The sequence below is a fragment of the Roseomonas mucosa ATCC BAA-692 genome (assembly GCF_000622225.1).
GTDB lineage: Bacteria > Pseudomonadota > Alphaproteobacteria > Acetobacterales > Acetobacteraceae > Roseomonas > Roseomonas mucosa.
This window is the reverse complement of sequence record NZ_JHWD01000017.1, coordinates 1-56,905: the sequence shown is the minus strand read 5'-3', so window position 1 is coordinate 56,905 and position 56,905 is coordinate 1. Positions and strand designations below refer to the sequence as shown.

Annotated in this window: 50 protein-coding genes, 1 pseudogene and 1 riboswitch (1 of these 52 cut by a window edge); of the genes and pseudogenes, 35 read left to right on the top strand and 16 right to left on the bottom strand. The window is 70.7% G+C overall.

Annotation, left to right across the window (positions count from 1 at the left end):
• The 4 genes from BT98_RS0115255 to BT98_RS0115240 form a co-directional block, all read right to left on the bottom strand.
• On the bottom strand, positions 1-953 hold the 5' portion of the coding sequence (locus BT98_RS0115255; protein WP_019460991.1) for an FAD-dependent oxidoreductase. The gene continues 670 nt to the left of window position 1, outside the view; the window shows 953 of its 1,623 coding nt (coding positions 1-953); it begins with the start codon at positions 951-953; its stop codon lies beyond the left edge, outside the window.
• Positions 950-1,630, bottom strand: a complete 681-nt coding sequence (locus BT98_RS0115250) for a 4Fe-4S dicluster domain-containing protein (RefSeq protein ID WP_019460990.1) — start codon at positions 1,628-1,630, stop codon at positions 950-952. The genes BT98_RS0115255 and BT98_RS0115250 overlap by 4 nt, the downstream gene beginning before the upstream one ends.
• 309 nt (positions 1,631-1,939) lie before the next feature.
• Positions 1,940-2,929, bottom strand: coding sequence for a Bug family tripartite tricarboxylate transporter substrate binding protein (locus BT98_RS0115245; protein WP_019460989.1), 990 nt, complete (start codon positions 2,927-2,929; stop codon positions 1,940-1,942).
• 166 nt (positions 2,930-3,095) lie between these two features.
• Complete coding sequence (locus BT98_RS0115240) at positions 3,096-3,929, bottom strand: IclR family transcriptional regulator (RefSeq protein WP_026033158.1); 834 nt, start codon at positions 3,927-3,929, stop codon at positions 3,096-3,098.
• A 111-nt stretch (positions 3,930-4,040) separates the two neighbouring features.
• Here BT98_RS0115240 and BT98_RS0115235 point away from each other — a divergent pair, with 111 nt between their 5' ends.
• The 8 genes from BT98_RS0115235 (at position 4,041) to BT98_RS0115200 (ending at position 12,057) form a co-directional block, all read left to right on the top strand.
• On the top strand, positions 4,041-4,994 hold the full coding sequence (locus tag BT98_RS0115235; RefSeq protein WP_019460987.1) for a cupin domain-containing protein: 954 nt from the start codon (positions 4,041-4,043) through the stop codon (positions 4,992-4,994).
• Between the two features lie 276 nt (positions 4,995-5,270).
• Positions 5,271-6,188, top strand: a complete 918-nt coding sequence (gene ltnD, locus BT98_RS0115230; protein ID WP_019460986.1) for an L-threonate dehydrogenase — start codon at positions 5,271-5,273, stop codon at positions 6,186-6,188.
• Positions 6,188-7,459 carry a 3-oxo-tetronate kinase gene (otnK, locus tag BT98_RS0115225; protein WP_019460985.1) on the top strand — a complete coding sequence of 424 codons (1,272 nt, stop codon included), beginning with the start codon at positions 6,188-6,190 and terminating at the stop codon, positions 7,457-7,459. The genes ltnD and otnK overlap by 1 nt, the downstream gene beginning before the upstream one ends.
• Positions 7,460-7,484: 25 nt before the next feature.
• Positions 7,485-8,279, top strand: a complete 795-nt coding sequence (gene otnI / locus BT98_RS0115220; protein WP_027297264.1) for a 2-oxo-tetronate isomerase — start codon at positions 7,485-7,487, stop codon at positions 8,277-8,279.
• A 7-nt stretch (positions 8,280-8,286) separates the two neighbouring features.
• Complete coding sequence (locus BT98_RS0115215) at positions 8,287-9,063, top strand: DeoR/GlpR family DNA-binding transcription regulator (RefSeq protein ID WP_019460983.1); 777 nt, start codon at positions 8,287-8,289, stop codon at positions 9,061-9,063.
• A gap of 4 nt (positions 9,064-9,067) precedes the next feature.
• Positions 9,068-10,033, top strand: a complete 966-nt coding sequence (gene denD / locus BT98_RS0115210) for a D-erythronate dehydrogenase (protein ID WP_019460982.1) — start codon at positions 9,068-9,070, stop codon at positions 10,031-10,033.
• Between the two features lie 31 nt (positions 10,034-10,064).
• A complete protein-coding gene (otnC, locus tag BT98_RS0115205) occupies positions 10,065-10,697 on the top strand; it encodes a 3-oxo-tetronate 4-phosphate decarboxylase (protein WP_019460981.1) in 633 nt (210 codons plus the stop codon).
• Positions 10,698-10,752: 55 nt separating this feature from the next.
• Positions 10,753-12,057: an MFS transporter gene (locus BT98_RS0115200; RefSeq protein ID WP_019460980.1), complete on the top strand. Its 1,305-nt coding sequence runs from the start codon at positions 10,753-10,755 to the stop codon at positions 12,055-12,057.
• Positions 12,058-12,496: 439 nt separating this feature from the next.
• On the opposite strand, the gene BT98_RS0115195 is transcribed toward BT98_RS0115200, so the two are convergent.
• The 3 genes from BT98_RS0115195 to ribA all read right to left on the bottom strand — a co-directional run bounded on the left by BT98_RS0115195 (position 12,497) and on the right by ribA (position 14,956).
• Positions 12,497-13,054, bottom strand: coding sequence for a Smr/MutS family protein (locus BT98_RS0115195; RefSeq protein ID WP_019460979.1), 558 nt, complete (start codon positions 13,052-13,054; stop codon positions 12,497-12,499).
• Between the two features lie 166 nt (positions 13,055-13,220).
• A complete protein-coding gene (locus tag BT98_RS0115190; RefSeq protein ID WP_019460978.1) occupies positions 13,221-13,724 on the bottom strand; it encodes a L,D-transpeptidase family protein in 504 nt (167 codons plus the stop codon).
• Between the two features lie 59 nt (positions 13,725-13,783).
• Positions 13,784-14,956, bottom strand: coding sequence for a GTP cyclohydrolase II (gene ribA, locus BT98_RS0115185; RefSeq protein WP_079253487.1), 1,173 nt, complete (start codon positions 14,954-14,956; stop codon positions 13,784-13,786).
• A gap of 236 nt (positions 14,957-15,192) precedes the next feature.
• Between ribA and BT98_RS0115180 the strand changes: the two genes are divergently transcribed.
• Entirely contained in the window at positions 15,193-15,909 is a 717-nt protein-coding gene (locus BT98_RS0115180) for a response regulator transcription factor (protein ID WP_019460976.1), read from the top strand.
• Positions 15,910-16,161: 252 nt separating this feature from the next.
• Here BT98_RS0115180 and BT98_RS0115175 read toward each other — a convergent pair whose 3' ends face one another.
• Entirely contained in the window at positions 16,162-16,749 is a 588-nt protein-coding gene (locus tag BT98_RS0115175; RefSeq protein ID WP_019460975.1) for a malonic semialdehyde reductase, read from the bottom strand.
• 348 nt (positions 16,750-17,097) lie between these two features.
• On the opposite strand from BT98_RS0115175, the gene BT98_RS24610 reads away from it, so the two are divergent.
• Positions 17,098-18,261, top strand: a complete 1,164-nt coding sequence (locus BT98_RS24610; RefSeq protein ID WP_019460974.1) for a glycosyltransferase — start codon at positions 17,098-17,100, stop codon at positions 18,259-18,261.
• Between the two features lie 238 nt (positions 18,262-18,499).
• Here the strand turns inward: BT98_RS24610 and BT98_RS24605 are convergent, their stop codons facing one another.
• Positions 18,500-19,828, bottom strand: a complete 1,329-nt coding sequence (locus tag BT98_RS24605) for a DUF4910 domain-containing protein (RefSeq protein WP_037251071.1) — start codon at positions 19,826-19,828, stop codon at positions 18,500-18,502.
• A 46-nt stretch (positions 19,829-19,874) separates the two neighbouring features.
• On the opposite strand from BT98_RS24605, the gene BT98_RS0115160 reads away from it, so the two are divergent.
• Together BT98_RS0115160 and BT98_RS0115155 are read left to right on the top strand one after the other, a co-directional pair.
• Positions 19,875-20,411 (top strand): dTDP-4-dehydrorhamnose 3,5-epimerase family protein, encoded by a 537-nt coding sequence (locus tag BT98_RS0115160; protein WP_019460972.1) that lies wholly within the window; start codon positions 19,875-19,877, stop codon positions 20,409-20,411.
• A gap of 427 nt (positions 20,412-20,838) precedes the next feature.
• Positions 20,839-21,810 (top strand): crotonase/enoyl-CoA hydratase family protein, encoded by a 972-nt coding sequence (locus BT98_RS0115155; RefSeq protein ID WP_019460971.1) that lies wholly within the window; start codon positions 20,839-20,841, stop codon positions 21,808-21,810.
• A gap of 112 nt (positions 21,811-21,922) precedes the next feature.
• On the opposite strand, the gene BT98_RS0115150 is transcribed toward BT98_RS0115155, so the two are convergent.
• From BT98_RS0115150 to BT98_RS0115120, 7 genes are all read right to left on the bottom strand, one after another.
• Complete coding sequence (locus BT98_RS0115150) at positions 21,923-24,574, bottom strand: hybrid sensor histidine kinase/response regulator (RefSeq protein WP_115359307.1); 2,652 nt, start codon at positions 24,572-24,574, stop codon at positions 21,923-21,925.
• A 502-nt stretch (positions 24,575-25,076) separates the two neighbouring features.
• Complete coding sequence (gene polA, locus BT98_RS0115145; RefSeq protein WP_019460969.1) at positions 25,077-27,974, bottom strand: DNA polymerase I; 2,898 nt, start codon at positions 27,972-27,974, stop codon at positions 25,077-25,079.
• Between the two features lie 31 nt (positions 27,975-28,005).
• Complete coding sequence (locus BT98_RS0115140; RefSeq protein WP_019460968.1) at positions 28,006-28,230, bottom strand: zinc-finger domain-containing protein; 225 nt, start codon at positions 28,228-28,230, stop codon at positions 28,006-28,008.
• A gap of 428 nt (positions 28,231-28,658) precedes the next feature.
• Positions 28,659-29,546, bottom strand: a complete 888-nt coding sequence (locus BT98_RS0115135) for a prephenate dehydrogenase/arogenate dehydrogenase family protein (RefSeq protein ID WP_019460967.1) — start codon at positions 29,544-29,546, stop codon at positions 28,659-28,661.
• Positions 29,543-30,625 (bottom strand): histidinol-phosphate transaminase, encoded by a 1,083-nt coding sequence (gene hisC, locus BT98_RS0115130; protein WP_019460966.1) that lies wholly within the window; start codon positions 30,623-30,625, stop codon positions 29,543-29,545. The genes BT98_RS0115135 and hisC overlap by 4 nt, the downstream gene beginning before the upstream one ends.
• Positions 30,622-31,509 (bottom strand): chorismate mutase, encoded by an 888-nt coding sequence (locus BT98_RS24600; protein ID WP_157223104.1) that lies wholly within the window; start codon positions 31,507-31,509, stop codon positions 30,622-30,624. Before BT98_RS24600 ends, hisC begins: the two co-directional genes overlap by 4 nt.
• Before the next feature lie 596 nt (positions 31,510-32,105).
• The gene (locus tag BT98_RS0115120; protein WP_019461709.1) at positions 32,106-33,020 is read right to left on the bottom strand and encodes an AEC family transporter; all 915 of its coding nucleotides are present in this window, start codon (positions 33,018-33,020) and stop codon (positions 32,106-32,108) included.
• 207 nt (positions 33,021-33,227) lie between these two features.
• Between BT98_RS0115120 and BT98_RS0115115 the strand changes: the two genes are divergently transcribed.
• The 23 genes and pseudogenes from BT98_RS0115115 to BT98_RS24585 all read left to right on the top strand — a co-directional run.
• Positions 33,228-34,328 (top strand): TRAP transporter substrate-binding protein, encoded by a 1,101-nt coding sequence (locus BT98_RS0115115; RefSeq protein WP_019461708.1) that lies wholly within the window; start codon positions 33,228-33,230, stop codon positions 34,326-34,328.
• A 129-nt stretch (positions 34,329-34,457) separates the two neighbouring features.
• On the top strand, positions 34,458-34,871 hold the full coding sequence (locus BT98_RS0115110) for a DUF2501 domain-containing protein (protein WP_019461707.1): 414 nt from the start codon (positions 34,458-34,460) through the stop codon (positions 34,869-34,871).
• 321 nt (positions 34,872-35,192) lie between these two features.
• Positions 35,193-35,951, top strand: a complete 759-nt coding sequence (locus BT98_RS0115105; protein WP_019461706.1) for an SH3 domain-containing protein — start codon at positions 35,193-35,195, stop codon at positions 35,949-35,951.
• Positions 35,952-36,444: 493 nt separating this feature from the next.
• Complete coding sequence (aroQ, locus tag BT98_RS0115100; protein WP_026033298.1) at positions 36,445-36,891, top strand: type II 3-dehydroquinate dehydratase; 447 nt, start codon at positions 36,445-36,447, stop codon at positions 36,889-36,891.
• Positions 36,888-37,754, top strand: coding sequence for a shikimate dehydrogenase (locus tag BT98_RS0115095; RefSeq protein ID WP_019461704.1), 867 nt, complete (start codon positions 36,888-36,890; stop codon positions 37,752-37,754). The genes aroQ and BT98_RS0115095 overlap by 4 nt, the downstream gene beginning before the upstream one ends.
• Before the next feature lie 179 nt (positions 37,755-37,933).
• Positions 37,934-39,103: a bifunctional 3-oxoadipate enol-lactonase/4-carboxymuconolactone decarboxylase PcaDC gene (gene pcaDC / locus BT98_RS0115090; RefSeq protein WP_019461703.1), complete on the top strand. Its 1,170-nt coding sequence runs from the start codon at positions 37,934-37,936 to the stop codon at positions 39,101-39,103.
• Between the two features lie 31 nt (positions 39,104-39,134).
• Positions 39,135-40,511, top strand: coding sequence for a 3-carboxy-cis,cis-muconate cycloisomerase (gene pcaB, locus BT98_RS0115085; protein ID WP_019461702.1), 1,377 nt, complete (start codon positions 39,135-39,137; stop codon positions 40,509-40,511).
• Positions 40,508-41,191: a 3-oxoacid CoA-transferase subunit A gene (locus BT98_RS0115080; RefSeq protein WP_019461701.1), complete on the top strand. Its 684-nt coding sequence runs from the start codon at positions 40,508-40,510 to the stop codon at positions 41,189-41,191. Before pcaB ends, BT98_RS0115080 begins: the two co-directional genes overlap by 4 nt.
• Positions 41,192-41,207: 16 nt before the next feature.
• Positions 41,208-41,867, top strand: a complete 660-nt coding sequence (locus tag BT98_RS0115075; RefSeq protein WP_019461700.1) for a 3-oxoacid CoA-transferase subunit B — start codon at positions 41,208-41,210, stop codon at positions 41,865-41,867.
• A gap of 14 nt (positions 41,868-41,881) precedes the next feature.
• On the top strand, positions 41,882-43,084 hold the full coding sequence (pcaF, locus tag BT98_RS0115070; RefSeq protein ID WP_019461699.1) for a 3-oxoadipyl-CoA thiolase: 1,203 nt from the start codon (positions 41,882-41,884) through the stop codon (positions 43,082-43,084).
• A gap of 33 nt (positions 43,085-43,117) precedes the next feature.
• Positions 43,118-43,957 (top strand): BKACE family enzyme, encoded by an 840-nt coding sequence (locus tag BT98_RS0115065; protein WP_019461698.1) that lies wholly within the window; start codon positions 43,118-43,120, stop codon positions 43,955-43,957.
• Between the two features lie 37 nt (positions 43,958-43,994).
• Positions 43,995-45,854 (top strand): bifunctional sugar phosphate isomerase/epimerase/4-hydroxyphenylpyruvate dioxygenase family protein, encoded by a 1,860-nt coding sequence (locus BT98_RS0115060; protein ID WP_019461697.1) that lies wholly within the window; start codon positions 43,995-43,997, stop codon positions 45,852-45,854.
• A 94-nt stretch (positions 45,855-45,948) separates the two neighbouring features.
• Positions 45,949-47,484 carry a pyruvate kinase gene (locus BT98_RS0115055; RefSeq protein ID WP_019461696.1) on the top strand — a complete coding sequence of 512 codons (1,536 nt, stop codon included), beginning with the start codon at positions 45,949-45,951 and terminating at the stop codon, positions 47,482-47,484.
• A 102-nt stretch (positions 47,485-47,586) separates the two neighbouring features.
• Positions 47,587-48,237 carry a DUF1826 domain-containing protein gene (locus BT98_RS26210; RefSeq protein WP_019461695.1) on the top strand — a complete coding sequence of 217 codons (651 nt, stop codon included), beginning with the start codon at positions 47,587-47,589 and terminating at the stop codon, positions 48,235-48,237.
• Positions 48,221-49,432, top strand: a complete 1,212-nt coding sequence (gene zigA / locus BT98_RS0115045) for a zinc metallochaperone GTPase ZigA (RefSeq protein ID WP_019461694.1) — start codon at positions 48,221-48,223, stop codon at positions 49,430-49,432. The genes BT98_RS26210 and zigA overlap by 17 nt, the downstream gene beginning before the upstream one ends.
• Positions 49,429-49,668: pseudogene (locus BT98_RS28125) on the top strand (DUF6525 family protein); the annotation flags it as partial. The gene zigA and the pseudogene BT98_RS28125, both read left to right, overlap by 4 nt.
• 153 nt (positions 49,669-49,821) lie before the next feature.
• A riboswitch (cobalamin riboswitch) is annotated at positions 49,822-50,113 on the top strand.
• 38 nt (positions 50,114-50,151) lie between these two features.
• Positions 50,152-51,267: an ABC transporter substrate-binding protein gene (locus BT98_RS0115035; RefSeq protein WP_237719382.1), complete on the top strand. Its 1,116-nt coding sequence runs from the start codon at positions 50,152-50,154 to the stop codon at positions 51,265-51,267.
• Positions 51,264-52,364 carry a FecCD family ABC transporter permease gene (locus BT98_RS0115030; RefSeq protein ID WP_019461691.1) on the top strand — a complete coding sequence of 367 codons (1,101 nt, stop codon included), beginning with the start codon at positions 51,264-51,266 and terminating at the stop codon, positions 52,362-52,364. Before BT98_RS0115035 ends, BT98_RS0115030 begins: the two co-directional genes overlap by 4 nt.
• Positions 52,365-52,660: 296 nt before the next feature.
• A complete protein-coding gene (locus tag BT98_RS0115025) occupies positions 52,661-53,425 on the top strand; it encodes an ABC transporter ATP-binding protein (protein WP_026033564.1) in 765 nt (254 codons plus the stop codon).
• 266 nt (positions 53,426-53,691) lie between these two features.
• Entirely contained in the window at positions 53,692-54,486 is a 795-nt protein-coding gene (locus BT98_RS0115020) for a sugar phosphate isomerase/epimerase family protein (protein WP_019463115.1), read from the top strand.
• A 239-nt stretch (positions 54,487-54,725) separates the two neighbouring features.
• Entirely contained in the window at positions 54,726-55,445 is a 720-nt protein-coding gene (locus BT98_RS0115010) for an ABC transporter permease (protein WP_019463113.1), read from the top strand.
• Positions 55,445-56,176: an ABC transporter permease gene (locus BT98_RS0115005; RefSeq protein ID WP_019463112.1), complete on the top strand. Its 732-nt coding sequence runs from the start codon at positions 55,445-55,447 to the stop codon at positions 56,174-56,176. Before BT98_RS0115010 ends, BT98_RS0115005 begins: the two co-directional genes overlap by 1 nt.
• On the top strand, positions 56,173-56,905 hold a 733-nt coding region (locus BT98_RS24585), incomplete at its 3' end, for an ABC transporter ATP-binding protein (protein ID WP_037251067.1). The genes BT98_RS0115005 and BT98_RS24585, both read left to right, overlap by 4 nt.

The window sequence follows — 56,905 nt, the reverse complement described above, 5'->3', positions numbered from 1 at the left end:
TGGAAGCTGTTCACCTCCCGCAGCGGGGCGCCGAGGCGATAGGCCAGCACCAGACCGTCCGCCGTGGCGCCATAGTGGTTGGAGGTGGGAAAGCCCGCGAGGTGCAGCCGCCCCGAGCCGCCGGTGGCCAGCACCACCGCCCCGGCCCGGGCCAGCACCGGGCGGCCATGCGCGAAGTCGTGCAGCACCGCCCCGGCGCAGCGGCCGCGGTCGTCGCTCAGCAGCTCCAGCGCCGGATGACGGTCGAGGATGGTGATCCCCGGCTGCAGCAGGGTCGCCTCGCGCAGCGCCCGCATCAGTTCCAGCCCGGTGAAGTCGCGATAGGAGAGCAGCCGGGCGGCGGTGGCGCCGCCGGGCTTCTTGCGCAGCAGCGTGCCGCCCATGCGCTGGCTGCCCTCGGTGAGGTCGAAGCTCATCCCCTCCTGGATCAGCCAGCGGATCGCCTGTGGCCCGCCCGACACCAGCGCCGCCACCAGCGCCTTGTCGGCGGCGAAGTGCCCGGCGCGCAGCGTGTCCTCGAAATGCCGCTGCAGGCTGTCCTCGGCGCCGACCGCGGCCTGGATGCCGCCCTCCGCCATCACCGTGTTGCTGTCGCCGATGCGCAGCTTGGTGGCGAGCAGCACGCGGGCCCCGGCGCGCGCGGCGGTCAGCGCCGCGACGCAGCCCGCGCCGCCGCCGCCGATCACCAGCACGTCCGCGTCCAGCATCGGAGCGCCGGCGATGTCCACATCCTCCAGCAGCGAATCCGCCTGCAGCAGGTCCGCCAGGATGGCCGGGCATTCCTGGCCGGCGCTGGTGCCGACCCGCAGCGTCACCATGGCGCCGGGCTGACGGTCCGGATGGTAGCCGGCCAGCAGCTCCGGCACCGGCAGGTCCAGCGTCCGGGGCGGGGCGGGGGAGGCGGCGCGCCAGGCGTCCAGCGCCTGGGCATGGGGGATCCCGGCGGCGCTCATGGCGCGGCTCCCTTCGGCGGCGGATTGGCACCTGGCGCGCCGAAGTCGATCGGCTGGCGGCCGTCCTCTATCTCGTGCAGCCGCATGATCAGGTCGGAGGGGCGCAGCGTCAGCGAGGCGTTCATCCGCCGCACGAACTGGCCCAGATGCGCCGGGTCTATATGCTCCGGGCAGGCGGCGACGCAGAGGTTGCAGAGCACGCAGTGGTCGAAGAGCTCGGCCGCCGCATTGGCCTGCCCCACGGCGGCGAGGTTGACCATGCGCTGCACCTCGATCCCCTTGGGACAGGCGCGGTCGCAGCCGTTGCAGTGGCGGCAGTGCTTGGCCTCGGGGAAGACGGCGTCGATCTGGTCGATCGCGGTCCAGCTGTCGGTCAGCGCGTGCAGGTCATAGGCGTGCGGGCGGCGGGCCGGGAAATGGTCGATGAAGGAGACCTGCATCCCTTCCTCGGCCAGCATCTCGCAGGCCAGCGCCGTACTGGCCAGGCGCTGGCCCGGTCGGCGCACCAGCACGCGGCAGGCCCCGCAGACTCCCTGGCCCATGCAGCCGACATTCTCCGTCAGCGTCAGCCCGGCGGCCGTCCAGGCCTGCAGCAGCGAGGTTCCGGGGACTGCCTCGATGGCATGGCCATCGAATTGCAGGTGCAGGGTTCCGGGGGTCCGTGTGTCGTCGGACATGCGGGGCGATCTCCCGTCCGTGGAGGACATCGGGAAATGCCGGTGTCCTGGACGGGAAGGATAGACCCATCGCGCCGCCGCCTGAACCCGTCACCATAATATCCGGCTTGAAAAACCCACCGGTAGCAAGAAAATGATGCCGTCCCATCCGTCTTCTGCATGTGTGTTTAATCTGGACTTATTTGGTCTGGATGACGAGGACTTTGCGATGGTCCTGTGAAGCGTCCTGGCGGATGGAGGCCGGGGGAAAAAGGCGGAGCCTCGTCCCCCCGGGACGGCGCGATGCCAGGCGGCGAAGCGCAACCGGCCTCAGAGCTGTGGCTCGATCTTCCGTTCGCGGATCACCTTCGCCCAGACAGCGGTTTCCGCCCGGATGCGGGCTGCGAAATCCACCATGGATTCGTCGGAGAGGGTGAGGCCCTGGGCGGCAAGGGCGGTGCTCGTGCGCGGCTCGTGCAGGATGCGCGCGACCGTGGTGTGGATCTCCTCCGCCAGGGCGGGCGGCACGGCGCGCGGCGCCAGCAGCCCGTACCAGGAGGTGATGTCGAAGCCCTCCACGCCCAGCTCGCCCAGCGTCGGGATGTCCGGCATCACCGGGGTGCGCTGCGCCGTGGTAAGGGCCAGGGCGCGGAGCTGGCCATCGCGCACCGCCTCCAGCACGGCCGGCAGGTTGGTGAAGAGGAGCTGCACCTGCCCCGACATCACATCCGTCGCCGCCTGGCTGGAACCCTTGTAGGGCACGTGCAGCATGGGGATGCCGGTCCGCTGCGCCAGCAGCTCGCCCGCCAGGTGAAGCTGGCTGCCGAAGCCAGGGCTGGCATAGGTCACGCCATCCTTCTGCGTCTTCGCGAAGGCGAGCAGCCCCTGGATGTCGCGCACCGGCAGGCGCGGGTCGCAGACGATGACGTTGGGCGCCGTGGCCAGCAGGTTCAGCGGCAGGAAATCCCGCTCCACGTCGAAGGGCAGGTCGCGCATCAGCGTGGGGTTGATGGTCAGGTTGCCCGCCGGCACCAGAAGCAGCGTGTGGCCGTCCGGCGCCGCACGGCGTACCGCGTCGATGCCGATATTGCCCTGGGCGCCCACGCGGTTGTCCACCACCGTATTCTGGCCGCTGCCGGCCTGCAGCCCCTGCGCCACGACGCGCGCCAGCACGTCCACCGGGCCGCCGGGGGTGAAGGGGGCGACGATGGTCACCTGGCGCGAGGGCCAGGAAGCGGCGCGGGCCGGGCGCAGCCCCGCGGCGGCGAGGGCGGCCGTGGCGCCAAGCAGGGCGCGGCGGCCCGGGGCGGGTTGGAACATGGGGAACTCCCGTTCAGGATCGTTGCTGGGACGTGTGACCGGCGTTCCGGCCCGCTTGTTGCGGGGTTTCTTCTACCGGACCGGAAGCGGGGGGGCTGCTTCCGGCTTTCCTGGCCCTGGCCCGGGGGATTCCCGGCCAGGGCCTGTCGGGGATGGCGTGGCGGCCTCAGCCGCCCGCCTTGCGGGGCCGGGGCTCGGCTTCCGCCGGCGCGTGGCCCAGGGCCCGGGAAATGGCGGCGGCGCTGGCCGTGACCTCCTGCGCCAGAGGGCCGCGCAGCTCGGCCTCCGTCACCAGCAGCGCGACGGTGGAGATGTTGATCGCCGCCACCGCGCGGCCCGAGACATCGCGGATGGGGGCCGCGATGCTCGTCACCCCGGCCTCGTAGCCCGCGACATTGGTGACGGTGCCGGAGGCGCGGTCCAGCCGGGCCTGTTTCAGCAGCGCGGGCAGGGTGGCCGGGGTGCGGCCGCTGTAGGATTCCAGCCGGGTGTCACGGTACAGCGCCTCGATCGCCGCATCCTCCAGCCCCGCCAGCAGCACGCGCCCCATGCCGGTGGCATGCGCGGGCAGGCGCGAGCCGACCTGCACCACCGAGGACACGGCGCGCCGCGTCGGCATCCGCATCAGGTAGACGACGTCGCGCCCCTCCAGCACCCCCAGATGGGCGGACCATTGGGTGCGGTCGCGCAGCGCCTCCAGATGCGGCGCGGCGACCTCGGGCAGGTCGCGGGAAGCGATATAGCCATAGCCCAGGCGCAGCACGGCCGGACCCAGCGCATAGGTGCGCGTCTGCGGGTCGTGCACCAGGAAGCCTAGCTGGTCCAGCGTATAGACCAGCCGGTAGGCGGCGGAGCGGGTGATGCCCAGCGCCGCGCCGATTTCCACCAGCGTCATGCGGCGGCGTTCGGGCGTGAAGGCCTGCAGCGCCTGCAACCCGCGCACGAGGCCGGGGACGAGGTAGCGGTCATCCGCCTCCCCGCCTGCCGCCGCCGGGGGCACCTCCGCATCCAAAATGTGTTTACCCATAAAACAGCGTATAGCAGGCAAACAGGAACGCGGCTACAGGAGTTTCCGGACGGCACGGCCGCACCTGCAAGAAAGGAGTTCCGGATGAACGTCATCGCCCCGCCCGCCACGGTCCCGCTGGAAGCGGACCTGCAGCGCCACATCGGCCGGCACGCGCAGAAGGCCTTCGACTGGGACGCCTTCCCCTCGAACCGCGGCTTTCCGGAACTCTCCCGCGCGCAGATGCGCTATATCGGCGCCGGCGGCTCGCCCAAGGTCGGCGACACCTCCACCATGAAGGCCGACAACTTCACGCTGAGCCTGATCCACAAGGAGCCGGGCAAGTACGCGGCCTGCCACGCGCATGAGATCGAGGAGAGCTTCCTCATCATCGACGGCGTGCTGACCGTGGGCTGGGAGCAGGACGGGCAGGTGGTCGAGGTCAAGCTCGGTCCCAAGGACATGATCCTGAACGCCCGCGACGTGCCGCACGGCTTCCGCAACGAGGGCGTGAAGCCCGTGCTGATGAGCATCAGCGTCGATGTCGGCAAGCCGCAGCCCCCGCGCTATGTCTATCACCCCAAGGACACCGACGCCGCGCTCGCCCGTGCCTTCGGCGCCAAGCCGGGCCAGACGGAGATGCTGTCCACCGAGGGCGCGCACCCGTTGCAGCAGCTCATGGCGCACCACGTCATCCGCTTCACCCAGCAGCCGGTGATCGCGGAGAAGGCAGGCTTCTTCCGCAAGGTCTATGTCGGCGAGGGTGGCGTGCAGTCCACCACCGCGCGCAAGGAGATGCTGGGCATCCCCCGCGGCGTCGGCGTGAAGCCCTATGTGCGCGATGTCGAGGACGCCTACCTCGTGCTCGAAGGCTGCGTCACCGTCGGCTGGGTCGGCGATGACGGCAAGGTCGTGGAAGCGAAGCTCGGCCCGCTCGACGTGGTGAAGACCCCCGCCGGGCGGCCGCACTACTTCCGCAACGACGACTTCAGCGACGCCACCGTCTTCCTGGTGGTGGGCGATTCCGGCAAGGAGACCGTCGTCTACGAAGCCGCCTGAACCACGCGGCACCGTTTCCGCCGGGAGGAGGCCATGTGCCTCCTCCCGGTTTCCATTTGTGGCCCCACGCGTGGCGTTCCCGTGGCGGGGACGGGAACGGCCGGGAGGCCCCGGCACTCGCGCCGCAGACGACGGCTGTCCGTCGCCCGCCAGGGCGTGAAAAAACTAGTCTCTGGATGTGAAATTTTGTGCTTTTCTCGCTTAACAGCGCCGGCAGCCGGTTTATAACCGCCGCCACGCGCAAGCGGGCGAACAGAAATTCACATCGGAGGACCGATGAGCAGCGACAACCGGTACCGGGCCTGTGTGGTCGGCCTCGGCTCCATGGGCATGGGCGCGGCGCGCTCCTGCCTCGCGGCCGGGCTGGCGACCTATGGCGCGGACCTGAACCCGGCGGCCTGTCAGGCGCTGACCGAGGCTGGCGCCGTGGCGGCGGGGCCGGATGCCTCTGCCTTCGCCGGGGAACTGGATGCCGTGCTGTTGCTGGTGGTGAACGCCGCGCAGTGCCGCGCCGTGCTACTGGGCGAGAACGGGCTGGCGCGGAAGCTGCGCCCCGGCACCGGCGTCATGGTCTCCGCCACCATCTCCGCCGCCGATTCCCGCGCCCTGGCCGCGGAGCTGGAGGCGATGGGCCTGCTGATGCTGGACGCGCCGGTCTCGGGCGGGGCCGCCAAGGCGGCGGCGGGGCAGATGACGGTGATGGCTTCCGGGCCGAAGCAGGCCTTCGACCGGCTGCGCCCCGTGCTCGATGCGGTGGCGGGCAAGGTCTATGAGATCGGCGACGAGATCGGCCTGGGCGCCACGGTGAAGATCATCCACCAGCTCCTCGCCGGGGTGCATATCGCGGCGGGGGCCGAGGCGATGGCGCTGGCCGCGAAGGCCGGCATCCCGCTCGGCACGATGTACGAGGTGGTGACCAATGCCGCCGGCAACAGCTGGATGTTCGAGAACCGGATGAAGCATGTGGTCGATGGCGACTACACGCCACATTCGGCGGTGGACATCTTCGTGAAGGACCTGCGGCTGGTGACGGAGACGGCGCTGTCGCTGGGCTTCCCGCTGCCGCTGGCCAGCACCGCCTACACGATGTTCGCCAATGCCAGCAACGCCGGCCATGGGCGCGAGGACGATGCGGCGGTGATCAAGACCTTCGCCGGCATCGAGCTGCCGGGCGTGGAAGGGAAGACCAGGTGATGCGCCCCCTTCCGATGCGCCTGGGAGTCATCGCGGACGACTTCACCGGCGCCACCGACATCGCCGGCTTCCTGGTCGCCAACGGGCTGCGCACCGTGCAGCTCAACGGCGTGCCGCCGGAGGATCTGGCGGTCGAGGCCGATGCCGTGGTCGTCAGCCTGAAGACCCGCTCCTGCCCGGTGGAGGAGGCGGTGTCGCAGAGCCTCGCCGCGCTGCGCTGGCTACAGGCGCGCGACTGCCCGCAGTTCTTCTTCAAGTACTGCTCCACCTTCGACAGCACGCCGAAGGGCAATATCGGCCCGGTGACGGATGCGCTGCTCGACACGCTGGGCGAGGACTTCACGGTGATCTGCCCGGTCCTGCCGGTGAACGGGCGCACCATCTACAACGGCTATCTCTTCGTGAACGGCGTGCCGCTGGAGGAATCCGGCATGCGGCACCATCCGGTCACGCCGATGACCGACAGCAACCTGATGCGGCTGATGGACGCGCAGTCGCGCGGGAAGACCGGCAACGTGCCGAGTACGGTCATGGACCAGGGTGCCGATGCCGTGCGCGCGGCGCTGGCGGCACTGAAGGCCAAGGGCTTCCGCTATGCCGTGCTGGACGCGCTGAGCGACGCGCATCTGGTGGTGATGGGCCAGGCCGTGGCGGAGATGAAGCTGGTCACCGGCGGCTCGGGCCTCGCCGACGGCATGGCGCGGGCCTGGAAGACCGAAGCCGATGCCGCCAGCGCCGCCGCCGAAGGCCGCCCTGCGAAGGGGCGCGCCATCGTGCTGTCCGGCTCCTGCTCGCAGATGACCAATGCCCAGGTGGCCGCCTATCGCGCCGCCGCGCCCGCCCTGTTCGTCGAGGTGGAGCGCAGCCTGGGCGATGCCGAGGCCTATGCGCGGGAGCTGGCGGACTGGGTGCTGGCGCAGCCGGCGGGCGAATGGGCGCCGCTGGTCTATGCCACCACCGAGCCGGCGAAGCTGAAGGAGATCCAGGCCCGCTTCGGTGCCGCCGAGGCGAGCGAGGCGGTGGAGCGCGTCTTCGGCGCCCTGGCGCGCAGGCTGGAGGCAGCGGGCTTCGACCAGTTCATCGTCGCGGGCGGCGAGACCTCCGGCATCGTCACCCAGTCGCTGGGCATCGGCGGCTTCCATATCGGGCCGCAGATCGCTCCGGGCGTGCCCTGGGTGAAGGCGGTGGGGAAGCCGCTCTCCCTGGCGCTGAAGTCGGGGAATTTCGGAGGCGAGCGCTTCTTCTTCGAAGCGCAGGACCTGGCGGCCTGAGGGTCAGGGTGAGGAGACGGACGACATGCCGCGTTTTGCTGCCAATCTCTCGATGATGTTCACCGAGCTTCCCTTCCTCGACCGCTTCGCCGCGGCCGCGGAGGCGGGGTTCCAGGCGGTGGAGTTCCTTTTCCCCTACGAGCACCCGCCGGAAGCGGTGGCGGAGAAGCTGAAGGCCGCCGGGCTGACCCAGGCGCTGTTCAACATGCCGCCGGGCGACTGGGCGAATGGCGAGCGCGGCATGGCCGCCATCCCGGGCCGCGAGCAGGAGTTCCGCGACAACGTCGCCATCGCGCTGCGCTATGCCAAGGCGCTGGGCTGCCGGACGCTGCACGGCATGTCCGGCATCACCGCGGGCATGGACCGCGCGGCCTGCGAGAACGCCTTCGTCGAGAACTTCCGCTACGCCGCCGACATGCTGGCGCCCGAAGGGATCACCCTGCTGGTCGAGCCGATCAACAGCCGCAACATGCCCGGCTACTTCATCGCGCACCAGCTGGAGGCGGTGGCGCTGGTGGAGCGCGTCGGGCGGCCGAACGTCTCCGTGCAGCTCGACCTCTACCACGCGCAGATCATGGACGGCGACCTGACAAAGCTGATCGGGAAGATGGACGGCAAGTTCGCCCATGTGCAGATCGCCTCGGTGCCGGATCGGCACGAGCCGGACGAGGGCGAGCTGAACTACCCGCACCTCTTTGCCGTGCTCGACCGCTTCGGCTACAAGGGCTGGGTGGGCTGCGAGTACAACCCGCGCGGCGAGACCACGGCCGGGCTGGGCTGGTTCGCCCCCTACAAGACGCCCGCCTCCAGGGCGCGCTGAGGCCGGCATGATCCCCGCCGAGCGTCAGAAGCTGATCCTCGCCCGCCTCGCCGAACGCGGGGTGCTGAGCATCAGCGAGCTGACCGAGCTGCTGGACGTCTCGCACATGACCGTGCGGCGCGACATCCAGCAGCTGGAGCGGGAAGGACAGGTGATGTCGGTGGCGGGCGGCATCCGCCTGCCGGAGCGCATCTCCTTCGAGCCCTCGCATGTCAGCAAGGCGGTGATGGCCCATGCGGCGAAGGTGGCGATCGGCCGCATGGCGCTGGACTTCGTCCCGCGCGGCGGCATCCTCTACCTCGATGCCGGCACCACGACGCTGGAGATCGCCAGGGGCCTTGCCGGGCGCAGCGACATCGCCGTGGTGACCAACGACTTCGTCATCGCCGCCTTCCTGATGCGGGAGGCGGATTGCCGCCTCTACCACACCGGCGGGCAGGTGGAGCGCGAGAACCAGTCCTGCGTCGGCGACCCCGCCGCGGAGGCCATCCGCCGCTTCAACTTCGACCTCGCCTTCATCTCGACCTCCTCCTTCGGCCTGCGCGGCGTCTCCACGCCGTCGGAGAACAAGGTGGCGGTCAAGCGGGCGGTGGCGCAGAGCGCCTCCCGTAGCATCCTGGTGACAGACAGCAGCAAGTATGGGCGCATCGGCACCTTCAACGCCCTGCCACTTGAGGCGCTGTCCGCCATCGTCACCGATTCCAACCTGCCCGAGGATGTGCGCGACGCGATCATCCACCGGGGCCTCGCCCTGCACATCGCCGTGCCGGGGACGGAGGGATAGGAGCATGCCCATGCAGATCATCGTCACCGGCGGCGCCGGCTTCCTCGGCAGCCGCGTGATCCGCGCCCTCCTGGCCGGCGCCGGGAAGAAGGAAGGCCTGCCTGCCTTCGACCGCATCGTCTCGGTCGATCTCGCCCCCTGCCCGGTGGACGATGCGCGCGTCTCCTCCGTCACCGGCGACATCGCCGACCCGGGTTTCGTGCGCGGGCTGGTCACGGCGGAAACGGCGGGCATCTACCACCTCGCGGCGGTGCTGAGCGGCCAGTCGGAGCAGGATTTCGACCTGAGCATGCGGGTGAACGTGGATGGCACGCGCGCCCTGCTGGAGGCCGCCCGCGCCACCGGCAAGGCGCCCCGCTTCGTCTTCGCCAGCTCGCTCGCCGTCTTCGGCGGCGAGATGCCGGCGGTGGTGCCGGAGGTCATGGCGACCATGCCGGCGTCCTCCTACGGCGCGCAGAAGGCGATCGGCGAAATCCTGGTCAACGACTATTCCCGCAAGGGCTTCGTCGACGGCCGCGTCTGCCGCCTGCCGACCATCGTGGTGCGCCCGGGCAAGCCGAACTCCGCCGCCTCCTCCTTTGCCAGCGGCATCATCCGCGAGCCCCTGGCCGGCATCGCCTCCAACTGCCCGGTGCCGCTGGAAACGCGGATGTGGCTCTCCTCCCCGGATGTGGTGGTGAGCAATCTCGTCCATGCCCTGGCCGTGCCGGGCGAGCGCATCGGCGGCTGGCGGGTGCTGAACCTGCCCGGCATCTGCGTCACCGTGGGCCAGATGCTGGAAAGCCTGGAGCGCGTCGGCGGCCCCGCCCCGCGCGCCCTGGTGACCGAGGAGCCGGAGCAGCGCGTGATCGACATCGTGTGCTCCTGGCCCGGCGATTTCGAGGTGAGCCGCCCGCTCGCCCTCGGCTTCACCCGCGACGGCGATTTCGACGCCGTGGTGCAACAGTACAAGGACGAATTCGTCCGCTGACCTCCGACCTCTGCTGCAGGGACATGCGAACATGACCGAGTCCGAACTGCGTGAACTTCTCGTCGAACTCGGCGCGAGTCTCTTCGCACGCGGCTATTCCGTCGGCAGCGCCGGCAACATCAGCGTGCGCCTGCCGGACGGCTACCTGATGACGCCGACCAACTCCTGCCTCGGCCGGCTGAAGGCGGAGCGCATCAGCAGGCTCGACCCGGACTGGCGGCATGTGGGCGGCGACAAGCCCTCCAAGGAGGTCTTCATGCACCGCGCCGTGCTGACCGCGCGGCCGGAGGCGGGAGCGGTGGTGCACCTGCACTCCACCTACGCCACCGCCATCGGCTGCCTGGCCGGGCCGGAGGACACGGCGCCGATCCCGCCGCTGACGCCCTATTTCGTCATGCGCGTGGGCCGGACGCTGCCGGTGATCCGCTACTACCGCCCCGGCGACGCGGCGATGGAGCGGGACATCCACGAAGCCGCCCGCGAGGCCCGCGCGGTGCTGCTCGCCAATCACGGGCCAGTGGTGTCCGGCAAGACACTGACCGACGCGGTCTATGCCGCGGAGGAGCTGGAGGAAGCGGCCAAGCTGGCGCTGCTGCTGCAAGGCCGTGAAGCCAGGGAACTGACCGCGGAGCAGGTCGAGGACCTTCTCCGGACCTTCAACTGACAACACGGTCCGCCGCGCCCCGCTGACGCCGGCGCGACCGATCTGGAGGAACATTATGAGCGCACATGCCGGCGCCGCGAGCCTTGCTCCGGCGGCGACGGAGGACGGCCTGTACCGCAAGGTCGCCTTCCGCATCATGCCCCTGCTGATGCTCTGCTACGTCGTGGCCTATCTGGACCGCGTGAACGTCGGCTTCGCCAAGCTGCAGATGTCGCAGGAGCTGGGCTTCAGCGAGACGGTCTTCGGCCTGGGCGCCGGCATCTTCTTTCTCGGCTATTTCTTCTTCGAGGTGCCGAGCAACATCATCCTGCACAGGGTGGGCGCCCGCGTCTGGATGGCGCGCATCATGATCACCTGGGGCATCCTCTCCGCGCTCTTCATGTTCGTGGAGAACGCCTGGCAGTTCTACGTGCTGCGTTTCCTGCTTGGCGTGGCGGAGGCCGGCTTCTACCCGGGTGTCATCCTCTATCTTACCTACTGGTTCCCCTCGAACCGCCGCGGCAAGATGTTCGCCATCTTCCAGGCGGGCAGCCCGGCGGCCGGCATCTTCGGCAATCCGCTTTCCGGCTGGATCATGCAGAGCTTCGACGGTATCCGAGGCTGGAGCGGCTGGCAGTGGATGTTCCTGATCGAGGCCGTGCCCGCCGTCGTGCTGGGTCTCGTCCTGCTCGCCTATCTGGACAATGGCGTGAAGAGCGCGAAGTGGCTGGCCCAGGACGAGAAGGACATCCTCGCGCGCAACATCGCCGCCGACAGCAGCGGCAAGGACGAGCACCAGTCCGTCTTCGTCGTGCTGCGCGACCCTCGCGTCTGGGTGATGTGCCTGATCTACTTCAGCTTCGTCATGGGCCAGTACGGGCTGACCTTCTGGATGCCCACGCTGGTGAAGGCTTCCGGCGTGTCGGGTGACTTCAACATCGGCCTGCTCAGCGCCATTCCCTTCATCTGCGCCATCGTCGCCATGGTGTTCTTCAGCCGCAGCGCCGACGCACGGCGCGAGCGCCGCTGGCACCTGGTGATCCCGGCGCTGCTGGGCGCGGTGGGCTTCGTCGTCGCGGCGACCGCCTCCAGCACCGCCATCGCCATCGTCTTCCTCTCGATGGCCGCGGCGGGCGTGCTGGCCTGCGCGCCGCTCTTCTGGTCGCTGCCCACCGCCTTCCTGTCCGGCGCGGCGGCGGCCTCGGGCATCGCCTTCATCAACTCGGTGGCCAACCTGGCGGGCTTCGCCAGCCCCTACCTGATCGGCACGCTGCGCGACATGACCCAGTCCTCGGCCATGGGCATGTATGTGCTGGCAGGCTTCCTGGTGCTCGGCGCGGCCATCGTGCTGATGGTGCCGGCCAAGCTGGTGAACCGCTGACGGCGCATTTCCCCCGCTCTGTTGGAGGACAGGCGCCCGCCGCAGCAATGCGGCGGGCGCTTCTCGTTCGGGCCGCGGGTTCGCGTGGCGTCCCGCATCCCGGGGGAAAGGCGCTGCCTTTCCCCCGGACCCCCTATCCGCCAGGACCCTGAGGGTCCTGGACCTCCCGTTCGTTGGCGCCCGCTGATGCCGGATCGCGGCGGAGAGCATCGCTCTCCGGCGGACTGCCGGTGCCACCAGCGCGGACAGGGTGCCTTATCTTCTTTTCAGGAGCCCCGCGTTGCCGCCTGCTCCCAGGGATCAGGCCGCAGAACAACGTCCACCGCAGGCGCCAACTCAGGCCCGGGGTCCGGGGGCCGGCTTCGGTCCCCGGCGGAGAGGGGGTCCGGGGCGAGAGGCAGAGCCTCTCCCCCGGGAGCCAGCCACGGAGCGCGACGCGCTACCGCGCCACCTTCACCCGTTCCCGCCGCCGCAGCAGCAGATGCACCGCCCCGGTATTCGCGGCATGGGCATGGGCGACGCCCAGCAGCAGTGCTCGCAGCGGCGGCAGGTTCAGCCAGTGCGGCAGCTCCCGTCGCAGCACGCCGCCTTCGCCGGAACCCTTGCCGGTGACGATGGCGACGCAACGCAGGTCGTCGGCATGGGCGGCCAGGATGAAGGAGAGCACGGCGGCATGGGCGTCCTGCACCCGGCGCCCATGCAGGTCCAGCACCCGCTCGGGCCGGATGCGGCCTTTCCGCAGCTCCTTCCAGCGCTTCGCGTCCAACCCCGGGCCCGGCTGGCCCACCTGCAGCTCCGGCATGGCCGGGCGCGCCGGCTTCGCGGGGCGGGCCGGGGGCAGCGGTGGCGGGGCGGGGGGCGCCTCGGCCGGGGCGAGGGGCGGAGCGGGTTCGGCCGGCGGCGCATGGCCGGGCAGCGCCGCGACATGGTGCATCGCGACCCAGGCCCGCCACAGGCGGCGGTCGGACTCGCTCAGCCCGCGGGGGCGTCGGGCCATGGGCGGTTGCCAGCCAGGAAAGCCAAGGGGAAAAGCCATGCCGTTGAAGGGACGGGGCCCGCGGCGGCCGCCGGTTCCCTGAATGGCCCCGAAACAGGTCCGGTGCAAACGCTCGTTCCAAGGGCGTGCCATGCTGCGCGGCAGCCGCCGGGTGGCGCGGCCGGGCTCAGCCGGGGCGGACCTCGATCCCGGTCAGGCCCTTCGACAGCACAAAGAGCAGGTCCGGCAGGGCCAGGGCGACGCAGCCTTCGGTGGGCGCCAGGTCCGGGCGGGCGACATGCAGGAAGATGGCGCTGCCGCGCCCCCGCACCACCGGATCGTCGTTCCAGCCCAGCACGCCGACCATGTCGTAGAGCCCGTCCGGCCGCCAGAGCTCCTCGTGCCGCGCCGGGTGCGGCAGGGTGACGGCGCGGTTGTAGTCCGGATGCCCCGGATCGTCGCACCAGCCGTCCCGCGGCGCGATCGGCTCCACCGGCACGGCGCAGGCCGGCGGGTGCAGGCGGTCGGCGCGGTACAGCACCCGGCGCAGCGGCAGGGTCGCGATGGGGGTGGCGCCGTCGCCCTCGGCCTTGTCGGCGCGGATGCCGCCTTTGCCCAGGGCGCAGGGCCAGCGGTCGCGGCCGAGGATCAGATGGCCGGTGGTCTGGCCATCCGGCAGGACGAGGCCCATCACGTCGGGGGCATTCCCTGAATGTGTCGTTGCGCCAATGCTTCGTTACGCCGGAACGGCTACTTCAGCAGGTGGCCGAAGCGCAGCGCCTTGGTTTCCAGATAGCCGTCATTGACGCCATTGGCCACGAAGGCATGCCGCACCCGGCCCACCACCTCGATGCCGCAGGCGGCGAGGCCGGCGATCTTTTCCGGGTTGTTGGTCAGCAGCCGCACGCGCGGGATGTGCAACGCCCGCAGCATCTCCGCCGCGACCAGGAAGTTCCGTTCGTCGGCGCCATAGCCGAGCGCCCGGTTGGCATCGAGCGTGTCGAGCCCGCCATCCTGCAGCGCATAGGCGCGCAGCTTGTTCACCAGCCCGATTCCACGCCCTTCCTGCGCCAGGTAGAGCAGCACGCCGCTGCCCTCCGTTGCCATGCGGGCGATGGCGCCGCGCAGTTGCGGGCCGCAGTCGCAGCGCAGGCTGCCCAGCAGATCCCCGGTGAAGCATTCCGAATGCACCCGTGCCAGCGGGGCCCCGCCGCGGGCCGCCAGGGCCTCGGGCTCGCCTACCAGGATGGCGAGGTGCTCGATCCCCCCATCCGCCGGGCGGAAGGCGACGATCCGGGTCTCGGCGGAACCTTCCAGCGGCACGCGGGCCTCGGCCACGGCGGCCAGGGTGGTGGCCGCCGTTTCCGGATAGGCGATGATATCGGCCGCCGGCACTTCGAGCAGCCCTTCCGGCAGGGCCAGGCGTGGCGCGGCGACCAGGGCGGGCAGCAGTCGCCCGAGCTTGGCCAGTGCCAGGGCCGCCCGGGCCAGGGGGGGCACAGGCACCGGCTCGGGTGCCACCGGCAGCAGGCGCTCCGCCGTCGGGTCCGCGAGGTGACGGAGCGCCGCCGGGTTCAGCAGGGTGGGCGAGGCCCGCAGGGCAACGGGCCCGGCCGCCGTGTCGGGATCGGTGTCCAGGATGGCGGCGGCACGCGTCGCCTCCAGCAACAGGACCGGCGGCTCCCCATCGCCCGGCATGGGGCCCGGAACGAAATCCGCGAGCCCCCGGCCCGAGAGCGTTTCGGCCGCCCCGACCAGCAGCCCGTTCCCGTCCGGCCCACGCAGCAGAACCGGCGTCCCGCGCCGGAGTTCCCCCAGGGCACGGTGCACGCCACGCAGGGCCTGGACATGCAGGACCTTGTCGGCGCCGCTTTCCAATGCGGCATCAGGGCGTCCCGGTGCGGGCCGGGCCAGGGGATCCATGGTTCTGTTGCTTCTCTTTGTTCGTTCGGAAGGGAAAAACGTGAGGGCCTGATGCGGAATGGACACAGAATGCCCCGGGGCTGTCAAAATGGCGGTCCTTGCAGTCTTGCCAATCTTCCAATAGCCACGAAATCGCGAGGCGAAGTCTTGCATGGCCGGTTCCCGGTCGGCACAATCCAGGAACGCTGCGGTTGTAGCATCTTGGGAATCTTGACAGTTGCGACAATGAGGATGGCATGTCCGGCCCCCGGCCTGTCCTGATCGTGGATGATGACCCGGCGCTTCGCGCCACTCTGAGCGAACAATTATCCCTTGATGGGGAGTTCGCGGTGCATGAGGCCGGGACGGCCGAGCAGGCGGAGCATGCCCTGCTGGAGCCCAGTGCGCGTTACGACGCGGTGCTGCTCGATATCGGCCTGCCCGATGGCAATGGCCGCGACCTCTGCGCCAAGCTGCGGCGTGATGGGGTACGTGTGCCGATCATCATGCTGACCGGCGCCGACGGGGAGAGCGACGTGGTGCGCGGGCTGGATGCCGGCGCCAACGACTACATCGCCAAACCTTTTCGGATCAACGAGTTGCTGGCCCGCCTCCGGGCCCAGCTGCGGGTCTTCGACAACAGCGAGGACGCCGTCTTCGTGGTCGGCCCCTATACCTTCCGCCCGGCCGCCAAGGTGCTGCAGGACACGGTGAAGAACCGCCGCATCCGGCTGACCGAGAAGGAATGCTCGATCCTGAAGTTCCTCTACCGCGCCGGCGGTCGTCCGGTGGCTCGGCAGGTGCTGCTGAACGAGGTCTGGGGCTACAACGCGGCGGTGACCACGCATACGCTGGAAACCCATATCTACCGCCTTCGCCAGAAGATCGAGCAGGACCCGGCGAATGCCTCCCTGTTGCTGACCGAAGGCGGCGGCTACCGCCTCGACCCGGCCGCGGGACGTCTGGCGGCCTGATTCGGCCGGCGGCCTCCTTATCCCTCTGACGGTTCCCTGTGGCGGCTGCCGGAGAGCCATTGCTCTCCGGCGCGATCCGGCATCGGCGAGCGCCAACGAAAATGGGTCCAGTACCCGCAGGGTCCTGGCGGATGAGGGGGTCCGGGGGAAAGGCGAAGCCTTGCCTCCGGGATGGCGCGACGGCAGGCCATGAAGCGCTGCAGACCGGCGGACGGATCGTGGCGGCCTCGGATAAGGCCGCCATCCGCCGGGTCAGGCGATGCGGCAGGCTTCCTCGAAGCTCAGGCGCGGCAGGCGGTCGCGCACCCCGGCGGGGTCGCCATGGCCCAGGTTCACCAGCATGTTGGACTTGATCCGCGTGCCGGCGAAGAAGGCCTCGTCCACCAGGGCGTTGTTGAAGCCACTCATCGGCCCTGCATCCAGCCCGACGGCGCGTGCCGCCATGATCAGGTAGGCGGCCTGGAGGCTGCCGTTGCGGAAGGCGTTGACCTGCCGCACCTCGGGGTCCGCGTACCAGGGGCGGGCATCCATGTGCGGGAAGAGCTTCGGCAACTGCTCGGTGAAGTCCAGGTCATAGGCGGCGATGGCCACGACCGGGGCGCTCATCGTCTTTTCCAGGTTGCCGCTCGAAAGGGCGGGGCGCAGCTTCTCCTTGCCCTCCGGGGAGGTGACGAAGACGAAGCGGGCGGGGGAGCTGTTGCCGGCGGTCGGACCAAGCTTCAGCAGGTCGTAGATCTCGCGTAGCTGAGCCTCGGAGATGGGCCGATCCTGCCACTTGTTCTGCGAACGGGCGGCGCGGAAGAGCCGGTCCAGCGCGGCGGTGTCGATCGTATCGGGCATGTGTCACTCCAGGACGGGGCGACCGCCGGCGGGAATGGGCCGGGATCGCGCGATCGGGCAGGCGACCGGAGCATGCCCCGTGCCAGGGGCATGGAGAAGCCGGGTATGAGGGCCGGACAACGGCGCTGCGGGACAGGTTAGACCCCCTGTCCGGTCGGCGCCAATCACCGGCGCCCATGATCGCGATGCGTCAGGCAGCGTGACCGGGGCGCCTGGCGGGGGCAGGCCGGAACCGCGCATCCCCCTTTGGAAACAGCGGAAAGACGCTTCCCGCCGCCTGTCGCATCGGTCATGAAACGCCCCGGAAAATCCGGGCGTTCAGCGCCCGCCACTGTCAGGGACCGATCCTTGCCTGTCTTCCGCGAGAGCCTGCAGCTTCGCCTTCCGCCCGGTCCGCCCCCGCCCGCCCTGGTTGCCATCCCCGCCCGTGACGAGGCCGAGGCGATGCCCGTCTGCCTCGCCGCCCTGGCCGCGCAGGCCATGCCCGACGGCCTCCCGCTGGCCCCGGGCCGCTTCGGCGTGGTCCTGCTGGTCAACAACAGCCGGGACGGCACCGCCGCCCTGGCGCGGGACATGGCGGGGCGCCTGCCTTTCCCGCTGCTGGTGTTGGAGGAAAGCCTGCCGCCCGAGCTGGCCCATGCCGGCGAGGCGCGGCGCCGCGCCATGGAGGCCGCCGCCTTCTGGCTGGAGCGGGACGCCGTGCCGGATGCCGTGCTGCTGACCACGGATGCGGATGGCCGCCCGGCGCGGGACTGGGTGGCGCGCAACCTCCTGGCGCTGGAGGCCGGGGCGGATGCGGTGCTGGGCCTGATCACCGTGGACCCTGAGGAGCATGAGCGCGCCCTTCCCGCTGCCCTGCGCCAGCGCAGCGCGGAGGAGGAGCGTTATGATTCCCTGCTGGTGGAGCTGGCGGCGCGGCTGGACCCCGACCCGGCCGATCCCTGGCCCCGGCACGACTGCGAATCGGGAGCCAGCATGGCCGTGGCCCTGGATGCCTATCGCCGTGCCGGCGGGCTGCCCTCGCAGGCCCTGGGAGAGGACCGGGCCTTCTGCGACGCGCTGCGGCGGATCGACGCGCGCCTGCGCCATGCGCCGGAGGCGGTGGTGGAGGTGTCCTGCCGCCTCCATGGCCGCGCCCAGGGCGGCATGGCGGATACGATGCGCTTCCTGATCGGCGCCACCGATGCCCCGATCGAGGGGCGGCTGGAACCGGCCCTCGATGCCGCCCGGCGCTACCGGCTGCGGGCGCTGGCGCGCCGGCTTTTCCGGGCCCCTCTGGACGCCGTCGCGGCGGAGGCCGCCGGATTCGGGCTGGAAGGTCCGGCCCTGGCAGCCCTCCTGGCGCAGCCCAGCTTCGGCCGGGCCTGGGAGGCCGTGGTTGCCGCCAGCCCGGCGCTGCGGCAACGCACCCCGCTGGAGCGTCACGACCTGCTCCCGGAAACGCGGCGCGTGGAGGCGCTTCTGGCTCCACTCCGAGCCGTTCCGGCGGAGACACCGAACCCAGTTCCCTGACGGCGCGACAATGATGCAGGGGGCAGAATTTTCCCCCGGTTGGGTTGCCATGGCCCCCGGCGGACCCCCACTCCGCCGGAAAGCCAGGCTCTCCGGCGCGATCCGGCGGCAGCAAGGACCAACTCATCGGGTCCAGGGCGCGCAGCGTCCTGGCGGATAGGGGGTCCGGGGGAAAGGCGGAGCCTTTCCCCCAGGGTCAGCGCAACGCCGGAAGTGTGATTCGCGCGTCCTGGATTGATCAGCCCGCCCGGTCCTGCCCGATGGTCCGGCCTTCCGCCGGCACCAGCAGCCCGGCCTCCGACAGCGCCCGCGCTGCCGCCGCGACGGCCGGGAAGGGCTTGCCCGCGCGTTCCGCGATGTCCAGCAGGGAATGCGTGCCGTCGGCGAGGTTCAGCACCCAGAAGACGGTCATCTGGTCGAAGCGGGCGCGCGCATCCTCCTGGTCGTGCTGGCCGCCGATGGCCTTGTAGAGGCCACGCCGGCCGAGCTGCGGCTCGCCATAGGGCTGCATGTTGAGGGGGATGTAGTCCGCCTCCGCCATCGCCACGACCCGCTCCAGCGCCATCAGCGAATGCTCCAGCGATTCCGGCTTCACCAGCGAGGGGTTGTCGGCGGAGGTGTGGTATTCCGGAAAGCTGCCGTTGGGCGAGCGCATCAGGCAGCCGACCGGCAGGTTGAAGCCGGGCGAGCAGTACTGCCGCTCGTCATAGCCATAGGGGATGAAGGGCAGCACGCGCTCGGCGAAGCCTTCCTCCGCCAGCACATGCGTGGCGTAGCGGTCCACCGGCGCATCGCCGCGGCGGGAACGCTTGTAGGTCAGCCCTCCGGCATCGCCCAGGCAGCTCAGCACCAGCCCGTGCCGGATCCGCCCGACCGTATCGCGGTTGCGGGCCAGCCAGGTGATGGCGCCGATCGTGCCGGGCAGGAAGACGAAGCGCAGGCCCAGCTTCCGGCCGTTCCGCCGCTTCTGCGAATCCGCCAGTGCCATGGCCACGGCGATGGAGGCGAGGTTGTCGTTGGCCAGCGAGGGGTGGCAGCAATGGATGGAGAAGAGGAACTCCTCCCCGCTCTCGCCCGGCAGGAACAGCTCGCCATAGCTGAGCGCGCCGGGCGCCAGGGTGGTATCCACCACGACGCGGTAGGCCTCGTCCTGCATCGCGTCGCGCTGGTTCTGCGTCAGGCAGAAACCCCAGCTCCTTGCGTAGTAGCCGGTGCGGTAGGGGATGAGGTCCGGCTGGTCCGGCAGGCTATGCAGGTGCCGCTCCAGCTCCTCCCGCGGCACCACCCGGTCCACCGGCAGGCTGTACTGCACGAGGTGCAGGTTGTTGTCGCGGAAATCTACCACCGTCTCGCCGTTCAGGCGTTCGATCCGGGCGCCCCGCACCGTCCATTCCTCCGGCACCTCCCAGTCCAGAACCGGCGTGCCGCTGGGCACCTCATGGATCTCCAGCCCGATGCGGTCGGAGATGTAGCGCAGCGTCTGCCGCAGGCCCGTCCCGGTGATGCTCCGGCAGATCGGAAACAGCGCCTCCACATGTCCATGCAATTCCTGGCCAAGCCCACTCATCGGAAAACCCTTCGCTTCATCTCAATATTGGTATAAAGACAGTAAAATGATCTTCCAATCTACCAGGATCGAGGGCCTCTGGGCCATTGTGATCGAGCGCCACCGCGACGAACGGGGCTCCTTCGGTCGCACCTTCTGCGAGAAGGAGTTCACGGAGCGCGGCCTCAATGGCCGCTTCGTGCAGAGCAGCACCTCCGTGACGCGGCGCGCCGGGACGCTGCGGGGCATGCACTACCAGCGGCCACCCTATGAGGAGGTGAAGCTGGTGCGCTGCGTCCGCGGCACGATCTTCGACGTGGTGGCGGATGTCCGGCGCGATTCGCCGAGCTTCGGGACATGGCAGGGATTCCGGCTGGGGCAGGACGAGGATCTGAGCCTCTATATCCCCACCGGCTGCGCCCATGGCTTCCTGACCCTGACCGACGACGTGGAAGTGACCTACAGCATGTCCACGCCCTTCGCGCCGGGCTTCGCGGACGGATTCCGCTACGACGATCCGGGCTTCGCCATCGAATGGCCGACCGCCCCAAGCCTGGTGGCGGAGAAGGACCTGGCCTGGGCGCCGTTCCCGGCAGGAGCCTGAGCCCCCTCCGGCGGCACCTGCGTACGCCGCCGCCATCCGCCGCCTGTGTGGCGGCGGGCCGAAACGGGCCGGCACCATCCGCCGGGCCGCCCATCGAAAGAGCGCCGAGATGGAGCGCGCGGGAAGAGACCGACACCAGGACGGGGAGCCGGCACCGGGGGCTGCGTTCCCTCCGTGGCCAGGTCCCGAACGCGCAGCCTTCCAGAAGCGCGGCACCGGCATCCGCGGGGGATTGCGAAGCATCTGCCATTTTGTTTCTAATAAGAAACAAATATTGGTGCCTCCGCTTCTTTCCCCGCCACACGATTCCTTTCGCACGAGCTGATGCGGACAAAGACGGCGGGGAGGGCCTTATTCAGAATGCCGGTGCCCCCGCCCGCACGCTGGGCGAGAGGGGTGTCCGCGTTCCTTAGAAAAAGGCTCTTCCATGACCTACTTCTCCACCACTTCCTTCCCCAACTCACCGGTACAGCACCAGCTGGTCTCCGCCCGCATGGAGATCCAGGGCCTCAGCCCCATCGCCACGGATGGCAGCCTGGTCCTGGACAAGGACTTCGCCGATATCCGCGTCCGCCTGGATGCCGAGGCCCGCACCTTCTGGTGCCACCTGGTGCCGCAGGGCCGCCCTTGCGTCTCGCCGGGCGTGCTGCGCGACCTGACCGAGATGCAGGCGGATGTCGCCCGCTGGCTGGCCCAGGCTGGCGAGAAGCGCCCCTTCGACTATTTCGTCGTGGCCTCGGGCATTCCCGGCATCTTCAACATGGGCGGCGACCTGAAGCTCTTCGCCGAGGCGGTGCGCAAGGAGCAGCGGGTGCTGCTGCAGCACTACGCGCACCGCTGCATCGACGTGGTGTACAACAACCTCGTCAGCTACGGCGCCCCGGTCGTGACCATCGCGCTGGTGCAGGGCGACGCGCTGGGCGGCGGCTTCGAGACGGCGCTGTCCTGCAACCTGATCGCGGCGGAGCGGGGCACCAAGTTCGGCCTGCCGGAGGTGCTGTTCAACCTGTTCCCCGGCATGGGCGCCTACAGCCTGATTGCCCGCCGCATCGGCGCGGTGCAGGCCGAGCGCATGATCCTGAGCGGCCGCATCTACACCGCCGAGGAACTGCATGAGCTGGGCCTGGTGGACATGCTGCTGACCCCGGGCCAGGGCGACGAGGAGCTGCGGCAGTACATCGCCGGACAGGGCCGCCGGCACAACGCGATGCAGGCGGTGTTCCGCGCCCGCCACATCGCCGCGCCGGTGACGCTGAAGGAGCTGCGCGACATCGTCGATGTCTGGGTGGATGCGGCGATGCGCCTGTCCCCGGCGGACCTGCGCAAGATGGAGCGCCTCGCCGCGGCACAGGAGCGCCGGACCAGCCGCGACCGGGGGATCGGCATCGCGGCCGAGTGACGGCCCGCCCTGCGCCCGCGACACCGGGCGAAGGAGAAGGGCCGGCGGGGGAGGCCCTCCCCGGCGGCTCCGACCCCTCAGGCTGGCGGCCAGGACGAGGCTCGCGGCGGGATCAGTCCCGCCGGGTCACCAGCACCGGCGGCAGGGCCTGGCGCCGCAGCAGCGCCGCCCGCACCGCCTCGAACTCGGCAACGAGCCGCGCCGCCATTTCCGCGCCGTTCTGGCGCACCATCTCGTCGCTGGCGAACTGCCAGTCGCGGCAGAGCTCCGGCAGGACCAGCGCGCCGACATTGGCCGCGCTGCTGCGCAGGGCATGCACCCGGTCCCGGAACGTCGCGCCATCCTCCAGGCGGACGGCTTTTCGCACCTCCTCCAGATGGGCGGCCGCTTCCGTGAGGAAGGAGGCGACCACGTCCGCGACGAACGCGGCGCCGCCCAGCGTTTCCAGATTTTCCAGCATCGTCTCGTCGAGCAGCGGCTGGCCGGCCAGGACCGGCGGCGGCGCATCGGGCGGGAGGCCATGGGACGGGACCGGGATCGGCGCGAGAGCCGGCTCGGGCCGCGGATTCTCATAGACGGTCCAGGGCGGCATGGCCGTGGCGGGCCGGGACGGCTGTTCGTCCGGCGGCGAAACCACCGCCAAGGGAACTGTCTGGCGCCGGATCGGCACGGCCGGGGATGGCTTGTCGGCCAGGAGGCGCTCCACCAGGTCCAGCAGGGTTTCCAGGTCGATCGGCTTGGTCAGGCAGGCATCCATGCCCGCCTCCAGTGCCCTTTCCCGCGCCTGGCTGGTGGCGTCGGCGGTCAGGGCGACGATGGGCAGGTGCGGCTGGCCGAGCGAGGCCATGCGGTAGAGCTTGGTCGCCTCCAGCCCGCCCATGACCGGCATGTTCACGTCCATCACCACGAGGTCGAAGCTGTCCCGCTCCAGCAGGTCCAGCGCCTCCTCGCCATTGCCGGCCAGGGTGACGGCATGGCCGCCGGTTTCCAGCATCCGCGACAGCACCTTCTGGTTCACCCGGTTGTCGTCCACCACCAGGATATGCCGCCCGGCCGTGCGTCCGCGGACCAGCGCCTGCTCGTCCTCCATCCCCACCCGCCAGAGCGTGTGGGCGGCGCGCAGCACGGGCGGCAGTTCCGCCTCCAGCCGCTGCGCCGACAGGATGGCCAGCGCCCCGAAGCGCCGCGACGGCTCCGGGAGGCCGGGCAGCGTATCGGGCCGGATCAGCAGGACGGGCAGGCGCGCGGCCTCCGGCGGCAGGTCGGGCTGAGCGGGCGGCCCGGGGGCCTCCTCCGCCTGCTCCGCCACGGCGGGCTCCTCGCCCAGCAGGATCAGCGTCCGCGGCCCCTCGCCCGCCGGGACGGCCGCGGCGAGCAGGCGGCGGGCCTCGTCGCGGCCCCGCGCCAGGGCGAGGCGCAGTCCGGCCGGCTCCGCCGCCCGTTCCAGGGCCGGCAGCAGGCTGGCGTCGCGCACCAGCACCACCGCATGCCAGGGCATGGGCGAAGGTGTGCCCTCGGCGGCGGCACGCTCCATGGGCAGGATGAGCCAGAGCGTGCTGCCACGGCCCAGGCGGCTCCGCACCCCGATCTCGCCCCCCTGCGCCCGGACCAGGCGGCGGGAGATGGACAGGCCCAGCCCCGTGCCGCCGAAATCGTTGGCGATCCGCTCATGGGCCTGGGTGAAGCTCTCGAAGATGCGCTCCTGGGCCTCCGGCGCGATGCCGATCCCCGTGTCCGACACTTCCAGCCGCAGCAGGATGCCTCCCGGCTGTTCCTGCATGTCCAGGGCCAGGACCACCCCGCCCTGGCGGGTGAACTTCACCGCGTTGCCGGTCAGGTTCAGCAGCACCTCGCCCAGGCGGCGCCGGTCGCCGCGCAGCAGGCCGGTGCTGCGCGGCGTGACGTGGAAGCCGAGGCGGAGGTCCTTCTCCAGCGCCTGGGCGGTGACCAGCCGCGCCGCGTCGCGCAGCACCGCCACCGGATCGAAGACCACCTGCTCGAAGGCGACGCGGCCCGCATCCAGGCGCGACAGGTTCAGCAGGTCGTCGATCAGCGAGATCAGGGAGCGCGCGGAGGTCTGGATCGTCCCCGTCATCTCCCGCTGCTCGGGCTGCAGCGGCGTGCGGCGCAGCAGGTCGTTCATGCCGACGATGGCGGTGACCGGCGTACGCAGCTCGTGGCTGACGCTGGCCAGGAAGAGGCTCTTCGCCTGGCTGGCCTGTTCCGCCTGGTCCCGCGCCAGGGACAGCTTGCGGATCAGCATCGCGGCATAGCCCGGCAGGACCACCAGCCCAGCCAGCAGGCCCAGCGCCAGCGGGTAGTTGGCCTGCCAGTAGGGCGAGACATGGATGATGGTGCCGAAGGCCAGGATGGACAGGCCCGCCGCGACGCCCAGATAAGCGATGCCGAAGCGGAAGCCGTTACCGAAGATCACCCAGAGATAGAGCGGATAGAGCGCGGCCACATAGACACCGCCGGTGAGCAGCCCGCCCGAGAGGGTGCCCAGATCCAGCACGATCCCCGCCAGGCGTCGCAGGACGGAGGCGCCGGGGCGGAGCACCAGATGCCCGCAGAGCAGCAGTGTCGCGATGGCAAAGGCGGCGCAGAGCCACCGCGCCTCTTCCAGCGAGGCATCGGAGGGCACCACCAGGAAGAAGTACACCAGCGCGCAAAGGGCGATCGCCACCCGGTTCAGGGCGATCTCGTGCTCCTTGTCGGGACGGCGGCGAAGCCGGGCAACGATCCATCGCAAAGGTGAGGCCACGGGCACGATCCAGAACGTCGGAGAGCCGGGGAAACCCTCCTCCCGGCACGGTTATAGCCCGGGCGGACAGGGCGGGGCGACCGTGGCACGGTTCGTCGTTGCGATACGATTATAAAATATTCAGCCACAGGTTGTTGCGCAAGGAAATCCGCCCTCCCTGAATCATCCTTCCGAATCAACAACAAGTAACCCAGGAAACAAGAATGCAACTTGCGCCTTTGAGCCGAGGCAACAGGGGACAAGCACAACCTGTAATGGTAGGATGGGGCACCCGCGCGCAAGCCGGCCGGAAACTGCCCCTACCTCGATTTCACCGCTTCGCCAGGTTCCGGAGCTTTGGTGCGCCCCTCCAGCCGGGATCAGGCGGCAGACTGGCGGCACCCACGCAAAGCCAACGAAAGCCCGGGGCCCCTGGACCGGCCGGGGAGAGAGGCAGAGCCTCTCTCCCGGCGGGCCATCACGAAGCGCGACGCAGAACGGCCAGGAAAAGCGGCTGGCCGGATCAGTGCGCCTCGGCCCAGGAATGTCCCGTCCCGACCTCGACGGACAGGGGGACATGCAAGGTCGCCACACCCTCCATCACCTCCCGCACCAGCGTCGCCGTCGCCTCGACCTCACCCTCCGGCACCTCGAAGAGCAACTCGTCATGCACCTGCAGCAGCATGCGCGCCGAGAGTCCGGCCTCGCGCAGTGCCAGCGGCATGCGGACCATGGCGCGCTTGATGATCTCCGCAGCCCCTCCCTGGAAGGGGGCGTTGATCGCCTGCCGCTCGGCATTGGCGCGGATCTGCGCCTGCTTGGCGGTGATGTCGGGAATCCACAGCGCCCGGCCGAAGGAGGTGCGGACGAAGCCGTGGATGCGGGCCTCCTCCTTGATCTTCTCCATCGCGTCGCGGATGCCCGGATACTGCGTGAAATAGGCGTCGATGATCCCCCGCGCCTCGCCCGGGGAGATGCCAAGCCGCGGCCCCAGGCCGAAGGCCGAGATGCCGTAGATGATGCCGAAATTCACCGTCTTGGCACGGCGGCGCAGCTCGCGGTCCACCGGCGCCCCTTCCGGCAGGCGGAAGATCTCCCGCGCCGTGCGGGTGTGGATGTCCTCGCCCTTGCTGAAGGCCTCCCGCAGCGTCGGCACGTCGGCCATGTGGGCCAGCAGCCGCAGCTCGATCTGCGAATAATCCGCCGCCAGCAGGACATGCCCCGGCTCCGCCACGAAGGCGCGGCGGATCTTGGCGCCTTCCTCGGTGCGGATGGGGATGTTCTGCAGGTTGGGCTCGGTGGAGGAAAGCCGGCCGGTGGAGGTGATGGCCATGCTGAAATCCGTATGGACCCGGCCATCGGCGGCGATCTGCGCCTGCAGCCCGTCCACATAGGTGGATTTCAGCTTCGAGAGCTGCCGCCAGTCCAGCACCTTGCGGGGCAGCTCGTGGCCCTGGGCCGCCAGCTCCTCCAGCACGAAGACGTCGGTGGAATAGGCGCCGGTCTTTCCCTTGCGGCCGCCGGGCAGGCCCATCTCGCCGAACAGGATATCGCCGAGCTGCTTGGGGGAGCCGACATTGAAGGCGCGGCCGGCGAGGCCGTGGATCTCCGCCTCCAGCGCCGTCATGCGCTGGGAGAAGTCCTCGCCGATCCGCGCCAGCTCCTCGCCGTCCACCTTGATGCCGGCGGTTTCCATGTCGCGCAGCACGGCGATCATGCGACGCTCGACCTGCTCGTAGAGGGCCAGCGCCCGGCGTTCGCGCAAAAGCGGCTTCAGCGCCAGCCAGAGGCGCAGCGTGACATCCGCATCCTCCGCGGCATAGGCGGTGGCCTGCTCCAGCGGCACCTGGGCAAAGGGCTTGCGCGCCCTGCCGGTGCCGGTCACCTCGTCATAGGTGACCGGCTGGTGCGCCAGATGCCGGCGCGACAGCTCGTCCATCCCATGCCCGTGCCGCCCGGCATCGAGACTGTAGGAAAGCAGCATCGTGTCGTCCACCGGATCGACCGTGAGGCCGCCATTCTCCGGCCGGGCCAGCACCTCGGTGTCGTATTTCGCGTTGTGCAGCACCTTCAGCATGCCGGGCTCGGCCAGAAGCGGGCGCAGCAGGGCAATCGCCTCGTCGAAAGGCACCTGCTGCGGCGCCGGCTGCAACAGGTCGCCCGAGGCATGGCGCAGCGGCAGGTAGGCCGCCTGCCCCGGCGCGACCGCAAGGCAGACGCCCACCAGATTGGCCGCCAGCGCGTCCAGGCTGTCCGTCTCCGTGTCCACCGCCACCACCCCGGCCTCGCGCGCCCGCGCGATCCAGGCTTCCAGCGTTGCGAGATCGGCGATGGTCTCGTAGGGGCCGAAGGGCGCGGCCTCGGCCGGCACCGCCAGCGGTTCGGCGGGAACCGGCGCCTCCAGCGCGGCCGGCGGGCGACGGGGGCCGCTGTCGCGCAGGCCGTCCTGGCTCAGCCCCAGCCGATGCTGCAGCGAGCGGAAGCCGTTGCGCTCCAGGAAGCCGCTCAACCGCGCCGGCTCGGGCGGCCGGGTGACGAATTCCTCCACCGGGTGCGGCAGGGGGGCGTTGCGGTCCAGCTCCACCAGCCGGCGGCTGATGCGGGCGTTCTCCGCATTCTCCTCCAGCGTCTGGCGGCGCTTGGGCTGCCTGATCTCGGACAGGCGGGAAAGCAGCGTCTCCACGTCCCCATAGGTCTCGATCAGCTGCGCGGCGGTCTTCACGCCGATGCCCGGCACGCCCGGCACGTTGTCGGTGGGGTCCCCGGCCAGGGCCTGCACCTCGACCACCTTCTCCGGCGGCACGCCGAACTTCTCCATCACCTCGGCGGCGCGGATCGGCTTCTGCTTGATCGGGTCCAGCAGCTCGACGCGCTCGTCCACGAGCTGCATCAGGTCCTTGTCGGAGGAGACGATCGTCACCCGCCCGCCATCCCGCGCGAAGGCGGCGGCATAGGAGGCGATCATGTCGTCCGCCTCGTAGCCCTGCTGCTCCACGCAGGCGACGCCGAAGGCCGCCGTGGCCTCGCGGATCATCTTGAACTGGGGCACCAGCTCCGGCGGCGGCTCGGGCCGGTGCGCCTTGTAGTCGGGGTAGATCTCGTTGCGGAAGGTGCTGCGGGAGGCGTCGAAGACCACGGCGATATGGCTGCCCACATGCCGGGACAGGAAGTTCGACAGCATGCCGGAGAAGCCGAAGACGGCGTTCACCGGCACGCCCTCCGGATTGGTCATCGGTGGCAGGGCGTGGAAGGCGCGGAAGATGTAGCCCGACCCGTCCACCAGGATCAGGTGCCGCTCGCCCGGCGGGGTGGCCGGCACGCCGCCCGCCGCCCCCGGCATGTTGATGACGGCGGCTGTGGCCGCTTCCTGCTCCGGGGCCGTGCTGTCACGGGGGGTCCCGGAGGGTGCATCCTCGGTCATCGCCGCCCCTTTCCGAATTCCTGCCAGCGCCTCAGTGGTGGCCGTCATCCCCCGCGCCCTCGGCCAGCACATAGGTGCGCGAGCAGTAGGGGCAGGTGACCTCCCGGTCCTCGATCCGCATGTAGATGGTGGGATGCCCCAGCGCGCCCTTGCCGCCGTCGCAGGCCACCACCCGGCTCTCCACCGTGATCTTGTCCACCGGCGTCACGCCGGGAACGATATGAGGGGTATAGCCGGTGTAGCTGCTGTCGCGCATCGGATCGCTCGCCTGCAGGAAGGATGGGATCCCCTAGATAGGCCCTCCGCGCCCTCCGGGCCAGGGTGGGGGGCAAGGCAGGGGATCAGGGCTTTGCTGCCACTGCCAGCCGGGAGGCCTTGCCTTCCCCGGGGCCCCATCCACCAGGACCCTGAGGGTCCTGGACCTCCCCTTCGCTGGCTCTCGCTGACACCGGATCGCGGCGGGAAGCATGGCTTCCCGGCGACTGCCGCTGCCACCAGCGCGAAGATAGTGTCTTTCCTTTCTCCGGGAGCTTGCCGGTCCGCCTGTCCCCAGGAGTGGGCCACAGGCCGACCTTGCCGCCAGCACCAACTCAAGGCGGGGTCTGGGGAGATACTATCTCCCCAGCGGTGGGGGACCGGGGGAGGCGGAGCCTCCGCCCGGGGGCATCCGCCGGAAACCCCACTTCAGGCTTGCTTCATCTCGATCAGCGAGCGCCGGACCTTCCGCCCGCGCTGGATGCGGTCCTCGATGAAGCCTGCCTCGCCCCAGCGCACCGCGCGGCCCAGGGCCTGGGAATCCTCGGTGAAGCGCGCCAGCATCTCCAGCAGCGCCTCGCGGTTGTTCAGGAAGATGTCGCGCCACATGGCCACGTCGCTGGCGGCAATGCGGGTGAAGTCGCGGAAGCCCGAGGCGGCGAAGCGCAGGATGTTGTCCTGCGTCTCCTGCGCCAGGTCGTCGGCGGTGGAGCAGATGGTGAAGGCGATCAGGTGCGGCAGGTGCGAGACGATGGCCACCACCTTGTCGTGCTTGGCGGCGTCCATCACCTCCAGCGTCGAGCCCGCGCGGCGCCACATCTCCGTGACTTTCTCCACGGCGGTGGGATCGGCGCCCGGCGGCGGCGTCAGGATCACCCAGCGGCCCTGGAACAGCGCGGCGAAGCCGGCATCGGGGCCGGAGAACTCGGTGCCGGCCATGGGATGGCCCGGCACCAGGTGCACGCCTTCCGGCAACAGGGGCAGCAGGTCGCGCAGCACGCTGCTCTTGGTGCTGCCGACGTCGCTCAGCACGCAGCCCGGGGCGAGATGCGCCGCGATCACCGACATCACCCCGTGATAGGCGCCCACGGGCACGCAGAGGACGACCGCGTCGCAGCCCTCCACCGCCCGCACCGGATTGGGCTCCACCGTATCGGCGATGCCCAGTGCCCGCACCCGCCCGATCACCGTGGCGGAACTGTCGTGCACCACCAGATGCCGGGCGATGTCGCCCCGCTCGCAGACCAGCCGCGCCAGGGAGGAACCAATCAGGCCGGCGCCGATGATGCAGAGGCGGCGGAAGAGGGGATCGCTCATCCGCGCGCGAAGCCGGTGAGCGCCTCGATCACCATCTCGCATTCCTCGGCATTGCCGATGGTGACGCGGAGGTAGCGCGGCAGGCCATAGCCGCCCATGGCGCGCACGATCAGCCCGCGCGCGCGCAGATGCGCGTCGGCGGCCCCGGCGCGCTCGGCGCTGCCGAAATCCACCAGCACGAAGTTGGTCTCGCTCGGCCGCACCGGAAGGCCCACCGCCTCCAGCGCCGCGCTCAGCTTCGCGCGCCATTCGCTGTTGTGCGCGACGTTCTTCCCGATCCAGCCCGGCTCGGCCAGGGCGGCGATGCCGGCGGCGGCGGCGGCGGCGTTCACGTTGAACGGCCCACGCACCCGGCCCAGCACAGCGACGATGGTGGGCGAGGCATAGGCCCAGCCCAGGCGCATGCCGCCCAGTCCATAGATCTTGCTGAAGGTGCGCAGCATCACCGTGTTGTCGCTGGCATCCACAACCTTCGCCCCGGCGTCGTAGCCCGGGGCGGTAACGTATTCCGCATAGGCGGAATCCAGCGCCAGCAGGATGTCGTCGCGCAGGCCCGCGCGCAGGCGCTCGACCTCGCCCTGCGGCAGCAGCGTGCCGGTCGGGTTGTTCGGGTTGGTGAGGAAGACCAGCTTCGTGCGCGGCCCGACCGCGGCCAGCATGGCATCCACATCGGCGGTCAGCTCGCGCTCCGGCACCTTGATGACGCGGCAGCCGGCCCAGAGCCCGGTCAGCTCGTACATCTGGAAGCCGTAGGCGGACATGACGAGCTCGGTGCCCTCGCCGCCATAGGCCATGATCAGCAGCGCGATCAGCTCGTCGGAGCCGTTGCCGCAGACGATCCGCGCCGGGTCCAGCCCATGTGCCGCCCCGATCGCCTCGCGCAGCGCCTTCGCCCCGCCATCCGGATAGCGGTGCGCCTCGGTCGCCATCGCCCGGATCGCCTCCACCGCGCCGGGCGGCGGGCCGAAGGCGCCCTCGTTGGAGGACAGCTTCACGATGCGGTTCACGCCCGGGATCCTGGATTCGCCGCCGACATAGGGCTCGACGGCGAGGATGGAGGGACGGGGCATCACGGTCATGGCAGGCTCTCCGGCTCGGCATAGGCGCCGAGCAGATCGGCGCGAAAATTCTTCAGGCGGGGGTCGTCGGCGGACAGGAAGCCCTCGATCTCGGCCAGGGCGCAGCCCTCCGCGCCCCTGTCGGCCGCGCGCCCGGCGCCCGTCTCGTGCGGGTGCGGCAGGTCGCGGAAGGGGATCAGCCGCAGCACCTTCAGCCCCGCCGCCGACAGCGCGGCGGCCAGCGCATCGCGCGACATGTCCGGCGCGTGGGCGAGGCGCAGCAGGGAACGGTCGCGCCCCGTGGCTTCCGGCGCCATGGCGGCGACCACCAGCGCCTGCGGCCGCTGCCCCGCGGCGGCGAGGAAGGGCAGCGCGGCCACCACGTGCAGGCGCGGCGCCTCCAGCCGCAGCCACCAGGCGGCCTCGGCCAGGTCGCCGTCATCGGGCATCGGCAGGATGGCGAGGTTCGCTTCCCCGGCGGACAGCGCGGCGAGCACCCGGCCCACCGTCGCGTGCAGGCGCAGCGTGCTGCCCTCGCCGTAATGGGCGCGGGCCAGGGAGGAGAGCGGGGATTCACCCGGATTCCCGCGCTGTGGCTGCAGCACCGCGAGGGAGAGCGGCCCCTGCTGCAACAGCGAGGCCGCGATGATCTCCCGCCAGACCTGGACCATCGTGCCGGCCGGAAGGGGGGGATGATGGCGGGCCAGCAGGCGGCGAAGGATTCCCGCCTCGCGCCCCGGGCGATAGGGGAAGCTGTCGTTCTTCACCCGGCTGGCGGCCATGCGGGCGGAAAGCGCCGCCCGGCGCATCAGCAGGTCGTGCACCGCGTCGTCGATCGAATCGATCTCGGCACGCAGCGAGGCCAGGTCGGGCAATGACAGGTCGGGCGACGGCAGGTCGGTCATGATATCCGGCGAACCCATAATGCCCTCCTTGCCCCGCGCCAAGGCGAAGGGAAAGACCAGGCCAGACCGGATTCGCGCCGGCCCGGCGGATTCGCAGGGCTGCCTCCCGCAGGACGGGACGGAGCATATCACGCTGGCGCCAACACAGGGGAAGCCGCGTTCCCCACCAGAAGGGGATGGATGGCCGCCCCTTCCCGTTGCCGCCTCCGCGGGATCGCCTTGCGCCCGGCGTTGCGCCGTCCCGGGTGAAAGGTGCTGCCTTTCCCCCGGACCCCCTATCCGCCAGGACGCTGCGCACCCTGGACCCGATTCGTTGGTCCTCGCTGCCGCCGGATCGCGCCGGAGAGCCTGGCTCTCCGGCGGACTGCCGGTGCCCCATCAGCGCGGTTACGGTGTCTTTCTTCCTTTTGGGAGTCCCGCCTTTCCACCTGCTCCCGGAGATCAACGGCAACCTGACGGCAACCACGAGCGCCAGTTCATGTCCGGGGGCCGGCTTCGGTCCCCGGCGGAGAGGGGGTCCGGCGGGAGAGGCGGCGCCTCTCCCCCGGCAGGTCACCACAAAGCCAAATGGCCGGGAAAAGCAGCCCCTCGAAGGGTCAGGGCAGCAGCAGCCAGGCCCAGAAGGGCAGGCTCAGCACCGCCAGGATATGCTGCCCGGTGGTCATGGCGGCGATGAGCGGGGCATCGCCGCCCATGGCGCGCGCCATGACATAGCCTGTCGTGGCGGTCGGCATCGCCATGAACAGCACGGCGACCGAGGCGGCCAGGGCGTCGAGGCCGAAGAGCCGCGCCAGCGCCAGGGTGAGGAGCGGCATCAGCAGCAGCTTCTGCGCCGCCACCAGGTTCTGCAGCAGCGGCCGGTCCCGCAACGCCCCCAGGGTCAGCGCCGCCCCCACGGCGAGCAGGCCCAGCGCCACCGAGGCACCGCCCAGCGCGCGCAGCAGCGGCCCCAGCCCCGGCGGCAGGCCGCCGAGGGCGGACAGGGCGAAGCCCAGCAGGCAGGCCAGGATCAGCGGGTTGAGCGCCACCTGCCGCAGCACGGAGGCCGGGCGCGGCCAGCCGCGCTCGCCGCCCATGGCGAAGGCGATGGTCAGGATGAACTGCACGCAGGGCACGATCAGCCCGGTCGTCACCCCACCCAGCGCCACGCCGGGCGCCCCCAGGACACCGCCAGTGACGGCGAAGGCGACGAGGTTGTTGAAGCGTATCCCTCCCTGCAGCACCGAGGTCGCGCTGGCATGGTCCTGCCGCATCAGCCGGGCCAGCAGCAGCGCCAGGGCGGTGCCGAGCAGAAGCGCCAACCAGATGCTGGCCGCCATGCCGCCGAATGGCAGGCTGCGCAGGTCCACCGCGGAGATCGAGGACACCAGCAGCGCGGGCATCAGCACGTAGAAGACCAGCCGCTCGATGCCTGCCCAGACCGCGCCATCGCGCAGCATGCGCCGCTTCAGCAGCATGCCGAGTGCGATCAGCCCGAAGGCGGGCACGAAGGCGTCGAACCACATGGTCATGGCCGGACGGGGCCGTGGGGAGGAGGTAGGGCTGCATCGATTCGCGTCATCGCCGGCAGGCTATGGCATATCGGTGGAGGGGGCAGGGGGCCCGGGGCCTTGGCAGGGGCAGGCCTTGCGGGTGCCCGCCCACCCCTTCACCCACCCCTGGCGCTTCCGCCCGATCTCTGCTGCTCTTGCGGCAAGAACCGGTTTCGGGAGGAATCCATGCAACGCCGCGCCCTGCTGACCGCCGCCATGGCGGCCGCGCCCGCCCTGCCCGCCGCCGCCCAGGCCCCCGCCGGCGGCACGGAGGCGATGCCGGAGATCCGCTGGCGCCTGACCAGTTCCTTCCCGCGCTCCACCGACATCCTCTACGGCACCGCCGAGAAGATGACGAAGCGCGTGGCGCAGCTCACCGACAACAGGTTCCAGATCCGCCTCTTCGCGGCGGGCGAGATCGTGGGTGGGCTGCAGGCGCTGGATGCCGTGCAGAACAACACGGTCGAGGCCTGCCACACCGCCACCTACTACTACACCGGCAAGGACCCCTCCTTCGCCTTCTTCACCGTCGTCCCGTTCGGCATGAACGACCGGCAGCAGACGAGCTGGTACCAGCAGGGCGGAGGCCAGGCGCTGATGGAGGAGCTGCTGAAGGACTACAACGCGGTGCCCTTCATGATGGGCAACACCGGCGCGCAGATGGGCGGCTGGTTCCGTAAGGAGATCAAGAGCCTCGACGACGTGAAGGGGCTGAAGTTCCGCATCGCCGGGCTGGCGGGCGACATGTTCGCCAGGATGGGCGCCGTGCCGACGCAGCTCGCCGCCAGCGACATCTACCCGGCGCTGGAACGCGGCACGATCGATGCGGTGGAATTCGTCGGCCCGCATGACGACGAGAAGCTCGGCTTCGCGCGGGTCGCGCCCTACTACTACTATCCCGGCTTCTTCGAGCCCTGCGCGCAGACGCATCTGCTGGTCAACCAGCGCGCCCTGGCCACGCTGCCGCCGCATTACCGCGCGGCGCTGGAAACCGCCTGTGCCGAGGCGAACACCGACATGCTTTCACGCTACGACCAGAGCAACCCGGAGGCGCTGCGGCGGCTGGTGGGCGCGGGCACGCAGCTCCGCCCCTGGCCGCGCGACGTCATGACCGCAGCCTGGAAGGCGGCGAACGAACTCTATGACGAGATCGGCAACCGCAACGAGCGCTTCAAGCGGATCTGGGAAAGCTACCGCAAGTATCGCGACGAGGAGTTCCTCTGGTTCCGCGTCGCGGAATACAGCTACGCCAATTTCGCCTTCACCGCGGCGCAGACGGTGAAATAGCCGTGCCGGGCGAGGCCGCCCGCGCCTCCCCCTTTCCGGCCGCGCACGAAATCCTGTGGCCGGCCCGGGGTTGCGCCGGGGGGCGGCCTGTGTTCCGTCACCGCCTCCCGGAAGGTTAAGGAGACGCCGATGCGACATCTCGTGACAGGCCTCGCCGTCATGGCCCTGCTGACCGCCGCGCCCGCCGCCGTCACCCCCGCGCGGGCGCAGCTGATGGACACGCTGAAGAACGCCGCCGGCAACAGCCTCGGCAGCATCGCGGTGCCGTCCCCGGCCGCCGCCAGCAGCAGCAACATCGCGGGGCTCATGCAATACTGCGTGCGGCAGCGCCTGACCGGCGGGGCGGAGGCGGCCTCGGTGAAGGACCAGCTCCTGGGCAAGCTCGGCGGAACCGCCAAGCAGAGCGGCAACCCGGGCTTCGTCGAAGGCTCCAAGGGCGTGCTGGACGCGCAGGGCAAGAGCTTCGACCTCGCCAGCCTGAAGAGCGAACTCGGCCAGAAGCTCTGCGATCAGGTGCTGCAGCGCGCCAAGGCCCTGCTCTGAGGCCACCCGCCGCGCGGCCTCCTCGGCACGGCCGGCGGGGGCGCCCAGCGGGAGCGTGGAGCCTGAAGGGAGCCTGAAGGCCGCCCCGCCGGAACGCTCCCGGCCGCGCCAGGCTTTCCGGGTCCCTGCAGCCTGGGGAAAACGAGCCGGGGATCGCGTCGCGCCTGTGAAATTCTCCCGGACCCTCCAAACATTGTTGCGGCGAAGGCGTTCTTCCCCCGGTGGCCGGACTGCCGGGCGTGGTGCCGCCGTTCCGGCCTGGCTGCCTTTCTGCCGTGCCATGTGCCAGAGGCCCGCGACGAGACAGGAGGACAGGGTGCCATGAAAGCCGCCATCGGGTCGGGAGTCCTCCGCGCCTGCACCGGCCTGGCCCTGCTGGCCGCGTTGACTGCCTGCAACGAGAAGGACGCCAAGGGTAGCGGCGAGCCCGACCGTCTGGCGCAGGCCCAAGTGGTGACGGAGGCCGCCTTGCGCGCCGGGCTTGCCTCCTATGGCCAGCCGCAACTCCGTGCGGTGCAGAGTTATGTCCAGGCGATGCCGAACACGGTGGCAGTCTGCGGCCAAGTCAATGCGAAGGGAGCGAGCGGGGCCTTCGTGCCTTTCGTGGCAGTGTTGACCTATTCCGATGGCGCGGATCCAGTGCTGGAGCAGCATGTCGCCCTGTCGGATGTCGAGGCGACGCGGGTCTATGTCGAGACCGTCTCCCGCTGCCGGGAGGAAGGCGGACCGAAGCCGACCCTGCGGCAGGCCGCTCCGCCACTCCTGCCGCCGATCCCGGCCAACCTGCCGCAGGTGACGCAGGTGACGGCCACGACGATGATGCCGAAGGGAACGGGCAGGGACCAGGCGCAACAGGCAGGACCGGCGGCTTCTGCGGCACAGGATGCCTCCGGCACGCTTTCGATGCGTCAGCCGGGCAATCTCCGCATGCATCCGAATGGCGGCGGGCAGGTGCTGCGGGTGGTGCCAGCCGGGACCAGCCTGACGATCTTCGGCACCGCCCCGGGGGGCTGGTACCAGGTCGGGGATGCCAGCCCCGAGGGCTGGGTCCATGGCAGCCTCGTCACGTTGCGGCGTTAGAGCGAGTCTCCGGAGCCACCATCCGGGAGCGTGCGTCCGCAAACCCCTGAAGCCTCGATGCTTCGATGCCCCCTCGTGTTCGCGGCCATCCGGCGGGTGGCCTGACTCGCGGCCATGAGCAGCCGTTCGGCCCCTGGCGAACTGCCTGCCGTGCCAGTTGCGCCGGAGGCCGAGGCTCAGCCTGCGCTGGGTGTTTCCCCCGGTAGCCGCCCTGCCGCTCCCCTGCCGCCCCTTTCCTGCGCACCCTGCCGGGTGACGTGGCGCTGCCCCCACCGGTCCAGGCGGATCGCAACGGCGCTGGCCGGACACAGACGCATATCGCCCCCCCATCGTCGCGGGGCGCGCGTGAGCGTAAGAAGACATCTAAATGAGAGCATTCCCCGTTGACTTGGATTAACCGGTTAGTCCACATCCAGCGCCGTCCCAGGCCGGACTGCCGGACCGGAATGCCGATCGGCCATGGGTCCCGAGATCCGATAGGGAGGGTGCCCCGGTGACACGTTTGGTCTATGTCCTGAACGGACCCAACCTGAACCTGCTGGGCAAGCGGCAGCCGCAGATCTACGGCCATGAGACCCTGGCCGATGTGGAGCGAGACTGCCGCGGGGCGGCTGCGGAACTGGGGCTGGAGATCCGCTTCCACCAGAGCAACCGCGAATACGAGATCATCGACTGGATCCATGAGGCGCGGGAGGTGGCGGCAGGCATCGTCATCAACCCCGCCGCCTTCACCCATACCTCGGTGGCCATCCTCGATGCGTTGAAGACCTTCGAGGGGCCGATCATCGAGGTGCACATCTCCAACGTGCATCAGCGCGAGAGCTTCCGGCACCATTCCTATGTGACGCTGGCAGCCAGCGGCGTGATCGCGGGCTTCGGCACCCAGGGCTATACGCTGGCGCTGCAACGCGTCGCCCGCCTGATCGGGGAGGCGAAGTGACGCCGCGCCAGACGGTCCTTTGCGGGCTCATCGGCCACGGCATCCAGGCCTCCCTGACCCCGGCGATGCATGAGCGGGAGGGTGACGAGCAGGGCCTGCGCTCCCAGTACAAGCTGATCGACCTGCAAGTCCTCGGCCTGGGCGTGGAGGCACTGCCGGAGCTGTTGCAGGCGGCCGGGCGCATGGGCTTCACCGGGCTCAACATCACCCATCCCTGCAAGCAGGCGGTGATCCCGCTGTTGGACGAGCTGTCCCCCGACGCGGCGGCGCTGGGCGCGGTGAACACCGTGCTGCTGCGCGACGGCCGGCGGATCGGCCACAACACCGACTGGTCCGGCTATGCCGAGGCCTTTCGCCGCAACATGGACGGCGTGGCGCTGGACCGGGTGGTGCAACTCGGCGCGGGCGGCGCCGGGGTGGCGGTGGCGCATGCGCTGCTGACCATGGGCGTCGGACAACTGACGATCCAGGACATGGACCCCGCCCGGGCCCAGGCGCTCGCCGCCTCGCTGTCGGAGCGTTTCGGTGCGGGCCGGGCGGTGGCCTGCGCCGACCTGCCGGCGGCCATGGCGGCGGCCAACGGGCTGGTCCACTGCACGCCCACAGGCATGGCCGCGCATCCCGGCCTGCCGCTGCCGGCGGAACTGCTGCGGCCGGCGCTCTGGGTCTCCGAGATCGTCTATTTCCCGCTGGAAACGGAACTGCTGCGCACCGCCCGCGCGCTCGGCTGTCGGACGCTGAGCGGCGGCGGCATGGCGGTCTTTCAGGCGGTGCAGGCCTTCCGCCTCTTCACCTGGCGCGAACCCGACCCCGAGCGGATGCTGCGGCACTTCGCGGAAATGGTGGGCGGCAGGACGGGCTGACCCGCCAGGACCTCCGGCGCCGGGGAGGGCAGGGGCGTCCGTTTCCGGAAAATCTTTCCGGAAACGGGACTTGCGGAGCCGGCGCGAAAGGGCGAAGCCGTGACCGGGCGGCTTTGTCCCAGTCAAGGTTCCAGCCAGGGACCCAAACGGGCCCCGGCCAGGTTTTCGGGAGGCTCACGATGTTTCTCCGTCTGGATGGCACCACCTTTCAGGCGCAGGTCTCCGGCCCCGCCAATGGCGAGGTCCTGTTCCTGCTCCACTCGCTGGGCACGAATGCCGGGATCTGGGAGGAGCCGGCCCAGGCCTTCTCGAACCGCTACCGCGTCATCCGCCCGGACCTGCGCGGCCATGGGCTGAGCGGCGTCACCCCCGGACCCTACAGCATCGAGGGCATGGCCCGCGACATGCTGGGCCTGCTGGATCTGATGGGGGTGGAGAGCGCCCATGTCGCCGGCATCTCCATCGGTGGCATGATCGCCCAGTCGCTCGCCGCCCAGGCACCGGGGCGGGTGCGCAGCCTGACGCTGGTGGACACGGCGCTGGCCATCCCCCCGGCCCAGGGCTGGATCGACCGCGCCGCCACGGTGCGGGCGGAGGGCATGGAGCCGCTGGTGGAAACGGTGGTGGCGCGCTGGGTGACGCCGGCCTCACTGGGCGAGCCGCGCACCGATGCGCTGCGCGCCATGCTGCGCCGGACCGATCCGGAAGGCTATGCCGGCGCCGCCGAGGCCATCGCCGCCGCCGACCTGACCGAGACCTCCCGCCGCCTGAGCGTGCCGGCACTGGTGCTGGTGGGCGATGGCGATCAGGCGACGCCGCTGGCCAGCGCCGAGGCGCTGCGCGACGCCATCCCCGGCGCGCGGCTGGAGGTGATCCCCGACACCGCCCATATCCCGACCATGGAGCGCCCGGAGGCGGTGGTCGCGGCGATGCGTGACTTCCTCACCGCCCAGGCGCCGGTCGCGGCGGGCGACGCCTATGCTGCCGGGCTGGCGGTGCGGAAAGCCGTGCTGGGCGAGGCGCATGTCGCCCGTGCCGGCGCCGCGGTGACGCCGCTGGACCAGCCCTTCCAGGACTACATCACCCGCAATGTCTGGGGTGGCATCTGGACCCGCCCGGGGCTACCACGGCACACGCGGTCCCTTCTCACCCTGGCCATGATGGCGGCGCTGGGACGGGAGGACGAGTTCGTCCTGCATGTGCGCGCCACGCGCAACACGGGCGTCTCGCCGGAGGAGATCGCGGAGGTCCTGCTGCAGGTGGGCGCCTATGCGGGCGTGCCGGCGGCCAATCATGCGCTGAAACTGGCCAAGAAGACCCTGAAGGAGATGGAGGAGGAGACGCGATGAGCCGCGCGGCGACGCAAGGGGTGCCCCGGGCATGAGCGTCAACCCCGCCGACAGCGTGGTCTTCGGCACCCTCTATGGCAGCGAGGCGATGCGCGAGGCGGCGGGCGACCGCGCCTGGCTGCAGCGCATGCTGGACGTGGAGGCGGCGCTGGCCCGGGTCGAGGCCCGGCTGGGCCTGATCCCGGCGGAAGCCGCGCCCGCCATCACCGCGGCGGCGCGGGCGGGAAAGCTCGACATGACCGCGCTCGCCATCTCCACCCGCAACACCGGTTATCCGGTGGTGGGGCTGGTGAAGCAGCTTTCCCAGGCCGCCGGGCCGGAAGCCGGGCGCTGGACCCATTGGGGCGCCACCACCCAGGATATCCTCGACACCGCCACGGTGCTGGTGATCCGCGACGCGCTGGCGATCATCGAGCGGGACCTGGACCGGGTCTGCGCCGCGCTGGCGGCGCGGGCGGAGGAGCATCGCGGCACGGTGATGGCCGGGCGCACGCATCTCCAGCATGCCCTGCCGGTGACCTTCGGCTACAAATGCGCCGTCTGGCTCTCGCCCCTGCTGCGGATGCGGGAGCGCTTGGCGGAGCTGCGGCCGCGCGTGCTGCGGGTGGAGTTCGGCGGCGCGGTCGGCACGCTGGCCTCGCTGGGCGACCGCGGGGCGGAGGTGCTGGCCGGGCTGGCGCGGGAGCTGGACCTCGCCGAGCCGGAGATCCCCTGGCATGTCGCGCATGACGGCTTCGCCGAGCTGGTCTCCTGGTGCGGGCTGCTGACCGGCTCGCTCAGCAAGTTCGCCACCGACGTCATGCTGTTAATGCAGACCGAGGTGGCCGAGGTGGCCGAGCCGCATGCCCCCGGGCGTGGCGGCTCCTCCACCATGCCGCAGAAGCGCAACCCGATCGCCTGCGAATACGTGATCGCCCAGGCGCGCGGGGTGGGCGCGCTGGTGCCGCAGATGCTGGCCGCCCTGCCGCACGACCAGGAACGCGGCACCGGCCCCTGGCAGGCCGAGCCGCTGGCGATCTTCCAGAGCCTGCTGCTGACGCATGGCGCGCTGGAGCAGGCCGTGCTGGTGGCCGAGGGGATGACGGTGGATGCCGCACGCATGCGCCGCAACCTCGACAGCACCGGCGGGCTGATCATGGCCGAGGCGGTGATGATGGGCCTCGCCCCCGTGCTGGGGCGCGAGCAGGCGCACCATGCCGTCCACCATGCCTGCGACGTGGCGCTGAAGGAGGGGGTGCCCCTCGCCGAGGCGCTGTCGCGGGAGGAGGAGGTGTCCTCCCGCCTCGACAGGGAGAAGATCGAGGCCCTTACCGATCCGGCTGGCTATCTGGGCGCGGCCAGCCTCTTCATCGACCGGGTGCTGCAGCAGGCGGCGACCCTTCCGCGCCGCAACGGGAAGACCGCATGATCAACAAATTCGTCCGCTCGATCGCGGAGGCGCTGGAAGGGGTGAAGGACGGGTCCACCGTGCTGATCGGTGGCTTCGGCCCGGTGGGACAGCCCAATGCCCTGATCGAAGGACTGGCGGAGCAGGGGGCGAAGGACCTCACCGTCGTCGCCAACAACGCGGGCACCGGGCGCACCGGCCTGGCGAAGCTGATGGAGCTGGGGCGGGTGCGCAAGATCGTCTGCTCCTTCCCGCGCTCCTCCGGCTCGGTGGTCTTCGAGGAGCTGTACAAGGCCGGGAAGATCGAGCTGGAGATCGTGCCGCAGGGCACGCTGGCGGAGCGGATGCGTGCCGCGGGCGCGGGCGTGCCGGCCTTCTTCACCCCGACCGGCGCCAACACGCTGCTGGCCAAGGGCAAGGAGGTGCGCGAGTACAATGGCCGCCCCTGCATCCTGGAGGAGGCCCTGCCGGGCGACGTCGCGCTGGTCGAGGCCTGGCGGGCGGACCGCTGGGGCAACCTCGTCTATCGGGAGTCCGGCCGGAACTTCAATCCGGTGATGGCCATGGCGGGCAAATGCACCGTCGTGCAGACCCAGCATCTCTGCGAGGATGAGCGGGGACTGGACCCGGAGACCATCGTCACGCCCGGCATCTTCACCGACCGCGTGGTGCATGTTCCCTACGGCGATCCCCAGAGCTGAGGCGGAGGAGCGAGACATGTCGGAGACGGTGAACTTCAGGCCGCTCAGCCGCCCGCAGATGGCGGCGCGCGTGGCAAAGGACATTCCCGAGGGCTGGTACGTCAACCTGGGCATCGGCGTGCCGACCCTGGTGGCCGACCAGATCCCGGCGGGCCATGAGGTGGTGATCCATTCCGAGAACGGGCTGCTGGGCATGGGCCCGGCGCCGGAGGAAGGCAAGGTCGATCCCTGGCTGATCAACGCCGGCAAGCAGCATGTGACGCTGACCCCGGGCGGCAGCTTCTTCCACCACGCGGACAGTTTCTCGATCATCCGGGGCGGGCACCTGGACCTCTGCGTGCTCGGCGCCTTCGAGGTGGCGCAGAACGGCGACATCGCCAACTGGGCGACCTCGGCCAATGACAGCGCCCCCGCCGTGGGCGGGGCCATGGACCTCTCGGTGGGCGCCAAGCGCCTCTGGGTGGTGATGGAGCACACCACCAAGGACGGCAGGCCGCGGCTGGTGGAGGAATGCTCCTATCCGTTGACCGCCGGGCGCGCGGTGACGCGGGTCTATACCAACCTCGCGGTGATCGACATCACGGAGCAGGGCTTCGTGGTGCGCGAGATGGTGCCGGGGCTGGATTTCGACACGCTGCAGGCGAAGACCGGCGCCCGGCTGCACCAGGCCGATTGAGAGGGGAGCGAACCATGGCTGACGCTTACATCTGCGACTTCGTCCGCACCCCGATCGGCCGCTATGCCGGCGCGCTGAAGGATGTGCGCCCGGACGACCTGCTGGCCCACACCTTCCGCGCCCTGGTGGAGCGCAACAAGGGCGTGGACTGGGCGGCGGTGGACGACTGCTATGTCGGCTGCGCCAACCAGGCGGGCGAGGACAACCGCGACGTGGCCCGCATGGCGGTGCTGCTGGCCGGGCTGCCGGTGGCGGTGCCGGGCTCGACGCTGAACCGGCTCTGCGGCTCGGGCCTCGATGCCGTGGGCACGGCGGCGCGCATGATCCGCTCGGGCGACGCGGAGCTGGTGATCGCCGGCGGCGTGGAAAGCATGACCCGCGCGCCCTTCGTGATGGGCAAGGCGGCGACGGCCTTCTCGCGCGAGGCGAGGATCGAGGACACCACCATCGGCTGGCGCTTCGTCAATCCGATGATGAAGAAGACCTACGGCACGGATTCCATGCCCGAGACGGGCGAGAACGTGGCGGAGCAGTTCGGCATCTCGCGCGAGGACCAGGACGTCTTCGCCTATCGCTCGCAGCAGAAGGCCAAGGCGGCGCAGGAGGCGGGATTCTTCGCCCGCGAGATCGTGCCCGTCACCATCCCCGGCCGCAAGGGCGACACGGTGGTGGAGGTGGACGAGCACCCGCGCCCCGAGACGACGCTGGAGGGCCTGGCCAAGCTCAAGACCCCCTTCCGCACCCCCGGCACGGTCACGGCGGGCAATGCCTCGGGCGTCAATGACGGCGCCGCAGCGCTGATCATCGCCAGCGAGGCGGCGGCCCGGAAATACGGCCTGACGCCGCGCGCCCGGGTGGTGAGCATGGCCACGGCCGGTGTCGAGCCGCGCATCATGGGCTTCGGCCCGGCGCCTGCGACGAAGAAGCTGCTGGCCCGCACCGGCCTGTCGATCGGCGAGATCGACCTGATCGAGCTGAACGAGGCCTTCGCCAGCCAGGCGCTGGCGGTGACGCGCGACCTGGGCCTGCCGGACGACGCGCCGCAGGTGAACCCGCATGGCGGCGCCATCGCGCTGGGCCATCCGCTGGGCGCATCGGGCGCGCGCATCGCGCTGACCTCGGTGAACGCACTGGAGACGCTGGGCGGCAAGCGCGCCATCGCCACCATGTGCATCGGCGTCGGCCAGGGCATCGCGGCCCTGATCGAGCGCGTCTGAGACGGACGGCAGGACCGGGGAGGAAACGGAACCATGGGCGAGCCCTGCATCATCAGCGTGGCCGTCACCGGCTCGGTGCCGCGCAAGAAGGACAACCCCGCCGTTCCGATCACCATCCCGGAACAGGTGGAATCCACCCAGGCCGCCTATGAGGCCGGGGCCGCCCTGGTCCATGTCCATGTCCGCAATGCCGATGAGAGCTCCTCGTCCGACCCGGAGAAGTTCGCGGCCTTGCAGGAGGGCATCCGCAAGCACTGCCCGGACATCATCATTCAGTTCTCGACCGGCGGGCGCGGCCGCTCGCTGGACCAGCGCGGGGCGATGCTCTACCTGAAGCCGGACATGGCCTCGCTGGCCACCGGCTCGGTGAACTTCCCCACCATCGTCTACGAGAACCCGCCCGACTTCGTGCGCCACCTCGCGCAGCAGATGCTGGACTACGGCATCAAGCCGGAGATCGAGGCCTTCGACCTCGCCATGCTCTACAACACGGTGGACATGGTGAACCAGGGGCTGCTGAAGCCACCGCCGCATGTGCAGTTCGTGCTCGGCGTGAAGCACGCCCTGCCGGCCAGGCGCGACATCCTGGAGTTCGAGGTCCGGAAGCTGCGGGAGATGCTGCCCGACGCCACCTGGACCGCCGCCGGCATCGGCCGCCACCAGCTGGAGGTCAACCACTGGGCGCTGGAGATGGGTGGCCATGTCCGCACCGGGCTGGAGGACAATATCCGCTGGGACAGGAACACCCTGGCGGAAAGCAATGCCCAGCTCGTGAAGCGGGTGGCGGAACTGTGCGCGCGGTACGACCGGCCGGTCGCGACGGCGCGGCAGGCCCGTGACATGCTGGGGATCCCGCAGGTCCCTGCCTCCTGACCTGAGGCTTACCGACCCGAGCATCCGGAAGACCGCCATGCTGCCCACGAAGTCGCGCTTCGCGCGCTCGATCGCCACGGTCTCGCTGAGCGGAAACCTGCTCGACAAGCTGGAGGCGGCGGCCGCGGCAGGCTTCGACGGGGTGGAGATCTTCGAGAACGACCTCCTCACCTTCGAGGGCACGCCCGCCGATGTGCGCAAGGCGGCGCGCGACCTGGGGCTGGAGATCGCCATCTTCCAGCCCTTCCGCGACTTCGAGGCCATGCCGGAGCCGCAGCGCGCCCGCAACATGGACCGCGCCGAGCGCAAGTTCGACGTGATGCAGGCGCTGGGCACCGACCTGCTGCTGGTCTGCTCCAACACGCAGCCGCACAGCCTGGACGACGATGCCCGGGCCGCCGCCGACCTGCGGGAGATGGCGGAGCGGGCGGCGAAGCGCGGCCTGCGCGTCGGCTTCGAGGCCCTGGCCTGGGGCCAGAACATCCGGCGCTGGAGCCATGCCTGGAAGATCGTGCAGCAGGCGGGCCACCCTGGCCTGGGGCTGATCCTCGACAGCTTCCACACCCTGTCCCTGGGCGACGACCCTTCCGGCATCGCCCAGGTGCCCGGCGATCGCATCTTCTTCGTGCAGCTCGCCGACGCGCCGAAGCTGACCATGGACGTGCTGTCCTGGAGCCGGCACTTCCGCAACTTCCCCGGCCAGGGCGACCTGCCGGTGGAGGATTTCACCCGCGCGGTGGTGGCCTCCGGCTATCGCGGCCCCTTGTCGCTGGAAATCTTCAACGACGATTTCCGCACCCTTCCGGCCCGTGCCACGGCGCGCGACGGGCTGCGCTCGCTGATCTTCACCGAATCCCGCACCGGCGTGCTGGACCTGCCGCCGCCGCCGGTGGCGGAGCGGGTGGAGTTCCTGGAATTCGCGGTGGACGAGAGTGCGCGGCGCAAGCTCGCCACCTATCTGGAACGCATCGGCTTCCGCCGCGTCGGACGGCACCGCAGCAAGGATGTGGACCTCTACCGCCAGAGCGATGTTTCCCTGGTGCTGAACAGCGAGCAGGATAGCGCCGCCTCCGAGCATTTCCAGCTCCACGGTCCCTCGGTCTGCGCCTTCGCCGTGCGGGTGGACGATGTGGAGCAGACCCTGACGCGCGCCCGCAAGCTGCTCTGCTCCGACTGGCAGGAGCACCGGGGCGAGGGCGAACTGCCGATCTCGGGCATCCGCAACACGGACGGCACGCTGATCCTGCTGGTCGAGGCGCCGCGGCCGGGGAAAAGCTGCTGGCAGGACGATTTCGCCATGCTGGAGGAAGGCGTGGTGGCTGGCGACAGCGGCTTCGCCAGCATCGACCATGTCGCGCTCGCCCTGCCCAACGGCACGATGGATTCCGCCGTCCTGTTCTGGCGCAGTGTCTTCGGGCTGGAGCCGCAGTCGATCTGGGACCTCGCCGATCCGCAGGGGTTGGTGCGCAGCCGCGCCGTGGTGTCCGGCAACGGCGCGCTGCGCCTGCCGCTGAACATCTCGGAGGGGCAGAAGACCTCCACCGGCCGCTTCGTCACCGCCTTCGCCGGGGCGGGCGTGCACCACATCGCCTTCGACACGGCCGACATCTTCGCCAGCGTTCGGGACGTGCGCCGGCGCGGGGCGGAAACCCTGTCGATGCCGGCGAACTACTACGACGACCTGCAGGCGAAATGGGGACTGGACGACGATTTCCTGCGCAGGCTGCAGCAGCATGACGTGCTCTACGACCGTGATGCGGGGGGCGAGCTGCTGCATTTCTACCTGCGCGCCTTCGAGCACCGCTTCTTCTTCGAGATGATCGAGCGCCGCGGCGCCACCGGCTTCGGCGCGGCCAATGCCACGGTGCGCATGGCGGCACAGGCCAAGCGGGGCTGATCCGGCACGCCTTGTCGGCGCCGCGTCACGGCAGCTTCACGCCGGGGCCGGGCAGGCCGCGCTAGAAAGGCGGTTGTCCCGCAGGAGATGCCGCATGCCCGACGATCCCGCCCGGTCTTCCGAAGCTGCAGGGCAGCCAATCCCCGAGGAGGACCGGCCGGTGGACGTGCCGGCCCTGCATGCCGAGATCCGGGCTCTGCTGAAGGCGGTGCGCGAGGAAGGGCGCGGCTTGGTGCGGCAATGGGAGGGCTCGCTCCACCAGCCCGACTTCCGGCCAGGCGCGGAGAACCTCGCCTGCTATCTGGCGCTGCGGCACCGGGACCTGCGGCCCTTGCAGCGGCCGCTGATGCTGCTGGGCCTTTCCTCGCTGGGCCGGCTGGAAAGCCGCGTGCTGCCCGTGCTGGAAAGTGTGGAGCGTGCCCTGGCGGCCCTGGCCGGGCGGCCGCCCGAGGAGCCACTGGTGTCGCCCACCGCCTTCTTCGACGGGGAGCGCCACCTCGCGGAACGGACGCGGATGGTGCTGGGCCCGGCCTCGCCGCAGCGGCCGGTGCATCTGCTGGTCACCTGCCCGAGCGAGGCCGCCGACGACCCCGCCTTCATGCGGAAGCTGGCGGAGCGTGGCGTGGAGGCGGTGCGGATCAACTGCGCCCATGACGGGCGGGAGGCATGGCAGCGCATGATCGCGCATGTCCATGCGGCCGAGGCCGCCACCGGCCGGCGCATGAAGGTGATCATGGATCTGGGCGGACCGAAGATCCGCACCGGCGAGGTGCGGGTGGCCGGCGCGCACCGCGTGGCGGAAGGCGACCGGCTGGTCGTCACCCCGCCCGGCGGGATCGGGGCGGTGGCGCTGGAGGGGCCGCATGCGGCGGTGGAATGCACGCTGGGCGAGGTGCTGACCATGGTCCGGCCGGGAGAGCGGCTGTTCATCGACGACGGCAAGCTGGGCGCCAGCATCGAGCGGGTGGAGAGCTGGGGGCTGGTGGCGCGCGTCAGCACCGTGGCGGGCGGCAGCATGAAGCTGAAGGCGGAGAAGGGCATCAACTTCCCCGACACCGACCTGCACTGCGCCGCGCTGACCGACCAGGACCGGCAGGACCTGGACTTCGTCGCGCGGCATGCCGATGGCATCGGCTATTCCTTCGTGCAGTCGGCCCAGGACGTGGCCCTGCTCCAGGAGGAGCTGCAGCGCCGCCGGCCCGACGACTGGCGGAACCTGTCGCTGATCCTGAAGATCGAAACCACGCGGGCTGTCCGTGCCCTGCCGGCCATCCTGACGCGTGCCGCCGGGCAGCAGCCGACGGCGATCATGATCGCGCGTGGCGATCTGGCGGTGGAGATCGGCTTCGCCCGGATGGCGGAGATGCAGGAGGAGATCCTCTGGCTGGGCGAGGCCGCGCATGTGCCGGTGATCTGGGCGACCCAGGTGCTGGAGCGGCTGATCAAGAAGGGCGCGCCCTCGCGCGGCGAGATGACCGACGCCGCGATGGCGGCGCGGGCCGAATGCGTCATGCTGAACAAGGGCCCCTACCTGCACCGCGCCATCGCCGAGCTGGACTCGCTGCTCGGGCGCATGGGCGAGCACCAGCACAAGAAGACCCCGCGCCTGCGCCGCCTGCGGAGCTGGTAGCGGGCGGCCTCCGGCCCCGGGGCAAAGCCCCCGGGGCCCCAGGATCCGGGAGCGGCGATCCAGGTGTTGTAATGTTATAACGTTCCGTATAAACCCCGGGTCGTGTTCCTCAGCGAGACCCTGACCGCGCCCGATGACGGCGCCCTCCGCATCCTGGCCGCCGCCGACCCTGGCGTGCTGATGGAGATCCGCCGGCCCGACGTGCCGCTCGCCATCTGGCAGCGCCCGCCGCCGGAACCCACCGGCCTGCAGGCCCTGCTGCGCCTCGCCCCCTTCCGCGTGGCGGTGGAGGAGGAGGCCGAGGACTGCGCCCTCCGCCTCGCCGCGAAGCTGCCGGCGCCGTTGCCGCCCGCCCTGCTGCGCGACATCCGCTGGCTGGCGGTCAGCTTCTCCGTGATCCTCGGCCGCAAGCGCATCCAGGCCCGGCTGGAAGGCGTCGCCGGCGATGCCTGCCGCCGCTTCCATGCCGATGCGGTGGGACTGCGCCTGCTCTGCACCTATGCCGGGGCGGGCACGGAATGGCTGCCCCTGTTCGGGGCGGAGGCCGCCCGCGCCCACGACCCGCGGCAGGGGCCCGTGCCCGCGCGCCTGGGCACCGGCGATGCCGCGATCCTCAAGGGCGATGCCCACCCCTCCGCGCCCGGCCGCGGGCTGGTGCACCGCTCCCCGCCGATGGACGGCCCGCCCGTGCCCCGGCTGCTCCTCTGCCTCGACGAAGCCGGACGGATTCCGCTGCATGACCATGCCCTCTGACACCCGTCTCCCCGTCACCGTGCTCTCCGGCTTCCTGGGCGCGGGCAAGACGACGCTGCTGAACCACATCCTCGCCAACCGCGAGGGCCAGCGCGTCGCCGTCATCGTCAACGACATGAGCGAGGTGAACATCGACGCCGCGCTGGTCGCCGGCGCGCCCTCGGCGGAGGGCGTGCTGACCCGCACCAGCGAGAAGCTGGTGGAGATGAGCAATGGCTGCATCTGCTGCACCCTGCGCGAGGACCTGATGGTGGAGGTCGCCCGCTTGGCGCGGGAAGGGCACTTCGACGCGCTGGTGATCGAGAGCACCGGCATCGCCGAGCCCATGCCGGTGGCGGCGACCTTCGACTTCCGCGACGAGGCGGGGCGCAGCCTGGGCGACCTGGCGCGGCTGGACACGATGGTGACCGTGGTCGATGGCCCGGCCTTCCTGCGCGACTACGGCTCCGCCGACACGCTGCGCGCCCGGGGGGAGGTGGCGGGCGAGGAGGACGACCGGCTGCTGGTGGACCTGCTGGTGGAGCAGGTCGAGTTCGCCGACGTGCTGGTGATCAACAAGATAGACCGCATGGACGTGGCGGAGCGGGAGCGGCTGGCCGTGCTGCTCGCCACCTTCAACCCCGGGGCCGCCATCATCGCCGCCGACCACGGCCGCGTCGCGCTGTCCGAGGTGCTGGGCACGGGGCGCTTCGACTTCGCCCGGGCGCAGCGCGCGGCGGGCTGGGCCCAGGCCCTGGCGGGCGGGCACCTGCCGGAAAGCGAGGAGTTCGGCATCCGCTCCTTCGTCTGGCGGGCGCGGCAGCCGCTGCACCCGGCGCGGTGGAAGGCGTTCATCGAATCCGACCTGTCAGGGGTGGTGCGGGCCAAGGGCTTCTTCTGGCTGGCCACGCGCATGGACTGGGCCGGCTCCTGGCAGCTCGCCGGGCAGGTCGGGCGGCATGAGGCGGCGGGCTACTGGTTCGCGGCGGTGGACCACTCGCGCTGGCCGGACGATCCGCAATGGCGGGACGGCATCCGCGCCCAGTGGCGGGAGCCCTTCGGGGACCGGCGGCAGGAGGTGGTCTTCATCGGTGCCGGGATGGACGAGGCGGCGCTGCGCCGGCAGCTCGATGCCTGCCTGCTGACCGGGGCGGAGATGCGGGGTGGACCGCGCGCCTGGGCCCGGTTGCCGGACCCTTTCCCGGCCTGGGGGTGAGCGGCGTGCCGGGAAACGACAACACCGTCCGGGAAGCGGTCTGGCGCCGCTGGGAGGGCGACGAATGGGCCTGCTTCGACGCCCTGCCGCCCGCCGTGCGGCGGCGGATGCAGGACCATGCCTATGACGCCTGGGCGGTGAACGCGCATCTCCTCTGGCGCCTGTGGCGGCGGCGCCATGCCTCCTCGGAACGGGCGGAACGGCTGCTGCTGCGCCATCTCGACCGCTGCGAGGCGCTGGAGCGCGCGGCCTTCGATGCCGCCCACCGCCAGCGCCACGGCATGGCCCTGCCACATGTCCTTGCCGCCGTGCCGGTGCTGCGCGGCGGGGCGGGGGATCGCGCGCCGCGGGCGGCGCGGCGCCGCCTTGCCCGCCGGCCCCCGCGCGGGCTAGGTTCGCCCGTCGACGGTCCCGCGCGAGCGGGTGAAAAGGGAAGGCCGTGCGCTCCGGCCGGGCCCCGCGCCCGGGAGCAAGTCGGCCGCTGCCCCCGCAACTGTCAGCGGTCCCCCGCTGGCCCGTCCGCCCTGCCGCCCCTTCCGGAGGCGGCAGAGCGGGTCACTGAGCCCGCGTCCTCCATGGAGGCCGGGGCCCGGGAAGACAGGGCCCGCGAAGCCGGCATGGCGCCCCGCGCCACGACCGGAAGCCGCGAGCCAGGAGACCTGCCGTCGTCGCTTCACCAGGCCGCCGGGCGGGGTGCTCCGGAGGCGGGAGCCTGATCCATGCCGTCCCTTCCGATGCTTTCGGCCCTGGCCCTTCCGCGACGGGGCAGGCTGTTGCGCCTCGCCGGCCTCGCCCTCGGTGCGGGCCTCATGCTATCCGGCGCCATGGCGCGGCCGGCGGCGGAGCCGACCCGCTATCCGCTGCACATCCGCAACTGCGGCCTCGACCTCACCTTCCCGAAGGCGCCGCGGCGGGTGGTCTCCATCGGCCAGTCGGAGACGGAGATCCTCTACGCCCTCGGCCTTGGCGACCGGATCGCCGGCACCGCGCTCTGGGTGGAGCCGGTGCTGTCGCAATTCGCCGAGGAGAACGCCCGCGTCCCCCGCCTCGCGGACAATGACCCGAGCTTCGAATCCGTGGTGGGCAAGGAGCCTGACCTCGTCACCGTACAGCTCGAATGGCATGTCGGGCCGCGCGGGCGGGTCGGGCGGCGGGAGCAGTTCACCGACCTCGGCATCCCCACCTACATCTCGCCCTCGGATTGCACGGGCAAGGACAATTCCGGCAGCGGCGACGGGGTGCGGAGCCAGCCCTACACGATGGAGCTGCTCTACCAGGAGATCCAGGACCTCGCCGCGATCTTCGACGTACAGGACCGCGGCGCCGCGCTGGTGGCGCAGCTCAGGAAGCGCGAGGCCGACGCGGTGGCGGCGGTCGCCTCGGTGCGGGCACAGGGCCTGCCGGTGGTCTTCTGGTTCTCCAGCCGCGACGTGAAGGGCGATGCCTTCGTCGCCGGCACCAATGGCGCGCCGGGCTACATCGCGCGGCTGCTGGGCCTGCGCAACGTCATCCAGACGACCGAGGAATGGCCGACCGTGAGCTGGGAGGCCATCGCCACCGCCAACCCCTCGGTGATCGTGATGGGCGAGATGACGCGCCGCCGCTTCCCCGCCGACGACGTGAACGTCAAGCGCCAGTTCCTGGAGGCGGACCCGGTCGCCAGCCAGATGCCGGCGGTGCGGGCGCGGCGCTTCGTGGTGGTGGGCGCACAGTCGATGAACCCGACGCTGCGCACCATCGACGGCATCGAGGCCGTGGCCAGGGGCATCCAGGACCTGGAGAAGCAGATCCCGGCCGACCGGAGCCCGGCCCAGGGAAGCGGGACGAAGCCGTGAGTGGCCTGGCCAGCGACGGAATGCCGCTGGAGGCCGCCCAGCCGGCGATCCGCGGCCTGGTGACGGCCCGGCCCGGCGCCACCGGCCGGGCCGCCCGGCTGGCGCTGGCCCTGCTGGCACTGCTGCTGCTCGGCCTCTGCATCGCCCTGGCCGTCTCGGTGGGCGAGATGCCGGTCCCCCTCGCCACCACGCTCAAGACGCTGGCCAACCGGCTCCTCGGCGCGGGCTACGCGGTCAGCCGCATCCAGGAGGGGGTGATCTGGGACTACCGGCTCAGCCGCGCCCTGATGGCGGCCTGCCTGGGCGGCGGGCTGGCGGTGGCGGGGGCGGTGCTGCAGGCGCTGCTGCGCAACCCGCTGGCCGAGCCCTATGTGCTGGGCATCTCCGCCGGCGCCTCGACCGGCGCCGTGATGGTGGTGGTGCTCGGTCTGGGCGGCGGGCTGGTCTCGCTCTCCGGCGGCGCCTTCTTCGGCGCGCTCGCCGCGCTGCTGGCCGTGGCCGCCCTGGCCAGGGCCTCCGGCGGCGGGGCGGAGCGGGTGATCCTGGCCGGCGTCGTCGCCTCGCAGCTCTTCAACGCCATCACCGCCTATGTCGTCACCACCGCCGCGAATGCTGAACAGGCGCGCGGCGTCATGTTCTGGCTGCTCGGCAACCTCAGCGGCGTGCGCTGGCCCGACCTCGCTCTCGCCGCGCCCACCGTGCTGGTGGCGAGCCTCGTCTGCCTGTTCCAGGCCCGGGCGCTGGATGCCTTCACCTTCGGCGCCGATGCGGCGATGACGCTGGGCATCCCGGTGGGCCGGGTGCGCGCCCTGCTCTTCGCGGTGACGGCGGCGATGACCGCGGTGCTGGTCAGCATCACCGGCACGGTGGGCTTCGTCGGGCTGGTGGTGCCGCACGCAGCGCGCTTCCTGGTCGGCCCCTCCCACGCGCGGCTGCTGCCGGCCTCGCTGATCATGGGCGCGATCCTGGCGGTGCTGGCCGATATCCTCTCGCGCATCCTGGTGCCGCAGCAGACCCTGCCGATCGGCGTGGTGACGGCCCTGTTCGGCGCCCCGGCCTTCGCCGTGATCCTCTGCCGGTCCCGGCGTTCGGTGTGAGGCGGGGGGTGCCTCATGCTTGAACGTCGCGCCCCCCGGGGGGAAGGCTTCGCCTTTCCCCCGGACCCCCTATCCACCAGGACCCTGCGGGCCCTGGACCCGGTTCGTTGGCGCTCGCGGCGGCCGCATCGCGCCGGAGAGCCTGGCTCTCCGGCGACTGCGGGTGCCGTCGGCGCGGAGACGGTGTTTCCTTTCTTTCCGGGAGCCCCACTGATCCGCCTGCCCTGCGGGATCGGGCGGCAGGCTGACCTTGCCACCCGGCGCCTCCCCCGGGGCCGGACACGGGCGCCACGCCCATGAGTGTCGCAGCGGAGCGTGTCTCCTGGGGCAGCGGGCGGCGCATGATCGTGGATGGCGTGACGCTGGCCGCACGGCCAGGGCGCATGCTGGGGCTGCTCGGCCCCAACGGCTCCGGCAAGTCCAGCCTGCTGCGCCTGCTGGCCGGGCTGCGCCGCACGGCGAGCGGGGTGGTGACGCTGGGCGGCGAGGACATCGCCCGGCTTTCGCGCGCCGCCATCGCCCGGCGCGCCGCCTTCGTCGAGCAGCATGCGGTGACCGAGGCGCCGGTCACCGTGCTCGACGTGGTGCGGCTCGGCCGCGTGCCGCATCGCGGCCCGCTTTCCGGCTGGACGGAGGCCGACGAGGCGGCCGTCAGCGCGGCCCTGCGGCAGGTGGGGCTGGAGGCGCTGCGCGAACAGCGCTGGCAGACCCTCTCCGGCGGCGAGCGCCAGCGCGCGCAGATCGCCCGCGCCCTGGCCCAGGCCCCGACCGAGCTGCTGCTGGACGAGCCGACCAACCATCTGGATATCAAGCACCAGCTTGAACTGCTGCGGCTGGTGGCGCGCCTACCGGTGACCAGCATCGTGGCGCTGCACGACCTGAACCTCGCCGCCATGTACTGCGACGAGGTGGCGCTGATGCAGGGCGGCCGCGTGGTCGCCGCCGGGACGCCGGAGACTGTGCTGACCGAGGAGCGCATCGAGGCGGTCTTCGGCGTGCGGGCGCAGGTGGGGGTCTCGGCCCTGCACGGGCGGCTGCTGGTGCAGTTCCGGCCAGGATAGGAGCGGGGCGCGGGCGGCCCGGGTTTCATTGACCAGGCCAGGAGGTAACCCTACGGTTACCTCGGCGGAGGCGGCCGCGCCGGGCATCGGCCCGGGGAGAAGACGGTCAGAACCGTGAGGGAGAACGTCATGCAGGCATCCTGCATCACCCGGCGCGGTGTGCTGTCCGCCTTCCGGCTCCTGCCTTGCGGCGAGCCTGAGGATGCGGGGCGCCCCTTGGCGAACCGGGCATCGCCCCGGCCATGACGGCACCCGGAAAAGCCGCGATGCGGCGCGCCTTTTCCACGCTGGGCTGCGCGGAGCTGGCGCTGGAGGATGTGCTGGCCCTCGCGGCACGGCACGGCATTCCTTGTGTGGAACTGCGCGCGCTGGAGGGCGCGGTGGAACTGCCCGGCCTGTTCGAGCGGCGCTATGGCAGTCCGGAGCGCCTCGCGGCACGGCTGGCGGAGGCACCGGTACGGGTGGCGGCCATCGGCACCTCGCTGCGCCTGATCGGCAACGGACCTGGGGACCGTGACGCCTTCCTGCGCTTTTTGCCCTGGGCCGAGGCGATGGGCGTGGACAGCCTGCGCGTCTTCGACGGCGGCCGCATCGGGGATCCGGCGGGGCTGGAGGAGGCGCGGGAGACGCTGTCCTGGTGGCGGCACCTGCGGCGGGAGCGGGGCTGGCACGTGGAGATCGCCGTCGAGACGCATGACGCGCTGGCCGATCCCGCGACGCTGCGCCGTTTCCTGGAGATGGAGCCGGGGTGCCTGATCCTCTGGGATTCCCATCACACCTGGCGCAAGGGCGGCGCACATCCGGTCGAGGCGTGGCGGATGCTTCGCTCGCATGTCGCGCATATCCATGTGAAGGACAGCGTTTCGCGGCCGAGCGAACGCTTCGGCTACAGCTACGTCCTGCCGGGCGAAGGGGAATTCCCCATGGAGGCGCTGATGGCCGCTCTGCGCGCGGATGGCTATGCCGGGCTGCTGAGCCTGGAATGGGAGCGGCTCTGGCACCAGGACCTGCCCGATCTGGAAAGCGCCCTGCGATCGGCGGAGCGGAAGCATTGGTGGTGATACGGGGGCAGCCGATGATGAGGGTCCACGCCGTTCCGGCAACAAGCCCTGGCGCATGACCGCGCTCGGCCTCACCGGGATCGAGCGCTTCCTGATCGGGGAGGCGCCACTGCATCCGGTGCGGCGGGAGGATCTGGAGCGGATCGCCTGAGCACGGCCGGCAGGGGCGGAAGCCAGCCTGTCCGCTCCCCGGCGGCATGGTCCTTGCTGCGACAGGGCGGCAGGGGGACAGGAACCGCATGAACCCGCCGGGCTTCCTCGATCTGATGGGATTCGGCCCACAGGGCTGGGGCGCCGCCATGCTGCTGGCCGCCCTGGTGACGCTCGCCGTCGCCCTGTCCGGCTTTCTGGTGGGGCTGGCCATCGGGGCGCTGGGCGCCTGGGCCAAGCTCGGCGGCGGAAGGCTGCTGCGGACGCTGGCGGATGCCTACACGACGATGCTGCGCGGCATCCCCGAGCTGTTGGTGATCTACCTCTTCTATTTCGGCTCCTCCGCCATCCTGACGCCGCTCGCGCATCTCCTTGGCGCCGGGGGGTTCTTCAGCCTGCCCGGCTTCCTCGCCGGCACGCTGGCGGTGGGCGTGATCTGCGGCGCCTATCACACCGAGGTGCTGCGCGGTGCCTTCCGCGCCGTGCCGGCCGGCGAGATCGAGGCCGCCCTTGCCGCCGGCATGCCGCGGCTGCTGCGCCTGCGCCGCATCGTGGCGCCGCTGGTGCTGCGCCATGCCCTGCCGGGGCTGGGGAATGTCTGGCAGATCGTGCTGAAGGACACCGCCCTGATCTCCGTCACCGGCGTGGTGGAGCTGATGCGCCAGGCGCAGATCGGCGCGGGCTCGACGCGCCAGCCCTTCAGCTTCTTTCTGGGGGCGGCGATCCTCTATCTCGTCATCTCCTCGCTCTCCGGCTGGGGATTGCGGCGGGCTGAGCGGCACGCCCTGCGTGGGCTGAGGAGAGGCTGATGGACCTGTCCCTCGATCTTCCCTTCCTTGCCGACACCTTCCTGCGCCTGCTGGCCGGGGTGCCGCTGACGCTGCAACTGGCAGCGAGTTCGGTCGCCCTCGGCGCCGTGCTGGCGCTGCTGCTGGCGGCGATGCGGCGGTCCGGCCTGCGCTGGCTGGACTGGCCGGCGCGCTTCTACATCTTCGTCTTCCGCGGCACGCCGCTGCTGGTGCAGCTTTTCCTCATCTATTACGGCCTCAGCCAGTTCCGCGAGATACGCACGTCCTTTCTCTGGCCCGTGCTGCGCGATCCCACCTGGTGCGCGGTGATCGCGCTGACCCTGAACACCGCCGCCTATGGCGGGGAGATCATCCGGGGCGGCCTCGCCTCGGTGCAGCGCGAGCAAATGGAGGCCGCACGCGCCGCCGGAATGGGGCGCTGGCTGCTGCTGCGGCGCGTGGTGCTGCCGCTGGCGCTGCGCCAGGCCCTGCCGACCTATGGCAACGAGCTGATCCTGATGGTGAAGGCCACCTCGCTGGCCTCGATCATCACGCTGATGGAGATCACCGGTATCGCGGCGAAGCTGATCGCGCAGAGCTACCGCACGGTCGAGGTCTTCGCCGTGGCCGGGGCCATCTACCTCGTCATCAACTTCGTGCTGACGCGCCTCGTCCATGCCCTGGAGCGCCGGCTGGACCCCGGGCGGCCCCCGGCCCTGGCGGCGGCCATCGGAAAGGGAGGGACCGCATGAGCGACGCGCCCGTCGTCAGGCTGCGGGATTTGCGCAAGAGCTTCGGCCCGCTGGAGGTGCTGAAGGGCATCTCGCTGGAGGCCCGGCGGGGCGAGGTGCTGTCGATCCTCGGCTCCTCCGGTTCCGGCAAGTCCACCATGCTCCGCTGCATCAACATGCTGGAAGTGCCCGACAGCGGCGAGGTCAGCATCACGGGCGAGGCCATTGCCCTGCGCCACACGCGGCACGGCACGCGGCCCGTGGATATGCGGCAGGTGAACCGCCTGCGCACGCGCATCGGCATGGTTTTCCAGAGCTTCAACCTCTGGTCCCACCGCACGGTGCTGGAGAACCTGATCGAAGTGCCGGTCCATGTGCAGAAGCGCCCGCGTGCCGAATGCGTCGCGGAAGCGGAAGCACTGCTGGCACGCGTCGGCATCGCCGACAAGCGCGACCACTACCCGGCGCATCTTTCCGGTGGTCAGCAGCAGCGCGCCGCCATCGCCCGCGCCCTGGCGCAGCGGCCGGAGGTGATGCTCTTCGACGAACCGACCTCGGCCCTCGATCCGGAGCTGGTGGGTGAGGTCCTGCGCGTCATGCGCTCCCTGGCGGAGGAAGGGCGCACCATGCTGGTGGTCACGCATGAGATGGGCTTCGCGCGTGACGTCTCCTCGCGTGTCGTCTTCCTGCACCAGGGGCTGGTCGAGGAGGAAGGCTCGCCGGCGGAGATCTTCCGCGCCGGACGCTCGG

Coding starts and splice junctions, on each gene's coding strand:
- BT98_RS0115250 (WP_019460990.1), bottom strand. CDS start 1,630: ATGTCCGACGACACACGGACCCCCGGAACCCTGCACCTGCAATTCGAT.
- BT98_RS0115245 (WP_019460989.1), bottom strand. CDS start 2,929: ATGTTCCAACCCGCCCCGGGCCGCCGCGCCCTGCTTGGCGCCACGGCC.
- BT98_RS0115235 (WP_019460987.1), top strand. CDS start 4,041: ATGAACGTCATCGCCCCGCCCGCCACGGTCCCGCTGGAAGCGGACCTG.
- ltnD (WP_019460986.1), top strand. CDS start 5,271: ATGAGCAGCGACAACCGGTACCGGGCCTGTGTGGTCGGCCTCGGCTCC.
- otnK (WP_019460985.1), top strand. CDS start 6,188: ATGCGCCCCCTTCCGATGCGCCTGGGAGTCATCGCGGACGACTTCACC.
- otnI (WP_027297264.1), top strand. CDS start 7,485: ATGCCGCGTTTTGCTGCCAATCTCTCGATGATGTTCACCGAGCTTCCC.
- BT98_RS0115215 (WP_019460983.1), top strand. CDS start 8,287: ATGATCCCCGCCGAGCGTCAGAAGCTGATCCTCGCCCGCCTCGCCGAA.
- denD (WP_019460982.1), top strand. CDS start 9,068: ATGCCCATGCAGATCATCGTCACCGGCGGCGCCGGCTTCCTCGGCAGC.
- otnC (WP_019460981.1), top strand. CDS start 10,065: ATGACCGAGTCCGAACTGCGTGAACTTCTCGTCGAACTCGGCGCGAGT.
- BT98_RS0115200 (WP_019460980.1), top strand. CDS start 10,753: ATGAGCGCACATGCCGGCGCCGCGAGCCTTGCTCCGGCGGCGACGGAG.
- BT98_RS0115195 (WP_019460979.1), bottom strand. CDS start 13,054: ATGGCCCGACGCCCCCGCGGGCTGAGCGAGTCCGACCGCCGCCTGTGG.
- BT98_RS0115190 (WP_019460978.1), bottom strand. CDS start 13,724: ATGGGCCTCGTCCTGCCGGATGGCCAGACCACCGGCCATCTGATCCTC.
- ribA (WP_079253487.1), bottom strand. CDS start 14,956: ATGGATCCCCTGGCCCGGCCCGCACCGGGACGCCCTGATGCCGCATTG.
- BT98_RS0115180 (WP_019460976.1), top strand. CDS start 15,193: ATGTCCGGCCCCCGGCCTGTCCTGATCGTGGATGATGACCCGGCGCTT.
- BT98_RS0115175 (WP_019460975.1), bottom strand. CDS start 16,749: ATGCCCGATACGATCGACACCGCCGCGCTGGACCGGCTCTTCCGCGCC.
- BT98_RS24605 (WP_037251071.1), bottom strand. CDS start 19,828: ATGAGTGGGCTTGGCCAGGAATTGCATGGACATGTGGAGGCGCTGTTT.
- BT98_RS0115160 (WP_019460972.1), top strand. CDS start 19,875: ATGATCTTCCAATCTACCAGGATCGAGGGCCTCTGGGCCATTGTGATC.
- BT98_RS0115155 (WP_019460971.1), top strand. CDS start 20,839: ATGACCTACTTCTCCACCACTTCCTTCCCCAACTCACCGGTACAGCAC.
- polA (WP_019460969.1), bottom strand. CDS start 27,974: ATGACCGAGGATGCACCCTCCGGGACCCCCCGTGACAGCACGGCCCCG.
- BT98_RS0115140 (WP_019460968.1), bottom strand. CDS start 28,230: ATGCGCGACAGCAGCTACACCGGCTATACCCCTCATATCGTTCCCGGC.
- BT98_RS0115135 (WP_019460967.1), bottom strand. CDS start 29,546: ATGAGCGATCCCCTCTTCCGCCGCCTCTGCATCATCGGCGCCGGCCTG.
- hisC (WP_019460966.1), bottom strand. CDS start 30,625: ATGACCGTGATGCCCCGTCCCTCCATCCTCGCCGTCGAGCCCTATGTC.
- BT98_RS24600 (WP_157223104.1), bottom strand. CDS start 31,509: ATGACCGACCTGCCGTCGCCCGACCTGTCATTGCCCGACCTGGCCTCG.
- BT98_RS0115120 (WP_019461709.1), bottom strand. CDS start 33,020: ATGACCATGTGGTTCGACGCCTTCGTGCCCGCCTTCGGGCTGATCGCA.
- BT98_RS0115115 (WP_019461708.1), top strand. CDS start 33,228: ATGCAACGCCGCGCCCTGCTGACCGCCGCCATGGCGGCCGCGCCCGCC.
- BT98_RS0115110 (WP_019461707.1), top strand. CDS start 34,458: ATGCGACATCTCGTGACAGGCCTCGCCGTCATGGCCCTGCTGACCGCC.
- BT98_RS0115105 (WP_019461706.1), top strand. CDS start 35,193: ATGAAAGCCGCCATCGGGTCGGGAGTCCTCCGCGCCTGCACCGGCCTG.
- pcaDC (WP_019461703.1), top strand. CDS start 37,934: ATGTTTCTCCGTCTGGATGGCACCACCTTTCAGGCGCAGGTCTCCGGC.
- pcaB (WP_019461702.1), top strand. CDS start 39,135: ATGAGCGTCAACCCCGCCGACAGCGTGGTCTTCGGCACCCTCTATGGC.
- BT98_RS0115080 (WP_019461701.1), top strand. CDS start 40,508: ATGATCAACAAATTCGTCCGCTCGATCGCGGAGGCGCTGGAAGGGGTG.
- BT98_RS0115075 (WP_019461700.1), top strand. CDS start 41,208: ATGTCGGAGACGGTGAACTTCAGGCCGCTCAGCCGCCCGCAGATGGCG.
- pcaF (WP_019461699.1), top strand. CDS start 41,882: ATGGCTGACGCTTACATCTGCGACTTCGTCCGCACCCCGATCGGCCGC.
- BT98_RS0115065 (WP_019461698.1), top strand. CDS start 43,118: ATGGGCGAGCCCTGCATCATCAGCGTGGCCGTCACCGGCTCGGTGCCG.
- BT98_RS0115060 (WP_019461697.1), top strand. CDS start 43,995: ATGCTGCCCACGAAGTCGCGCTTCGCGCGCTCGATCGCCACGGTCTCG.
- BT98_RS0115055 (WP_019461696.1), top strand. CDS start 45,949: ATGCCCGACGATCCCGCCCGGTCTTCCGAAGCTGCAGGGCAGCCAATC.
- zigA (WP_019461694.1), top strand. CDS start 48,221: ATGACCATGCCCTCTGACACCCGTCTCCCCGTCACCGTGCTCTCCGGC.
- BT98_RS0115035 (WP_237719382.1), top strand. CDS start 50,152: ATGCCGTCCCTTCCGATGCTTTCGGCCCTGGCCCTTCCGCGACGGGGC.
- BT98_RS0115025 (WP_026033564.1), top strand. CDS start 52,661: ATGAGTGTCGCAGCGGAGCGTGTCTCCTGGGGCAGCGGGCGGCGCATG.
- BT98_RS0115020 (WP_019463115.1), top strand. CDS start 53,692: ATGCGGCGCGCCTTTTCCACGCTGGGCTGCGCGGAGCTGGCGCTGGAG.
- BT98_RS0115010 (WP_019463113.1), top strand. CDS start 54,726: ATGAACCCGCCGGGCTTCCTCGATCTGATGGGATTCGGCCCACAGGGC.
- BT98_RS0115005 (WP_019463112.1), top strand. CDS start 55,445: ATGGACCTGTCCCTCGATCTTCCCTTCCTTGCCGACACCTTCCTGCGC.